Source organism: Exiguobacterium sp. s16 (genome assembly GCF_018618115.1).
Classification (GTDB): domain Bacteria; phylum Bacillota; class Bacilli; order Exiguobacteriales; family Exiguobacteriaceae; genus Exiguobacterium; species Exiguobacterium mexicanum_A.
Map to the genome: position 1 here is coordinate 169,338 of NZ_JACSLM010000004.1, position 56,788 is coordinate 226,125.

Here is a 56,788-nt window from a genome sequence, read left to right on the forward strand (position 1 = left end):
GTCTCGTTCGCGAGCAAGGCGATGTCGGTCGGTGCCTGATTGTAGACGAACACGTCACGTGAGTGCTTGTTCCGTTGGTAGAGCGACACTTTCACGACGGGATTGACGTCTCCTGTCGCCTTCGCCCGAAACTGGACGTGCAGATGACGAGTTGATTTTGAGAACATTTGCTTGAGGTCAAGCGCCTCTTCTTTCCCATCCGCTCGGTACGCGAGTGCGACCGCTTCCGGCCGTGAGACGATGACGTCCGCTCCTTCTAAGTGCACCGCATTCGATGCGGTATACCAATTCGGGACGATCGGTCCCCCTTTACGGGAAATCACGCGATTGCGCGTCTTATTGATGATTCGTTTCCCGACGCGACGTGAGCGCTGTAAACCAAGATGTGCCGCACGACGTGCTTTCGTTTGCCAACCCATATGTCTTTCCTCCAAACTGCGGGGATGTTCCCCTCGATTTCACTAATAAGGAAGCGACACATCACATGTCGCTCCCGGTTGGTCATTTTCGTTTGACGATTTTGCCGACGCGGCTTCGGATGGCCCGCACTTTAAGGAGTACTTTGCCGACTTTAGACTGTGTCAAACTTTGATATTTACGATTGATTTGAGTAAATTTCCGACTCATTTGGTGATAGCGTTTATCAGCCTTCTCGACTTCTTTCGAGATCCACTCTACCGTATAGAGCAGTTCGGCGTAACGATGCAAGAGACGTTGGTATTGTTGACCCCTGATCCGGTATTCACGTTGAAGTCGTTTATTCTCCTCGATTTGTTCAGCGAGCTGCATCTCGAGAAGGTTCTTTTCTTGTTTCAATTGTTCACTCATGGTTGTCACCTCAACGGAATACGTCGAAATATAGACGTTTCAATTCATTTTTTTGACCGCTCTCGTACAGATCGATGAACTGTTTGAAGCGCGGGCTTCTCGGTTCGAGCGGCTTGAACTGCTCATAGATGGCATATAGCAGGTCCGCATTGCCGAGGAAGTCCTCTTCCCGCGACCGGCGAATGAACTGGAGATACCATAGCTCGAAAAACCGTTCAAAGCGCGTCTCGCGGTAGACGTCGAGCACACCTTCACGTTCGAACGCTTTCGCTCGGGCCGTCTCACGTAAGAGACACTTCTCGAAGTAACGGCGTGTGATCGTGTTGACGGTCGACCCGGCCACGGCCGCGTAATAATCGTGGATCGTCAAATCGACGAGTGCGACCCGTTCTGCCGACAAGAACATCTCTTGGAAGAAGAGTGAGTCTTGACCGACCGCACCGATGACTTGCTTCAATCCGTTCTCGACGATGAAGTCGCGGCGGATGACCATCGCCTGGATGCTTTGGACTTTGAAGTTGTGCTCGAGCAAGTAGGCGCGCGGATCTTCGATCATGCGAATGCCATCTTTTTCAAGCCCTTCGAGTTCAATCATCGCCTCACGGTTCGACAGCTTCAACATACTGCCGACGGCGAGGTCGAGTCCCGGTTCGCGTGTCATCAACTGATACAGCTCATGATAGCCGTCGTTGACCGCCTCGTTATCCGGATCAAGGAACGCGATATACGGAGTCGTCGCGAGCTCGACGCCCTTATTACGGGGGCGTGAGGCGCTGCCGCTGCCGCCATCCGCGAACGAGTACGTGTAGACGTTCGCGTGCTCACGTGCCAAGCGCTCGACGTAACGAGCCGTTTCGTTGTCGGTCGAACCATCGTCGACGAGCCAGATTTCCATGTCGTCAAACATCGAGCTCCGCTTCAAACTGAAGAAGCATTTGTTATACAAGTAACGGCCGTTGTTATATACCGGCACGACGACAGACAGTTTATAGTCACGTGGTGCGTTCGGCGAAACGACGACCTCGCCTTTGACGAGCTCGTATCGGTCAATCGCATAACCTGGTAACGTGCGTGTTTTGAGCGTACGCGTCGCGACTTCTTTTAGCGACAACTGTTCGGCGACGAACACCGAACGGTGGACGTCGGTCACGTCCGTCACATAGTCATGTTCCGGGCCCGTGACGAACGTTTCGCCGTCGAAGTAGGCCGCTTTCGTCACGAACGAGACGTCCGTGTATTTGAAGGCGTTAATCATGTCTTCCAAGTAGTACGCCTCATACGTATAGGCCGAGTCAAAGAATGCGACGAACGCCGCTTCTTGTAAATCGGTCTCGGTCACGGCGTCCGCCATGCGGAAACGGATGCTTGCATACGTCTGTGCGTCGATCATCGCTTGGAGACGCGACTCGTCACCCGAGCCGACGACGAGGACAGGGCGGGCCCCGAGTGCCTCCGTCTCGAGTCCGAGCGCGAACAACATCTCTTCAAACCGGTCGTGTAGCGTATGGCCGCCCATAACCGTGCGAACACCAGACAGTTGCTGGCGGACCATCTCGTCTTCTGTCTTGAACATGCTCAAGATTTGTTTTGCGTCCAACCGCCCCGTCGCGATGAACACGTTTGGGAAATCGTTGTTGACGGCGATATTATAGTTCGTCAAGACAAGGTTGCCGCGCGCCTGTGCATCATAGATCTCTTGGGCGCAGTAAGTCGGACTGTTCTTCACTTCGTTGACATGAAGAATCCAGTCGACCGATTTTTTCAAGTCACCCATGTTCGTCTCGCTGGCGACGAGATATGGACGATACGCCTCAGCGACTTCTGTATATTGATCACGGTTCGACTTCGTCACAAAGAGTTGATGGTCCGTCTCTAGCACACCGTCCATCAATTTGTTGACGTCGTCCATGAACACGTTGCGCATCGGGAAGTCGTTCGTGACGAGCACATCGTTCAGACGCGGGCGCGTCATCCCGATCGGATTGTGGAGCAGTTGGTTGACGAACGGCTTGATGACGAAGACACGGTCATGGTTGCACAGTTCCGTGTAATCTTGAACCCGTTCTTCGTTGGCCGTAAAGACGACATCACATTTTGCCGCGAGTGATGCGAAACGAGCGTAATGGTTCGTATCGGCCTCGGTGTGGAACACGGTCGGGATGTCCCGATAGTTCGCTTGTTTGATCAGTTTTTCGAGCCATTCGCGCGAATGTGAACGTGGTGTCCCCATATGCTCAAAACTTGTCGCCGCTTCTCCTGGAAGAATCGGGCTGATCATCAGGAACTCGATGTTCACACCGGCATTGATGAGTTCTAAAAACTCGGTGACCGTACTGAACGTATGGATGTTGCAGACGTTACGCCACGTCTCGGCCCGTTCGACCGGTCCGACGAACGCCACGTCGATGAGTTTCTTCTTATAGTAATACGCGGTTCCGTTCGACGACGGGAATGAAGCCACGTCGCTCGGGAATCGCTCGGACGCCGTGTCCCATTCTTGTTCGAGAGCCGTGTGGTAGGCTTCGAGTTTGGCGTCGTCCCAATACGGGAGCTGGGCTTTCTTCGTCAAAGACGGCAAGTCGTTGATGAGAACGACATCGCCTTCATCTAGTGGTTCTTTTTGTGAAATCCGTTCCCGTTCGGCACGTACCCATTTCGTGTGCGCTTGAACGTCGGACAATAATCGTCTTACATCCATTAAATTCGCCTCATTCTTTCATCATGTCGTATCGTAGGCTTCACACCTACACCCTCTGTCATAGTATCAAATATCAGATAGGCAAGCAATTTCAGTCAGATGACAATCCATTGACCCGTCCCTCTTGTCGTATACCCGACTTTCACGACCATTAACAAAAAAACACTCCCCTGAAAAAATCAGGAGAGTGAAACTGCTTAGTTTGCTGCTGTGTCGACGATGCGACCTTCCACTTTCGGCTCAACGGTTTTGAGACCGGCCACATGGTCACGCAAGTTTTCCCAGTCCGAGAGACCGAGGTCTTGAACGCGTCCTTCTGTATAAGCTTTGCCTAGTTCTTCGAAGCCGTCGCCGCCTTTGGCCGTGAAGGCGTTCGTCGCGACTTTATATGTCGTCGTGTCGTTCGCAACGAGGACGTATGCGTCGTCTTTCAAGTACTCGATTTTTGTCACGCGTTCGCCTGACGGTTTCGAGCTATCGTACGTCACTTTCAAGCCAGCCACGTGAAGGAAACCACCGTTTTCGCTCGGAAGCGGTCCGACGCTGCGCTCGAACGTTTGGTAAATCTCTGTCCCAGTGAGGTCAGCGATGGCGAGCGTGTTGCCGAACGGAAGCGTCGTGAGCACTTCGCCGATCGTGATTTCCCCTTCATCGATGGCTGCACGGATGCCGCCGCCGTTTTGCATCGCGCCGATGACGTCCGCGTTGAACGTCTTCGCTTTCGCGAGCATACCGTCTGTGATCAAGTTACCAAGCGCCGTCTCGTTTTTACGGACGCTCTCACCTGTCGTGTTACCGATGTCGCTCGTACGCGGGTTCGTGAGCGCTGCCGTCGCTGTAGCGCCGGTCGGTTGGTTTTTCAAGGCGTCGACATCTTCTTTGAACGGCGCGAGGAGTTGCGTCGCTTTCGCGTCTGCTTCAAGTTTCGACACGTCGATGACCGAACCTTCATGTGCGACGACTTTACCGTCATGGTCGAACGTGACGTCGAGTGTGCCGAGGTATTGGCTGTACTGGTACGCTTGGACGATGATGGTCGGGTTATCCGAATCCGCGTTCTTCACGACCGGTTTCGTAAGCAACGAGTGCGAGTGTCCGCCGATGATGACGTCGATCCCTTCAACTTCTTCTGCAAGGATTTGATCGTTGTCGACCGCTGGGTTGTCATCATAGCCTAAGTGCGTGACCGCGACGATGTTGTTGACGCCAGCTGCCTCGAACGCTGCCACGGCTGCTTTTGCTTCCGCGATGTAGTCTTGGAATTGCGTGTCGCCTGGGCTGGCGATGTCAGCCGTCTCTTCTGTTGTGAGACCGAAGAATCCGACTTTGACGCCGTCCACTTCTTTGATGACACCTTCATAGAGACGACCGTTGTATGGCTTGTCCGTCACCGCATCGCGGTAGAGCGATTTCAAGTTCGCATCAGCTGAGAAGTCGAGGTTCGAACTGACGAACGGGAAGTTCGCATAGCGGATGAACTTGGCAAGCTCTGCGTTGCCGTCTTCGTCGCCGCCGAGGTCGAACTCGTGGTTTCCGAGCGTCATCAAATCGTATTTCATGTAGTTCATGAGTTTCAAGTCAGCCATACCTTCAAACTTGTTGAAGTAGAGCGAACCTGAGAATACGTCCCCCGCATCGATCAAGAGAGCGTTCGGCTTCTCGGCACGAACTTGCTTAACGGCTGTCGCGCGTTTCGGCGCCAAGTCGAGTGAAGCGTGCGTGTCGTTCGTGTGCATGAATGATACTGTATTCCCACCGACCGAATATGGAAGCTCAGCTTCGATTGTGCGGCCGTTGCTCGTGAACTTCGCATGTGCCGTGAACGATCCGATTTTTGACGTATCGATGCCATGGACGCGGACGAGACGCTCGACTGTACCGTTCGCAAAGCGAACATCGAGACGAAGTGCGCTCGGCACGTTTTCCCCTTGTTTGAACGAGAGTGCTTCAGCCGGCTCGATGGCGACCGGATAGTTCAAAACGCGGACGCGCTTCTCGACTTTCAACCCCTTGCCGAGAACGATTCCTTTCGCCGTTTGATATGTACCGAGTGTGTTCATCTTGACCGAAGACTTGTACCAGTGAATCTTGGCCCCTTTGTATGTCTTGTCGAGTGACGCGTCGAGGTCCCCTCCGCGGACGAAGTCCGTTTTCAGTTTGACCGTCTTCGCTTTCGGTGCCGCGTCAGCTGTCGCTGCCGGAACGATCGATGAAGCGGTGATGGCCGCCACAGCGAGTGAAGCGTACAACTTGTTCGTTTTACGTGTGAGCATTTGATTTTCCCCTTTCAAATGTGGTGAAGCAGAACTAAAACGAATGATAGCGCTTACAATGTCTGACGGAGTACAATTGGCCTTGCTCCCTATTCCGTCTTCAGACCTATCGTTTCAGAGACCACTCTCCTCTCTAAACATATCCAATTCCACTAGTAAATACAATTAATTTTTCGTTAATTCCGTGTATCTTTTCCAAAAAATCCCCCGACTGCAACATCGAGGGATTCCTTGGAAATTGAAACACGTTAGGCAAAAAGCCTTACTCCGCTTCAATCAACTCATGAACTTGTGTGAACGGACTCGATGCCCCAGCCTTCAAATGACCGTGCTCGATTTCTTGAAGACGCAGCGCCTCAAGTTGCATCTTTGAGGCCGCGCCCCATTTGTTCGGTCCACAGTCACGGAGGGCGACCGTCCGGACCATGAACTCGGTCGTCTCAGCCGTCGCATCGAACTCGACCCATACTTGGTTCGGGCCGCCCCAGGCCGCGATATCCTCGGACAAGTACAAGACCCCGTCGACCCAAATCTCGTAGCGCATCCGTCCTAGGCCAAGGGACGACCGCTTTTCGAACGGGTTGAGCACGTTCAAGTTCAAACGATATGTCTGACCAGGTTTCGTCGTCAAGATTTGCGAGTAGACCATGTAGTCCCCTTTTTTCATCGCGTTCGCTTCAAGATGATACGACACGTTCGTCGTCAAGCGACGTACGTTCAACGGGATCGTCGACTCGTCCAACCGTCCGCTCGTGATCACCCCGTTCAACGGCATCCAGTCTTGGTCGAGCGTCGGATGCAGATAATCGCGCATCGTGTCGCGTTTGTTCACGCCCCAGAACGCGAGCACCGGCCACTCATGACCGATCACTTCATAGAACAGCTTTGCGTATAGACGGTCCCCATATTCAGGCGCGAGGAACAACTCGAGGATGGCCCGGGCGTTGAACGGAATGTACGTCTCGAAAGCGACGTCGCTCTCGGCGAGCACTTGCTGGTGCCACATGCCCATCCGGTACTCCCAATATAACAAGTCGTACGGGTCATACCCGTGGAGCGTCGCCTCGGTCAACCCGACCGCTTCAACGTAAGACGTCCATAACGCGACGACACGGTCATCTTCCCGCGACTTCCATGAATAGCAACGAATCGCGCCTTCGACGGTGAACTCGGCCGGGAGGGTACGGTTTTTCCGGTAAAAGGCACGACCGATCTCGAGGATGTTCGACCGTAGATGTCGCGTCGGCCGGTCGTTGTACAGCTTCATATATTCATAGGCGTGGGCATGACCGTGATTTGACGTCACACTTTGGCGCATCATATCGCGAAACGGTTTTGCCTCGTCCGCTTGTTCGAACGCTCGGCCGTCGACCGGGATGATACGATGGGCGAATCCGAGGTCGCGCGCCATCATCGTGGCGACTTCCGCATCGATATCGAGCGACTCGACGTGCGCCACGTTTTGGTACGTGAACGCCTCAATCTCAGCGAGGAACGGTTTCAGGAGCGCGAGCGACAGACGGCTGTCGATCCCGGCCGTGAGGGAGAAGATGATGCGTTCGTCTGTCTCGAACAGCTGATGCAACTGGTTGTCGAACCAGGTCCGGAGCGGTTCGATCGCCGCCTCGACTGGTAGCGATTCAAGCGGACGCCGTGGATAATAACGGGTCATCACACATGACCCATCGACGAAATGGTTCGGAACGAGAATCCGGATCGTCTCATAGATCGTGAAGTGACCCGGCAAGTGGTAATGGTTGTGTTGACGCAACTCGCTTGAACAGAGCGGGTGCGGTGCGGACTGGACGTCTTCTTGCAACAGCTCTAAATGACTGGCGGCCCGGAGCGGCGCTTCTGTCGTGAAGTAGACGCCGCGCATCCCTGTCGCATCGTGGTAGAGCCGGACGGATGCCTCGTCGCCACGAATGAGCACATAACGACCGCCCATGAAGTCGAGTGATTCGTGGAACGCTTCCGTCGTTTCTGCGCTCAGTCGCGCAAGCAAGTTCATCCGGTCACGCTTCATCGCTCGGATGTCAATGACATCCCCCATAGCGAGCATCCACCGATTTCCATTTTGAATCAAGTCGACCTGAGTGATTGGGTCATAGTAAAAGAAGTCACCGTTCGGCAAAGTGACCATATCCCACCCGTCACGTGTGGTCTGTGTCGGCGTCATTAAAAATCCACGTTGATAAGCTTGCATCGTTTTCCCTCATTCTATAGTAAATTCTTGCCTCGACTCGAAAAAAGATGAGCACCGGACGTGCCGGTAACTCATCGAGATTGACTGATGATGGTCATCCAAATATTAGAGGTAGAACCCGCTGCTTTTGCATAGTCAGCCGGTTTAGCCAAATTGAGCTGAACACCGTTTTGATATAAATACAAGTGGGTCACTCTCCCGCCACCAGAAGCCCCGATCGTGATGCCTCGTTTCGTGAGCGTCTCGTCCGGTTCGGCAATGATAGAGACGACCGAATCGCCGCGATCACGACGGACGATGATCGTCCCACGTTTCGGGTCGATTTCGGCCCCTGTGAAGCCCATCGGTTTATGACTGCTGTTCGAGTGTATGTATAGGCCTTTCGCATCTAACCGTAGCGCCATCCCGCTAAATCGCAAATCGTTTCCCAAGGTAGACGCATGAAGCTTCACTTTCGCCTCGGCTTCTTGGTTTTGTTGATAGATGACGCCAGATAAAATCAGACAGACCAAGACGAACGTCCTGACGAGAAATTGGAACTTTCGTCTCTGTTTCCGTTGTGCACGACTCATAATACCCCTCCAAATTATATATTATCCCTAAAGAAAATAGAACCAATATAATAATACCTTATTTGTTTTAAATTTCCATAATTTATTGGGATTAATATGTATTTTTTTCAGTTTACTACATAGTAAAACCGGCAGCGTCAGACGCTACCGGTTTCAAGATGGCTCCGCCCGAAGGCTTTGCTCTATTTAACCCTAAGGGAGGGTCAATGAATGTCAGCGCTAATTACTTAGCGATGTTCACCGAAGTGAACAATGGGTGTTTGTTGTTCGCGAGGTCGAGGACTTCGAACGCAGCACCTGGTTTGAGCGTGAGCGTTTGAGCCGTCTCAGCCGGAGTCAACACACGGTCAACCGTGATTTTGACTTGGTTCGACTGCGATCCCATGACTTCTGAGACTTTCGCAGATTTCGCGAGGTCTTGGTCGCCGACGAAGAGTTTGAAGTCTTCATAGCCGTCCTCGATTGAGTAGTCTGCGATCGACTCATCGAACGTGAGCGTGATGATCGCGTAGTCGCCTGACACGTTGTTCGACGTGAGAACTGCCGAAGTGAGACCTGGAAGGTCGTTTTCAGCGAACTTCTCGTTCAAGGCGAGTGTATCCATGACGTTGCCCGCCACGTCTTTAACGTTTTGGATTGTGAACGCGTATTTACCAGATGTCTGGATCGCGCCTTCTTTGAGCGTCAACTTGATGACGTCACGTTTCTCGTTCGTGAAGACGGCTTTCTCAGCGATCGCTTTGCCTTCGATCAAGAAGTTGCCCAAGTAGAGTGATGATGGGTCAAGTTTCTCGCTGAACTTGAGGTAAAGTGTGCTGTTGTCCTTCTCTTGGAAGTAGTAGCCATCGAACGTCGGCTTCTCTTTCTCGATTGGGCTCGATGTGATTGAGAACTTGATTGATTGAGCCGCGCTCGCGTTGCCGACGACATCCTCTACGAGGTTCTTCGGAAGCGTGACCGAGTAGTTTCCAAGTTCAAGATCCGAGATCGGCGTCTTGATTTGGTTCTTCGAGTAGTACGAAGCGTCTGTCCATGCTTTGACTTTCTTCTCGACACCGTTCGGCGTGATGTACGAACCGACCATCTCACCATCGTAGAGCGCGTTCACTTCTTCAGAGAACGTGAGGACGAGGTGGTTCTTGCCGTCGATGACTTTCACTTCTGCTCCAGTCACAGTCGGTGCAGTCGCATCGTTTGTGAAGTTGACGAGTTTCGTTGACGCTGCGCCGTAGTTGCCAGCGAGGTCGCGGAACTCAGAAACTTTCACGTCGATTTGACCGATGAACGTGCTGTCACGGACAGTGAGGACTTTGCCTGACTCGTCGAGCCATGCGTTGTCGTCAAGGTCAGCTTCGATGTCACCGTTTGTAAGCGTGATTTTCGCAACATGGTTGTAACGATCCACATAGACAGCCTCAGAGAATGTCACTGTGAGGTAGCCCGGTTTCGAAGACGACATGCCGACGACTGCAGGTGCTACACCGTCAACGACTTTCTTCTGAACGACCTTCGTCACTGGATTTGGTGTGATGAAATTGCCAGCGAAGTCACGGAGACCGACGAGTGTCAACTTGTAGTCTTTGCCTGCGACGAACTGAGCGTCTGACAAGTCAAGGATGAACGACTTACCGTCCCACGAGAGCTTGTCGACATCAACTTTGTAGCCAGCGCCAGAAGCGTCTGTCAACTCAAGTTTCTTCTCAAGCGCTTCTTCTGAGTCAACGTTGACCGGCTCAGAGAACGTGAACTTCACGCGGTTGTTTTCAAGATACTCAGGATCGTTAAGGACTGGGCGCACGTTATCTGTGAGCGTGTAGATTCCTTTGAACGGTACGAGATCTTTGCCGTCAAGACCTTTGATCTTCGAGCTGGCAAGCACGGCGTAACGGCCGTCGAATGTCTTCTCGGCGCGAACGACGAGCGTTTTGCCGTCTTTCGAGAGTGTGCCGCGAAGTCCTTTGAGGCGTTGTGCATCTGGAATGTGATCGATTTCGACCGTTCCATCTTTGAGCATGCCGTTATCGAGGAGCGTGCTCGCGTCAACCGGTTTAGAGAAGTTGATTTGAAGCTCTTTGGCGTTGAGCAACTCGACGCTTGATACCATCGGTGCTGACTCGACGACTTTATACTTGAACGATTTCGAAACCGTTCCATACGCTTTGTTCGAGTAAGTGAACGTCGCAGTGAACTCGCCGACTTGCGACGTGTCGATACCAGACCATGAACCCGGCTTCATGTAGACGCGGTCTGCGAATTTGACCGGCTGCGAGCGGATACCTGAGACGGCTTGTCCTTTTTCGAAGACGAGCATTTCTTTCGGTCCGATCACTTCTTGAGCGTAGTTCAAAACGCGAACGCGCTTCTCAACTTTGATGCCCTTCCCTTTGACGAAACCTACCGCCGTTTGGAAGACACCGAGCTTGTTCATGTTGACTGAAGACTTGTACCAGTGGATCTCTGATCCGTGATACGTCTTGTCAAGCGCTGCATCCAAGTTCCCTTGACGTACATAGTCCGAGCTGAGCTTGACGACAGGCATTGCCGCTGAAGCCGACATTGCTGGTGCGACCGCTGCCGCTGTCACTGCAAACGCTGCCGCTGCCGTGACAAATTGTTTTTTGTTTGCCATCTTGTTTAAATCCTCCCTTTGGTAAAATGCGATTTCTGCGTCTTCGACTCCCCCTCGTCCTCTCGATCACGCCTCAAGGCACCCTTACTGCCATGAGTTATGTATAGCATCGATAGGACTTGGGTCATACAAAAACAGGTATCTAAAACCATACATTGACTTTTAGCCTATGCATCGTCCCAGATTGCTTACATCCATAATATACATAACGTTTCCAATTGAAACAAGCGACTTTTTGTCGAAAAAGGGAAATGATAATGCATTTTTGTATTTTTATTTAGAATATTCAAGACGCCAATCTAGAATTACCAGTGTGATTATAATCGCATAAAATCAACAAAGTAAGCGCTATCAATGTTTTTAGTCAAGATCAGACTTCTGTCATCGGATTCGATTTTTATGAAATGAATGATTAAAATATAATTTCCAGTTATCGTTTTGGATTTTACATTTAATAAACCTATATTACCTTTAATTACCATTAAATTATGTGAGTAATGTTTTTTAATAAACCAATTCATTACCAATTAAGAACTTCTACTGATTCGTCCGACACGAATTACGCTTTTCGAATAGGACTTTTGGGTCAGATGAATATGGACGATTCATAGCCGGTGAGACGTTTTTTCTTCAATACGACAGAAAATATCCAGTAAATGGTTATCGAGAAATCGGAGTATGGTTCTTGTATTGTCATTTTGCCAAATGATCACACACAAAAATCGCCCTTCCTGAGAAGGGCGATCTGAAGTATTGCTTTTTAATATCCAGCGTAGCTGAGTGATTCGATGAAGGCGCGTTTCTCGCCAGCGTAGAGCGGCCATTTGACGACACCTTCGCTGCCTTCCACCGTGACGATGATCCGGTTCTGTGGACGGACGTTCGTTTTGATGAACTGAATGAGTTTTGCATCCGGCTCAAAGATGTACCACTCCCCAACCGAACCATCCTCATACTCCATGTACTCGACCTCTTCCGGGTCGATGTTCACTTTGTATGACTTGCTGCCGACTTGGATGCGGAGCGTCTCCATATCGAGGTAACCTTCGTCTGATTCGATGTCGACGAGAAACGCCATATTCGCTTTTGATGGCTTCCCGAAGAAGACAGGCGCAAACGTCTCAGCGTAGCGGACGTCCCCTTCGCTATCGAATACTTCTTTATGAAGCGTGATTTGGCCAGGCAAACGATAGAACTTGTTGTATAGCGCATGTTGCACGCCGAGCTTGAGGGCGCCGCCTTTATTGCCGGCTCCGTCGACTACATACAACTCAATCGGTTGTCCGAGCTTTTGTTTCGGGATCTTGATGGCAAACTTCCCGGTCGACATGACTGGGGCTTTATACGTCTTCGTCCCGATCTTCGCATAGACAGTTGCATACGCTTCGGCCGTACCAGTGATTGCCGTTGCGGTCGTCGTCACGCTCTGCGTAACGCGTGGACGCATCGGGGCACGACCGTCTTTGATGACTTTCGTCGAGCGCGTGAGGCTCGTCGCCCCCTTCGCGTCGACTGTCGTTGCACGGATGACCGTGCCGATTGGAAGGACTGCTGTCGTGCGGCGATAGACGCCTTTCGCGTCATAACGTGCCGTGTACGTCGCGTTCCCGACTTGAAGCGTCAATTTTGCACCCGGTGTGCCGGTCACGACGATGTGACGGGCCGTGCTGTTGACTGTGCCGATTTTCGGCGTCGCCGGACGTGCGGCCGGATCGACCGCGACGACGACTTGTGTCGTCTCGCTGACGTTTCCGGCAGCGTCACGCAAACTGACCGAGATGACTTTTCCGACCGACTGCGGGCTCATGTTGAATTGAGCCGTTCCTGCCTCTGTGACGACGCGCGTATACACTTTGCTGTTGATGCCAATCAAAGCTGTCGTACCGGCCTCGCCTTCGATGACGATTGATTTCGACGTGTGGAGCGGTGTCGAGACGACCGGTGCGAGTGGCGCCGTGACGTCGACCGTCTCGACGACCGGTGGCTCTTCTGTCGTCGAGCCTTCTGCTTGTGCTTGAAGCGGCAAAAGTGGCGAGACGATGAGCGAACCGGCTAAGAACAACTTTAAATACGATGAATGATTCATGATTTTCCTCCATTATCTAGGTTTATCATTATTTTGGTTGGTTTCCCTATTTTATTGTAATAACATCTCTAAGAAAAAGTTCGTTTTTTTAAACATCAGGTGAATGATTTCATAAAAAAAACTGCTTTGGATGTACCAAAGCAGTCCTCCCTATCATACTTCATGAATCATCGTCGCCTGGCCGCCTTGCCAAAGCCACGTGTCGTTCTCTTTCACATAGACATGCAGCACCCAGAACCGGCCTTCGTAGGCGTTCGTTCCGAGGATGAAACGCTCTTCAAGCAATAGTTGCACGAGGGCGATCTCGCCTGCTACCGTCTCGTCGAACGTGACGGTCTCCTGCGTGATCCACTGGACCGACGCCGGGTCGACGAACTGATCTAAAAATGTTTCTTTATCGAACTGACGTCCGCTCGAGTCGACGTAACGAAACTCGTCGTGCATGATGCCGCGCATCGCGTCCAGGTCGCCCTTGACTTGAAGCGCGGCCCGTTCGTCAGAAAGTTGTTTTAAGTTGATTGTTTCCATTGATGTACCTACCTTTCGCGTCCATCATAACATACTCGTATGCTCGAGTCGTCCCACTCGTAATGGCCGTCTCAATTATTCGATTGTACGTAACCACATCGGTACTATTCTTTTTCTTATCCCCTATTCCCTGTATACTTAGCAATATACAATTTATCCCATTTAGAAAGGACGATGCTTATGGATTTGATCGACCCGTTCATCTGGCAACTCGTCATCGTCCCTATCCTCACCATCGGGACCGGTGTCCTCATCGCGTTACGATTCGAAAAGGCTTATATCGCCCCGCTCATCACGTTGGTGCTCAATCTCGCAATTGAAATGACGATGGGCCTCGTGTACTACGGGACGCTCACTTCTCCATCGTCTTGGAATTGGCTTTTCCCGATTCCCTCGTTTCTCATCGCCTATACGTTTCTCAGTAAACGGAAGACCGAGCGCCAGATAGAAAAACATTCCTGAGCCCTAATCATTCTGACAGTTTCGATATTGACATTCTGACTTCAGCCCGTTAAAGTAACGATAACATTCATACGAACTCGCGATGAGAAAGAAGAGTAGCGTGAAGATACGTCTCCAGAAAGCCGGTGGTCGATGTGAACCGGTGACGTGTTGCACGTGAATGGGCTTTTGAGCGTTCAGACCGATACGTAGGCTCTGACGGGTCCTCCCGTTACCGAGGACAGCGAATGATGGTTCGCGATGAGTGGGGAGGCGCGAAGTCTCTCAACGAAGGTGGCAACACGGGGAAATCTCCTCGTCCTTCATGTCCGATCGGGCATGAGGGGCGGGGAGATTTTTTGTTTGATTGCTTGGAGGTGTTCGGGTGATGTCCCGCGGATATAGGCACCACGGTCATCATAAACAAATAGTACATGTCCTGCTTCCTGATGAATGAACTGAACGGCAGGATACGACATGGCCCAGCCACGCAGTCGTGGTCTCAATGGTTGAAAGTCTTGGTGACAAATCGCCTCCAACAAACGAGACATCCGGATCTGGTCTCGATCAGCAATCGGCACGATATACGTCCAGAGCGTCTCCTCCTCTTCTTCGGAACGAATCAACGCCGTCTGAAAGCGGAGCGATTTGTCGCGAATCAATCGAAACATACCGGTGTTGCCCGGGTGATCACCATAAACATGATACACGAGCGTGAAGCCCTCACCGTTCGGAAACAAGGTGTCGAACAACCCCTTCGCTTTTCGTATCACGGCATCGAAATACGCTTGATTCAACTCATCCGATTGATCGAGAAACGGACTTAATTCTTCTTCTAGCTCGATGTGCTCAGTGAGCGCATCTCCTGAGAATTGATTCGGTTTTAAGATGTGCATCATAGTTTCCCCTTTTCTCTCAAATTATAAGGAGGTTATCGATATGAAACAACTCATCATCAACGGCGACGAACTGACACCGGTGGCAATCTTCCACCGCTTAGAAGGTAAACGAAAAGTGTTGCTCGAGAGTCGCGCCGAAGGCAAGCACGGCCGCTACTCGATCATCGCTTCGAACCCAGTCGAGACGATTCGCGCCAACGGCAACGAAGTGACCGACGCATCCGGCACGATGCACACGGAAGATCCGCTCGCCTTGTTGTCGGAACTGGTTGCGCGGGACACACCGGACGCCCCCTATCCGTTCATCGGCGGTGCCGTCGGCTATATCGGCTATGACATGCAGCGCGTCTATGAACCGATCCCGAATACCCCGAGCGAGACGCGTGGTTTGCCGGACGCCTTGTTCCAACGATATGAGACGGTCGTTCTCTATGATCATGTCGAAGAGCAGGTCATCGTGATCGACACTGGAAATGATGATGCTACAAATCGGCTAGACCACGTCAAACGAGCCCTCGAGACAGCGAAGACACACGAACTTGCCCCCGTCGTCCGCACGAGTGAACGCGTGTTGACCGGCAAAGAGGAGTTCGTCGAACGCGTCTTGCAGGCGAAAGAAGCCATCCTCGCCGGAGAGGTGTTCCAACTTGTCTTGTCCCAACGCATCGACGCGACGTTCACCGGCGATCCGTTCCACTTTTACCGGACGCTTCGGAAACAAAACCCGAGCCCGTATTTGTTCTATATCGATCTCGGCGAGGTGATCGTCCTCGGGGCATCACCAGAGAGTCTCGTTCGCGTCGAGGGAAATCGCGTCTCGACGAACCCGATCGCCGGCACCCGCCCCCGCGGCAAGACAATCGAAGAAGACGTGCGTCACGCTGCTGATCTCATTCAAGACGAGAAAGAACTCGCCGAGCACCGGATGCTCCTCGACCTCGGTCGCAACGACATCGGCCGGGTCGCCAAAGTCGGCTCGGTCACGATACCGAAACAGATGGAAGTCGAGCGCTTCAAAAACGTCATGCATCTCGTCTCCGAGGTCGAAGGTGAACTGCGCGACGACTTGAATCCGATTGACGCGCTGCGGGCCTGTCTCCCGGCCGGTACCGTCTCGGGCGCCCCAAAGATTCGAGCGATGCAGCTGATTGACGAATTGGAAACGGTGAAGCGCGAAGTATATGCCGGGGCCGTCGGCTATCTCGACGTCCGGGGCGGCTATGATTTCGCCCTCGCCATTCGGACGATGGTCGTTCAAGGTGACACGGCCTATGTCCAAGCCGGTGCCGGCATCGTCTACGACTCGGACCCGGTGTCAGAATATGAAGAGACGTTGCATAAAGCCAAATCCCTACTGGAGGTGTTCGCATGATTCTACTCATCGATAACTACGACTCGTTCACGTATAACGTGTATCAAGATGTCGCCCGGTTCAGCGACGTCTTGGTCGTCCGCAATGACGAACTGACAATCGACGCGATTCGCGACCTCAATCCGGCTGGAATTATCATCTCTCCGGGTCCAGGTGGCCCCCTGGATGCCGGTGTCTCGCTCGATGTCGTCCGCACCTTGTCCGGCACCATCCCCATCCTTGGCGTCTGTCTCGGACATCAAGTCATCGCCGAGGCGTTCGGTGGCACGGTCGGTCGGGCCGAACAGGTCATGCATGGGAAGACGTCCGTGATCGAGACGACCCCGGGCGTCTTGTTCGACGGGAGTCCGAGTGAGGTCATGCGCTACCATTCGCTCGTCGTCTTGGAGACGGACCTCGTCGTGACCGCTCGCACGCATGACGAGGTCATCATGGCGCTCGAACATCCCGAGCACCCGACATATGGTGTCCAGTTCCATCCCGAATCGACTGGAACGCCAAACGGACGTGACGTGTTCAAGCGCTTCGTCGACTTGTGCCATGCAAAAAGACCGAGGAACGCGTCCTCGGTCTGAGCGTCAGGCCTTCAAGAAATCTTCCATTTGGAAGTCATGTTTGTCGAGCATGATTTGGTCCGGCGTCACGCCATTTTGACGCAATTTGGCAATCGTCTCATGCAAGAAGTCATCGCTGCCGACAAGGTAAAACAGTCCGTCTTTGTCTGCGGCGAGCGTCTCGACCAGCTGGTAATAGTCCGGACGATTGTCGACGAACTCGGCCGTGAATCCATTCGTTGACGCGAACACATCGTTAAACAAATATTCTTTCGACGAGTCGACGTTCAACGAGTGGAGGTGCGGCACACCTTCCCCGTTCGCCAAATACGCGAGTACGAGCGGGCGGAACGTCGCAATGCCGACCCCGCACGATAACAGATAGACGTTCTTCCCTTCCCGCTTCAATGGCACGTTCGAATGCGTCTTGAAGATGGCGACCTTGTCCCCGATGTTCATGTCACGCAAGATTGATTTGAACGTCGAACATTCCGGTTTGACCCGCGTCGTGATCCCAATCGCGCCTTCATGCGGCAACGTCGAGATCGACATGTGCCGAATCAACGTCCGGTTCGGTTTGTCTTCTTGATTGAAGCCTTCGAGCGCGAAGTGCGTGTGCGCGCCTTCTTCCCACGTGAAGCCCTCGGGCAGTTCCAGTTTGAACGTGTATGTATCTCGCGCTTCCTGCACGACTTGTTGAATTGGTGTCCAATAAATCTGCATGCTGATCCCCTCCTTCTATTAATAGACCGCGATCGGTCCATACGGTCCTTGAATGATCTCCAGTTTCGTCTCAAAAATGTCAGATAGGATGTCGGCGTCCATAATCTCTTCGACCGTACCAAAGGCGGCGATGTTCCCGTCTTTCATCGCACAGATGCGGTCCGAATATTTCGCCGCGAAGTTGATGTCATGGAGCACCGTGACGATCGTCCGTCCAAACTCGTCGGCGACGTGCCGCAAGTATTCCATCATCTGGACCGAGCGAGCGATATCGAGGTTGTTGAGCGGCTCGTCGAGGAGCACGTATTCCGTCTCCTGACAGAGCACCATCGCGACGTACGCCCGTTGGCGCTGTCCGCCCGACAATTCATCGAGATAGCGATGCTCGAGCGACGTCAGATCGAGGAAGTCGATATATTTCGAGATGATCCGTTCGTCCTCTTGCGTCAACCGCCCCTTCGAGTATGGGAAGCGTCCAAAGCCCGCGAGCTGACGGACGGTGAGACGCGTCACGAAATGATTCTCTTGCCGTAAAATCGTGACGATTTTCGCCAAGTCTTTCGATTTCGTGCTCGACACGTCCATCCCGGCGACTTGGATTTGACCCGCGTCTAAATCGAGCAAACGGCCGATCATCATGAGCGTCGTCGATTTCCCGGCCCCGTTCGGTCCGATCAACGATGTGAAGCCGGCCTTCGGGATGTCAAGATTGATTGGTCCGATTTGGACATCATCCGAATACGATTTTTGTACTTGTTCCAATTGAATCATAGCGATTTTCTCCTTAAAATGACTGCCAAGAAAATGATGCCGCCGAACAGTTCGATGATGACGGACACGACACTCGGTGTATTGAGAATGTGATACATAAAGAAATACGCGCTCGTCAACACGAAGAATCCAAGCGCGAACGCCATCGGAAACACGTATTTATGATCGTACGTCGCTGCCACTTGATAGCTGAGCGTCGCCACCAAGAATCCAAAGAACGTCAACGGTCCAATCAGCGCCGTCGATACCGACATGAGAAGCGAGATCAAGACGAGCGTAAAGATGACGCTCCGGCGATGGTTCACCCCGAACGATGTCGCCACGTCTTTCCCGAGTGCGACGACATTCAAGCGATTCGAGAAACTATACAACAACGTCCCGACGACAATCACAATCGGAATGACGATCGGGAAGTAGGCGGCATCGGCATGCATGACCGATCCGAACAGACGGGCCTGCAGGACGTCGAACTCGGATGGGGCGAGCATGCGTCGCATGAACGAGGACACCGAATTCAATCCCGTCCCGATGATAATCCCGACGAGAAGCATCAGTTGCAGGTTGCCGTATTTCCCGGACAAGAGCCAGCCGTACAAGAGCAGACTCATGAGCACCATGAGGCCAACTTGGGTCAAAAAGGCACCGGTTCCCGAAAAACCGATTAATGCCCCTGCACCGAAGAAGAAGATCATACTCGTCTGAATCGTCGAGTAGAGCGCGTCGAACCCGAGTAACGATGGCGTGATGATGCGGTTGTTCGTCACCGAATGAAACGCGACCGTCGCCAAGCTTTGACAGAGCGCGGCGATCGCCATCGTGATGACGGCGACGACCCGACGCTCGACGACCGGGACGAACGACGGTGAGTCGAACGGGACCGGATTGTTGTAGACGAGTAACCCGAACGCACAGAGCAGTCCCCCGACGATAAAGAAGGCCAGGAACAACCAATAGCGGCGCTGTTCTCGTTTCGAACGGAACGCCGTCGCACACCGATCGTCTGTATGCACGGACCGACCATCAACATCGTATGCTTCCCGATGCTTCGTCTTATTTTCAATAAGTGTGCTCATCGTACCCCTCCCGTCTTCCGTTGTCTCAAGAGAATTACGATAAATACGATTGACCCGACCGTACCGAGAATGAGCGATACCGGCAATTCGAACGGCATGATGATCGTCCGCGAAATCAAATCGCTGACGAGGACCGTTCCCATCCCGATGACGCATACCCACGGCAAGTTGCTGCGGAGGTCGTCCCCGCGAAACATCGAGACGATGTTCGGGACGATCAGCCCGAGAAACGGCAGATTACCGATGACCGTCGCCACGACCCCGACCGCGAGCGCGATCAATCCCGTCGCAATCAAGATGAGACGATTGTAATTGACGCCTAAGCTCGTCGCGATGTCCTCGCCGAGACCAGCGAGCGTCAACCGATTCGCGAGGATGAAGATGAAGAACGTGACGAGGATGATGAGCCACAAGTATTCATACCGTCCGACCTGAACTGATGCGAACGACCCGACGAACCAACCTTCGATTGTCTGGCTGGCTTGAAAGAATAGACCGAGAAACGTCGACACGGCCGAGACGACCGCCCCGAGCATGAGTCCGATAATCGGGACAATCAACGACGAGCGGAGTTTGACCGAACGCAGAAACCAGAAGAAGACCATCGTTCCGATGAATGAAAAGACGATTGCCCCCGTCATCCGCATCATGAGCGTCGGAGCCGGGACGAGCAGATACACAGCGAGCAGGCCGAGCCCCGCCCATTCGAGTGTACCTGTCGTCGTCGGTTCGACGAGACGGTTCTGTGTGATCAGTTGCATGACGAGCCCCGACATCGCCATGGCGGCACCGGTCAACATGATGGCGACCGTGCGCGGAACGCGGGTGATCCAAAACATGTCCGACCCGCCTTCTTGACGAATGTCATAGACGCCGGTCACGAGCGAAAGGCCCGCCAATATGAACACCACGAGCATTGCTACGATAAAGGACTTCGTCCAAATGTTAGAAAAGGAGGGCTGAGACAATGTCTCAACCCTTGCTGTCATTGGTTTTTGCACAACGTGACTCCCTTATTTCGAAAGCGCGGCTGCGATATCGTTGAATAGTTCAGAATAAGTTTGAATCGACTCGTTGATGTACGTATCGTTCGGCGCATACACGATTTTTTCGTCTGTCACGGCTTTCGTTTTTTGGAGCGCCGGTGCGTTATCAATCACGTCCGCTGCAGGCACTGCGTCTTCCATGCTTGAAATGGCCGCATCACGGTCGAGGACGAACAACCAGTCCGGGTCACTCTCGGCAATCGCTTCGACCGAGACCTCATCCCCTTGATGGTCCCCTGTCGTTTTCGCTACTTCGAGGGCTGGTGTCCAGTCAAAGATGTCATACATCGGTCCGAAGACACGTCCTGTGTTCGGTGCCGAGAAGCCGATATTTCCGCCCGAGACGATGACTGACATCACCGTGTCTTCACTGTCGTATGCCTCTTTCACACTGTCAATCGATGCTTCGAAGCTCGCGATGAGCTCATCTGCTTCCGTTTCTTTTTCAAAGATTTGTCCGAGTGAGCGCGTCGTTGTCTCAAAGCCTTCGACCAAGATTTCACCTGGCGTGCCCGCATCTTCCGGGAGCTCGATGTTCAAATCGATGACGGCTGCTTCCGGTACCAACTTTTTAATGTCGTCGTAGTAGTCGGCGAATCGTTGGCCGACGATGACAACATCCGGATCCACACCGGCGATCGCTTCTAAGTTCGGTTCATTGTGCATCCCGACGTCCACGATGTCTTTATCATTTTTATAAGGCAAGTCCGCTGGAATCAATCCGATTGGGGCGGCGACCAAGTCGATTTCCCAATCTGAGAGCGTCTCGAACGTTCGGTTGTCGAGCGCGACGACCTTCTCCGGGTTGACAGGCACATCGATTGTTCCATGTGCGTCCGTGATTTCAACTGTTTTCGGTGCTGTCTCCGCTTCCGCGCTTCCTGCGTCTTTCGTCTCGTCCGTGCTACCGCATGCGGCTAGCGTGAAGACGAGTGATGTGAGCATGACTGCTGCTTTCCATTTCCCCATTCTTTCCATCTCCCTGTGTATCTGTTTTTGAATGACGACCTTCTCAGTGAGTCCGCAACCGTTTCACGATTCTGCTCTATGTATGGATACTGACGCTTTCTCACTGATAATGATTATCATTGTCGTTTTCATTGAGAAGCATAACAAACAAAAAAAGGTTGTGCAATGCCAAATTTTCAAATTGGAAATGGAAATATTATTCTTTCTATCTAATGCAAACAAAAAAAGAAAGCGGACCGTCCGTCCACTTTCTGGGTAAATAGGGTTCATTGATTCATTCTCATTTGTCCGATTACGCCTCCGAAATCCCATTAGCAAGCAACAACAGAAAAATCCAAATCGATAGCGGCACGATCAACCCAAGATTCCCAACGAGGCTGAACACACGTACCGTCTTCTCTTTCGAGAATAGGCCCCAAATCAATGTGGCGATCAAGGCGATATCTAAAGCGATATACACCCAGATGGCCGTCATCAAGTCCAAATTCGGAAAAAAACGAGCGTTCAAGGTGAACAGCGCCACGATTGTCAGAATCGAAAGTCCAAACGTTACGTAGAGCGGCGCATAGCGGCGTTGTGTCATGTGGTCACCTCACTTTTCTGTTGAACCATCTGTCGGCAACGAAGGATGCACGTCTCGACGTAACCATCGAGCTGGTGTGGCAAAAACATCGTATACGTCCCTTCCTCTGTCACCTCCGAATCTCGCTCGACTTTCACTACGAGTTCACGTAGTTCATTCGTCGCATGGTTTTTCAACGAAGTGAAATCGAAGACACCTAGTCGTTGAGCTAGGCGTGCATTATACGCATCAAAATCGGCATAATACATCGCCTGCTTTTCCAGGTCATTCGTGATGACTTGCTTGAGCCATCCCTTGTAGAAACCTTGTAGCCAAATCTCGTCCGCGACGAGGTGGCAATAATAACCGAGCCGGAACGATGGATTCTCGTTCGCACTGTCCACCCAGTACTGTTCGATGTCGAGCCGACGTGTCAAATCCTCATGTCGCCCCGCATAATAATGTGTGATTTCCTTCACCGTTGACGCATCGGGTGCAAGATTCCCTAACAGAAATGTCGTTTGATCAATACCCTCTAAATATGGACATACTTCGTTCGCAATGACGAGATGCATCAGATGAGAACCCATTCGTGCCCCTCCCTCTTTTTTCAATCAATCATCCAAAACCGATTCGGCTCTAAAAATCAGTTGCCACTTCTATCCATTATGGTACTATGGAAAATAGTGCAAAATAACCACGTCGTATTTTGATATAGGGATAAGGAGTTTTTCAATGTCACATACCACTACACCTGTCGCTGACACTGCGGGCAAAGGCCCGAAGAAGTTTCGGCCTGAAATCGAGGGGCTTCGTGCTGTCGCGGCGCTTCTCGTCGCGATTTATCACATTTGGCTCGGACGAGTGTCTGGTGGGGTCGACGTCTTCTTTGTCGTCTCCGGCTTCCTCATCACGGCCTCCCTCTTGTCACGTTATCGTCGTCTTGGGAGCGTCAACTTCTTTGATTACTTATTTGGTTTGTTCAAACGGCTGTTTCCGGCGGCGTTCTTCGTCTTGGCCGCCGTCACCATCGCTAGTTACTTTTTCTTACCGAGCGTGCGTTGGGGACAGACGATTCAAGAACTGTTCGCCTCGGCCCTCTATTTTCAAAACTGGGAGCTCGCCTTCAGTGCCGTTGACTACTTGGATGCAGGAAATGACAAGAGTCCGGTCCAACACTTTTGGGCGATGTCGATTCAAGCCCAGTTTTACGTGATCTGGTTCTTCTTGATCACCCTCGCCATCTTTTGGGTGAAGCGTAGCAAAACAGAAGACATTCGACCCAAGCTACTAGCCATCTTCATCACCGTGTTCATCCCATCGTTCGCGTATTCGGTTTGGATGACCGGTCATAATCAACCATGGGCCTACTTTGACACGTTCGCTCGCGTCTGGGAGTTCTCGCTCGGCGGTATCCTGTTCTTGGTCATCTCGAAAATCCGACTCGCTCCGCTCGCCTCGACGATTGTCGGTTGGCTCGGGCTGGCCACGCTCGTTTCGACGGGTCTCCTCTTGGACGTCGGTGGCGTCTTCCCGGGTTACGTCGCCCTCTTGCCGACGTTCGCCGCGGTCATGATTTTAGTCGCAGGTGAAAACGGGAGTACGTACGGTGTCGAGCGCTTGCTCGGCTCGAAACCGCTCGCGAAGCTCGGCAGCCTGTCGTACGGCTTCTATTTATGGCATTGGCCGCTCCTGACGTTCTATTACGTCTGGAAAGGGGCGACCGACGTCTCGCTTGCGGACGGGGTCGGTATCATATTGATTTCGCTTGCGTTGTCCTACGTGACGACGTCCATCATCGAGCGCCCGGTCCGGACGCTCAACACGAAGACGAACTATCATCCGAAAGTCGTCGGGACGCTCATCGCGTTCATGTTGCCCGTCCTCGTGATGAACGTCGCTTGGCAGGCCAAAATCGAGGCCGAACAGAGTGAACAGCTCTCGCTCGCCACGTCACCGGACTATCCGGGTGGCCTCGTCTTCACGGATACGTTCGCAAACACACCAGAACTCCCGTACATCCCATTTGATGCGGACATTGTCAACGATCGCTCAGAACCGTTCTGGGACGGCTGTCACGCTCCCGTACCGGAGACAAACGTGTTGACGTGCGATTACGGTGAGACGGAAGACCCACTCTATAAAGTCGCCCTCGTCGGCGGTTCGCACTCGAGCCACTGGCATCCGGCGCTCAATACGTTCATCAAAGACGAACGGATTCACCTCGTCAATATGACGAAGAGCGCTTGCCGCTTCAGCACGGGCATCATCGGTAACTACCCGGAATGTAACGAATGGAACACGAAAATCGTTGATGCTATCGTCGAGGCGGACGTCGACCTTGTCATCACGATGGCCGATATCGGACATCAGGAGAACATCGGTGTGCCGGAAGGTTACGTCGAACGATTCAAACAACTCGAAGCGCTCGATATTCCAATCTTTGCGATTCGGGACACGCCGTTTTTCGACAATCGAGTCCCGGCCTGTCTCGCCGAGTTCGGCCGTAACGCCGATGAATGTAGCGTTGACCGCGAGAAGACGTTACCGGCTGTCAGTGACTGGGATCAGCTGGCCGACAAGCCGTCCAACGTCTACTATTACGACTACTCGGATTACATCTGTGAAGAAGACGTATGCCGCCCGGTCGTCGGTAACGTCGTCGGTTATGTCGACAGTAACCATATGACCAAGTCGTTCAATGAGACGCTTGCCCCATTCGTTCGTGAAGATTTGATGGCTTTGCTCCAACAATTAAAACAACCTGCAACGCAAACCGACTGACATGCGCGCGCTCCTCTACGAAGGGGGGCGCGTTGTTTGTGTTCACGTTCAAATCTCGACTACAATGACTTTATTGATTTTCAATAGAACGAGGAGGAAGCACATGCTAAAAATTAATTCCTTATTCCGGACCACCATCCGTATGATTCGCAATCTAGGCGACGCTCCAATGAAAGGAATGCGTTGATATGGGCTTCGTCTATCTCGTCGGTGCCATCGTCTCTGAACTGTTCGGTTCGAGCATGCTGAAGCTGAACGCGACGACAACGAGCCGCCTGCCCGTCCTCGGTGTCGCCTTCGGTTACGTGACGGCGTTTTACTTGTTGTCGCTCGCCCTCCTCTCAATCCCGCTCAGTTTCGCCTATGCGTTCTGGAGCGGGGTCGGCACGGCGGCGACGGCGCTGATCGGCTTCCTCGTCTTCAAGGAACAAGTCCGGATTCAGACCGTTGTCGGCATCGGGCTTGTCATCGTCGGACTCGTCTTGATGAAACTATGAGGAGGGAAATCATGAAATCCTATGGAATCTTACTGTTATCGATTGCGTTCGAAGTGCTCGGGACGTCGATGCTGAAGCTGTCGGACGGATTCACCAATCTGTTCCCGAGTCTGGTTCTCTTACTCAGCTTCGCGATTTCGTTCACATTGATGGGCATCGTCTTGAAGACCATCCCCCTCAGCATTGCCTATAGCGTCTGGGCCGGACTCGGTACGGTCGCGACCGGGCTGATCGGGGTGTTCGTGTATGGGGAAGTGCTGTCGACCTTGAACAGCATCGGCCTGATCGTCATCGTGCTCGGCGTCATCGTCATGAATTTTGGAAAACGGGAGGAGCAACCACATGCTGGCTGACTTGATCGAACAACAGGAACGGGCGTTACTGACGACCGAAGTGCGCACATCGCCTGAGCACTTGCACCGTCTACTCACGGATGATTTCTTTGAAATCGGCAGTTCGGGGCGCATGTTATATCGGACGGCATCTGCCGCCACGATGGACCTCGGCGAGATTCACATCACCTTATCCGACTTCTCACTGGATAGCGTTCAAGACGACGTCGTCCTGGCCACGTATCGGACCGAAGACCACTCCACTGGACGCATCGCCTTGCGCAGTTCGATTTGGGTGAACGTTGATGGCCAGTGGAAGATGCGTTTCCATCAAGGGACAATCGTTCCGCCTTCTTGACACTAAATACGTCACCTCAAAAGGGAGTGTCCCAATCGACACTCCCTTTCATCATACCTGGTTCATTTTTGTACATACCCATCATGTTCATTTTGCTTATAATCAAGCCATCCGATGAGGTGAAAGGAAGATGAACATGAGTCAACACAAACAACCGCAATGGTTTCAATCCGTTCGTCCGAGGCGTTCCGTAGAAGAACAGCTGGCCCTCAAAGCGTCGCGTGAAGCGAAATTGACGTTCGAGCCGACCATCCCGCTCGATGCCATCCGTAAAAAACGACCGACCATCACCGTCACGTTCACGGTCGGCGGCTTCGGCATCCATAACGAGTCCACCATCACATTTTTTGAAGATGGCGCTGTCAAACGAGAAGTCATCTGGCGTGAAGAGTTCGACTTAAGCACGGCGATCCCCAGATCCGGTTGGTACAACGAAACAGATGCCTTCCGCGTCCATGAGCGATTCGTGTCGCTCGTCTCCCATCGCTGGCCTGAAGTGTTCGAAGAAAAAGGATGCTTCACGATGGACGGAACGCAATGGAACTTCACCGTGAACCGTCACGGCAAACTGTTGCACCAGCATAGTGGCAGCAACGCCTATCCCTCCAATTGGAAAGCTGTCATCGAACTGTTCGGCATCTCTTGAACGAAAAAAGAGCACCCACTGTGGGCACTCTCCATTTAGATAGCTTGAATCATCTCGACTCGATTGCCGAACGGGTCGCGGAACTCGAACCGGTCGAATCCGGGAATCGGGATGCCCGTGAGCCGCTCGATACCTTCCGCCTCAAGTTTCTGTCCCCATTCCGCTAAATCGGTCACGGCATAGGCGACATGTCCTTTTGTCAACAGCCGGTCAAACCCGTCCTCGGTGCCGACGTGGACGCTCTGGTCGCCGACCTCGAGCCAAAAACCGCCCCGTCCTTGAAGCGACGCCGGTTTCTCGATTTCTGGAAGACCGAGCACGCCACAATAAAACGCACGGGCACGGGCTTCCTCACCTTTCGGGATCGTGATTTGCACGTGATGGATGCCTTGAATCATGTCGTTTTCCCCTTTCGATACGTCAACCCGACGAACTGAAGTTTTTGGTTGAACAGGCGCGGATACGCGAGATAACCGACCATGACCGCCGAGATGGATGCGGTCGTCAAGATGAGGAACAAGATGAGTAATTGATAGAGCACCGCCTCCATCGGGTCGGCCCCACCGATGATGAGACCGCTCATCATACCCGGTAGTTGGACGAGCCCCATCGTCTTCTGCGCCTCGACGGTCGGAATCATGCTCGTGCGGATGGCGCTCTTCAAACTGCGCTCAATCGCTGCCTTCGGTGTGCCACCGAACGACAAGATGAGCTCAATCACTTCATCGCTCCGCTCGACCTCGTCTTTGAACTTGTTCAAGAACAAGAGCGACAACACCATACAATTCCCGATGACCATGCCGCTGATTGGGATGACTTTCTCCGGCTCGAACGGGATGATGCCGAGCCCGAGCATGAGACCCATCGTCAACGTCTCGACCGTGACGAGCGTGAGCAGAATCATCCATGTGATGCCGGGGATGCCGTCCCCTTTCTTGATGATGTTCTGTGTGGCCGCCCCAATCATGAGCAGGATCATGAGCAACATGAACACCGGGCTGTCGCTCTCGAAGACGAACGTCAAAATATAGCCGATGATGAGCAACTGAACAATCGACCGCACCGTCGCGATCAAGATGTCGCGTTCGAGCCCGAGTTTTAAGAACAGCGCCAAACCGAGCGGGATGGCGACGAAAATCAACGAGGTCATCAGTTCGATGAACGTCATAGCTCTTCCCCCCTCACGAAACGACCGATCATCGGGTTGTCCGACTCGTCGATGAACGTCGCATCGCCGAACTCAATCAGTTCCCCGTTTCGCAAAAACCACATGTCATCACTGACACGGCGGGCTTGATCAAGGTCGTGCGTAATCCAGACGACGGTGACCCCGAAGTCTTTTTGCAGCCTGACGATCAACCGCTCGATTTCTTTCACGGTCCGATAGTCGAGGCTCGCCGTGATCTCGTCCAATAACAGCACGTCCGGTTTGTTGACGAGCGTCCGGGCGATGGCGACCCGACTCCGTTCCCCGCCCGACAACGTCTTGATCGGTTGGTCGAGCGAGATGCCGCCCAAGTCGACTTTCTGTAGCAGGTCCGCCGCCCGCTCGCGTTCGAGCGTCTCGCCGAAGATGGCTTTCGGCAGGTTCATGTTGTCGTACACCGTGCCATCAATCATCGGCGCACTTTGGAACGCCATACCGACACGTTGGCGCAACTCGATGACGTCAATCGAATCGATGTTCTCCCCTTTAAAATAAATCGCGCCGGCGTCCGGCGATAACAGGCCGTTGATGTGCTTCAGGCACGTCGTCTTACCGGCACCGCTCGGACCGACGAACGTCGTGATCCGTCCTTGCCGGAAATATCCCGTCACGTTATGTAAAATGTCTCCATGACTCACGTTTTTGAATTCGATAATATGCATCGGCGTCGCCTCCCATCATGTCATGCTGTCTGTCTCAAAAATACATGTATAAGTTTTCTGAACTCACAGTCTATACCCTTCCTCGACCACAACATCACCATTCGCGTCGAGTAGCGGGGTGATGCCACTACCGGTCCCGACCCACGTCTGGATATAGTTCACGCCGGTGGCCGTATCGACGAGAATGGTGATTTGACCGAGTTCCGGCAGTTGTTCCGTCAACTTGACGTGAAACCGTTTCGTTCCCGCCGCTTCTTCTGCTGTTTTCTTTTTGAATAGCATTGTATCCCGCCTTTCCCTAGTTACTTCTCATCATATCTTTTATAATCGAAATGATAAAACAAATACCTTCTTAGAGGTGCATCGTGAAAACATATGACAAAATGCTCGTCGCCATCTATGAACCTGATTGGAACTGCCATGCCGATAAAGGGGCTTGGCTTTATGTCGCGCAACCGAAAGATACAAAAAAGGGATTGTTCCGCCTACCAAACTACATTTACTATTTTATCTCTCTTGATGAAAAAAGAATGCCGTCCGAGTATGGGGTCGTCAAAACAATTTCACCAAGCATCACCGCAAGAGATCTTGCCGAAGCTGACTACGTAAGCCGAAACAAAGACGTCTCCTCTATCACGGAAGAAATCATCGAGGAGTATGAACGATTTTTGACGACAATAAATGCTCAACCAGAACATACCCCAATGGCCGTCACGTGGTTCGAAAAGCTGTTCCCGATAAAAGAAAAAAGATTGAAAGTTCATAAGAAGTTTTTCAGCGGTCTTACAAAAGAAGAGAAAGCTGAACTCTTTGAAAACTGATTTAACCTCATGCAGGTTTGTGAGTAACTTTGTTCGAAGGCAGAATTTATCTTGTTTACATTAAAGTAATGTAAATCGTAAATCATCTATCTGCTAAACCTATTCATTTAAGGCAAAAATAAATAGGTTTATTCAATTTTGACCTAGTTCAATCTTGTAAACATAGTCATTCATGCGAAAAGTGACTAGGTTTACGAGATTATGATTATAAAACGACTCGTGTCTTCTAAAGCAACGTGAGAAAAAAACTTCATATCTCATCTGTCTCACCGCCCATGTGAAGAGTCTTATACTCATTCTAACGTCGAATGTATGTAAGGCTCTTTTTGTAAATGTTTGATGAAACAGACAAAAAAACACGCCAATCTCGGCGTGTTTTTCATGAATAGCTCCGCTCGATGACGAAGCTCGTCTTATCCCCTCTGAAGTAGGACCGTGAATATTCGATCGTGCGTCCCGAGGCATCCTCGGTCACCGTCTCGATATAGAAACACGGTGTGCCGAGCGGACAGTCGAGCAACCCACTCACTTTCTCATCGGCTAGCGCGATTTCGAGCGACTCCGTCGTTTTGGCGACATGGACGTCATGGACTTGCGACAGCGTCTGGAAGAGCGAATGCTCGGCCTGGTCTTTCGTGATGCCCGGTGCGATCTGCCACGGGATGAACGATACCTCGTACTGCGTCGGCTCCCCGTCGGCATGACGGATCCGCTCAATTTTTTGAATCGGCGCCTGTTCGTCGACGGTGAACACGTCTGCGAGTTGTTTCGTCGCCGAGACGAGCACACCGCTCACGAAAGAAGACGGGACGTTCCGCTACACGAACCGTTTTCTGACCGAGACGGCGCCAGACCCGGAGCTCGTCTATCTCGAGTGGAAAGCCCAAATCGAGGCGTTTCGCGCGACGGGTCTCCCGCTCCATCATCTCGACAGTCATCACCACGTCCATGGCTGGCCGGCGATTCAAGACGTCATCGTCCGTCTCGCCGAAGAATATGGCACGACGTTTCGGGCCTTAACGACACTCGACGCACGCCGGGATTTGTGGGTGACCGAACGGTTCAGCGACCAATTCTACGGTGATGGCGTCACACGAGAGACGCTCGACGCGCTTCAACCAGGCGGTTCAATCGAGGTGATGGTCCATCCCGCCGACATGGACGACACGTTACGAGGTGTCACCTCGTATCTGGCAGAACGTCTCGTCGAGAAAGAACTGCTCAAATCTTATCAACGCCCCGAGTGGTGGGCATAACAAAAACGAGCTCCTTCGCGGGGCTCGTTTTCGTCATAGCTGGAAATGTTGTTTGATTTGTTCGGCGACCGTCGTCGCATCGAGATGTGTGTTGTTGATGCGCAAGTAGTTGTCGACATCGAGTTCCCCGTCCCGTGAGTTCAATCGGTATAGCGTCGCCGTCTGCTTCAACTCGCCTTCCGACCAGGCGATGTCCCGCTTCGTCGGTTTATGCGTCAACCGGTTCTCCGTCGTGTTCCGGACGAGCCGTTCCTCGATGTCCGCCTCGAGCTCGACGTAATAGATGTCGGCCCCGTTCGACTCGAACAGGTCGGTCACTTGTTTGATATACGCCCAGTCCTCTTCCAAGTCGAACGCCCAGACGAACGTGAAGATCATCCCGTCCAAATCACTTTTCGCGACCGCGTCGAACAGCTCATGGCGGAACAGTTGGACGAGGCGACGCCCTTCCAGTGTCCCGTAACTGAAGAACGGATTGACGAGGTCGATTGTCATATGGTTATGGAACAGCTTCAAGTCGGTGATTCGTGCGAGCTCTTGTCCGACCGTCATCTTGCCGACGGCTTGCGGACCAAATAAGACTACAAATTTCATGGTTTTCCCTACTTTCCGGATGCTTTTTGTTATTCTAGCATGCCATATCGGAGACAAGATACAATATCCCACCTCATTTTCTAACATTTTCCTTTTCTAAGTCGATATAATAACAGATGAAACTATAGACTTGAGGTGGCTACATAATGTACAAACGCGTATTCAGTTTGCTTGTCTTATTCAGCTTTTTCTTGGTGGCTTCCGTCTCCGCAGAAGCGACCGTCCTATTAATCAAGGTCGACACACCACTCCTCGTATCGATGGAAGACAGTGATAGCTTGACCGTGTTACCGAAAGGCACGGCCGTCACCGTTCTCGATCGGTCCGATACCCACGCCCTCGTATCAGTAGGTGAACAAACCGGGTACGTCCCGAACGAAGTCCTCGCCGAACCGGTCACGAAAACCGTCATCGCTGAAACGAACCTGCTGGATGAAGCCGGGAATGCGGTCGAGTCTTTATCATACGGTGCGACCGTGAGCGTCTACGATTTAGAGGACGAGACCACACTCCTGCGCGTCGTCGGCGAGACGGCTCGATTCGTCCAACGTGCTGCGCTTGCCGATACGGCGCCTCCACTTCTTGGGGAGACACGTTATGTGAAATCGAAGACTGACTTGTATGCCTCGCCGCGCACGGGTCCCGTCGTAGGGCAATTGCCACTCGGACAAACCATCACCGTGTTCGGACAAACGAACGGATATTTCCGCATCCAATCGGGTGACCGCTATCGCTATGTACCGGCGCGTGCCCTTTCAAGTCGCCCCGTCAAAACGACGGAACGGTACATCTCAAAAGATACGTCCTTGTACGCCGATGCGACCCAATCCACTCGTGTCGGGACGGTCAAGCGAGGTCAACGCATCAGTATTTACGGACAAGTCGGGAGTCGGTCACGCGTCTTCACGGGCGGACAGTATCGCTTCGTTCAAACGAGTCATACGAGCACGACCAAGCCTGCCCCATTGAAGACCGGTCAACGCTACATCACAAAAAACGCCACTCTTTACAGCGAGTCATTCAAACAAATCGGGACGTTGAAGCGCGGAGCACTCGTGAACATTTATGGGACATACGGGAAGTACACGCGCGTCTTCACGGGCGGACAGTATCGCTTTGTCGCAACCAGCCTAACGAGCACGAAGAAGCCACCACTCTATGACGCGACAGGTAAACGTTACGTCAAGTTCGATGAGGTCGAGGTATATCAGGCCGCGTCCACGTCTTCTAAACAAGTGACCGAGTTCAATCGCGGACGGTTGATTGAGACATACGGTACGAGCGGACATTACACACGCGTCAAAATTGGGACGAGCTATCGTTTCGTCGCCACTGCGTACTTGAGTCTAAACAAGCCGCTTCCGAAACCGAAAGTTGGGACCGTCTTCTACACCCAACTCAGCGGGACACCGTACTTCTCGAATGATATCGCCTATACTCGTCCAGCCGGACAGTTAGCACGCGGCGCCAAGCTCGTCGGGCTTCGCTCGATCGATGACGACTTTTGGCAAGTCCGGCTCGCATCCGGTAAAAAAGTATATGTCTTGAACCCGTATATTGCCAAGACGAAACCGAAGGCGGTCGCGGCGAAAAGTGTGAACGTCAAAGCGCATTACCAGACGTTCAAACGCACACCGTTCTATGCGAATCCGTACGATACGAAACCAATCGGGTACCTCGACTCGAACCGACGGGTCTATCCGCGGTCCCTTCACGGCGATTCGTATTTGATTCAAGACAGTTGGCGACCGGTTTACGTGAAGAAGCAGGACATTCGCATGAAATCGGACCCGTTACTCGCGTCACGTGGCAACACACAAGCCGAGCGCATGATTGCGGCCGCTGCGAAACATCTCGGGACGCCGTACACATGGGGCTCACAATCTCCGCTCAATGGCGGGTTTGACTGTTCCGGACTCATTCATTACGCGACCAACCAAGCCGGTAAAGTCGGCGGACGGACGAATGTGAGCGGTTATTGGCAAAGCAACCATTTCAAGAACCGCCGGACGAATATTTCGAGCGGAAAACGAGGCGACATCATCTTCTTCCACGGGACGTATCGCAACGGACCATCTCATATCGGCATCATGCTCGACAAAGAGACGTTCATTCACGCCGGTGGCGAGATGCTCCAAATCAACTCGATTCATGATCCGCAGTGGCGCCCTCATTTCCTCGGCTACAAATCACTTTAATTCAAAAACGCCTGTCCTCCTATGAGGTCAGGCGTTTTTTTGGTGACACGATGGGCGCCTACTTCAGAAGTACCAATGTCCTGTCGCTCACTTTCTTCACGCTTCAAACGCCCTCCGCAATACCTCCTCTTCCTCGGCATGTCCTAAGTTCCGGTTCACAACCCGCTCGACGTCGAGTCCGAGTTCATCTTTCAACAAGTTCGCGCTCCGATCTTGGCCGATGATGACGACCTCACTCCACTTGTAATGCTTATGCAGTTTACGAATCTCTTCGGCGATGTCCCGATAGAATTGATGGATTTGGTTCTCTTTCCGGCTATCGAATTGATCCACTTGGCTGCTCGATGAAGCCTTACCGCCCGCACCGCGCCCTTGATAGCGTCTCCATTGGTCAGTGTCTAAATCAAGATCGAACACGACGACGTCCTCGACTTCACCGAGTCTGGTGTCATATGCCGTAATGCTGTCAAGCTGGGCGAGCAAGATACCCGTGTTTGGGAACTCGGCGTCGAGCTTCTCGATTTGATCCAAGTTCGGTTTGTCCCCGTAATGAAACTCGTTATCGACATCGAGCTGTAGGAAGTGCAGTTCGAACAAGCCGTCATTCCCTTCCGCGAATAAGACGATGCTGCGCAACAGCTTATGTTCGTTCCCTAAAATTTCTCGCTCGGCCCGTTCGCGAAGCTGTTTGAACGCCTTCCGTTTCGCCTCATCTCCGCTCGCCTCGACTTCTTGCTCGAGCCGGCGCAACTCGTTTTTCAAGTTGATCTCCCATTTGCCACGCTCACTCGGTTTCGTGCTCAAGTACAGACTGAGCACCCCCGCCTCTGCATTGTGAAGTTGCTTGATTTTGCCTAGTTCAGTTGATAATGCCATGTTGTCTCCTCCTTCTTAATAAATGAAAGCAGCAAGTATCCCCGTGATGAACACGGATGTGATGGTCACCGTCGAGAACCCGGCGACAATCATTTTCGGTAAAATCTCATCCTCGATGATATGCACCTCCTCTTCCGTCTCCCCGATACTCTTCGCGGCCTCTTCACTCAAGATGAGCGTGCCCGGGAATCCGTACAGCGCCGTCAACCCGATTGCCATCGACATCTCTTTCGAATAGCCAAGGAAGCGTCCGACGATGAGTGCGAACAACAGCAATCCAGATACCCCGAGGACGAACGAGATGGTAATCGGGACAATCAACTCGAACAAAGCACTCGGTGACAGCGTCGCGAGCGGACCGAAGATGATGAGAAGAATCGCAATCATGATGAGACCATAGGCATCAATCCCGTTCAACGCGTTCGCTTTCAAAATCTTGAAGCGGCGCAACACAATCCCGAGAATCAAGGCGATGACGAACGTGTTCAAGTAGCCGTTCGTCCAGCCACTCAAGACGGTCGAGAGGAGGACGACAACCCCCATGACGAACAGCGTCCCCGCCGTCGTATGAAACGCGGCCGGTAAAATCGAATCGTCTGTCTCGTCATGGACGACCGCGTGCTCTTCCGGTGTGACGAGCGTGCCGTCGCGATGCGCCGTCCGGATGCGACGTGCTTCTTTCCGTAGGATGATCGATGTGAGCGGGAACCCGATCAACCCTTGCGTCGCCGCAATCAACACTGGGAAGACGGCGACCGAGACGAGCCCGGCATTGACGGCCGCGTCTTGGACGAGGATGATGGAGATCGTTCCGCCGCTGATGGCTGCGATCGCACTGAGCACGTAGTTCGTGTCGAGGAAAAACTGACCGATGCCATATAGGAAAGCAGCAATCCCGAGGACAGCGGACACCCCGATGACGAACGTCTTCCATTGTCGTTTGAACTCATCGAGGCTGATGAGCGTCCCAAGATGGACAATCACGAGACCGACGACCGTCTGACCGAGCGTCAGTAACGAAGAGGAAGGCAACAAATCTTCCGGGAATAATCCCGATTTGAACCCGATGAGAAAGATGACCGAGGCGACGAACAGAGACGACAGGAGCGCTTTCGTCTTCTTTGAGACATAGTCGCTAATCGTCCAAATCAGCATGACGATCGTGAAGGCGAGTAAGGAGTTCATGCCGGAATCCCCTTTCAGGATTGAGTCCTACATCAACGAGTTGAATCACCGGAGAACTTCGACTGTTTGCGGAGCGCATATAGTTTTTGAATGTTGAGGAACGTGACTTTGAGGACAGCGTAGAGCGGGACGGCGAGCAACATACCGACGATACCGGCGAGACGCCCCGCCACGAGCAGGACGAGCGTGATGGTGATGGGATGGACACGAAGTGACTTGCCTTGGACGAGCGGTGAGATGACGTTGGCGTCAAGTTGTTGGACGATGGTGATGGCGATGATGACGTAGATGGCTTTGACCGGTTCATCGATGAACGCGATCAAGACGGCGGGTGCGGCCCCGAGGAACGGGCCGAAATACGGGATGATATTCGTTGCGAAGATGAACAGACCGAGCGGCAGGAAGAATGGGACGTCGAGCAACCACAGGGCGAGCGTGGCGAAGAAACCGACGAACGTACAGACGATGAGCTGGGCGCGGACGTAGCGCTTAATCGTCTCGTGCATATCGTGCAGGATGTGACGGGCGTCCTGTTCATACGTCGGCGGAATCCAGCGGACGATCGCACTCGCGAGCTTGCCGCCGTCAATCAGCATGAAGACGTATAAGAACAAGGCGATGAACAACGTGAACAGCCCTGAAATGACGAGGGTAAGCAGACGGCCGAGCGACCCGGCGACCGAGCCGATGACGACACCGAGCGCATCGGCCAATTGGCGGACCCACGTCTCGACGGACGTCGCGTTCTGTTCGGCGTACTCACGGAACCAACTGTACTCTTCGAGGCGAGCGTACAATAACAGGAATTGACGATAACTCTCTTCGGCGAAGCGCGGGAACGTATCGAGCAAGGCGAGCAGTTGCCGCGTGATGAGCGGCCCGAGCGTCAGGACGAATACGACGGTCAATAAGAGCAACAGCAACAGAATCGCCAAAATCGCGAGCGACCGGCGCTTGAACTTCAGTTCCAACCAATCGACGAGACCGACCGTCAAATAGAATAAGATGCCGGCGAATAAAAACGGGGTCAGGACAGTGGCGAAAAAGATTCCAATCGGATAAAACAAGAATTCGACTTGTTTGGCCATGAACAGAATCGTCAAGATGAGCAACACCCAAATCCCATTACGAAATGCACGGGTCGTCCAAAAGGGCTGCATGTCGGTTTCCCCTTTCTCAAACGTTACATTAGTTCTTTCCCGTTTTGAACAAGTTCAGTCCACCTACCTGTTTTGTATGTGCCCCCGACAAATATTTGTTTACCCCCGCTTCATATGAGGAATAGGCATATCATCTATGTTTATAAAGGAAGGTGTCATCCCGTGACTTGTCCACGCTGCGGAGCGAAGACCCGCTCGAAAACCACTGTTTGTCCGACGTGTGGCCATCGCCCACGTCGCTTGAAATGGATTGCTGTCCCCATCGTCATCGCACTCATCGCGTTCGTCTCGTTTTTAACGAACGCCTATCTCACCGACACTCCGCGCTCGAGTGAATCGCTCGCCGACAAAGTCGATTTGAACATCACCGAAGATACGGTCTCGGCCGACGGGGCCACCACCGTCGACCTCGAGACGTTGCAAGATAGCTTATATACGATTGGAACGGGCTCCGGCTTTTTGATTAGCCCGCAAGACGTATTGACGGCGGCCCATAACGTCGCCGGCATCACTCGCGTCACATTGAAACAAGGTGACGAGACCGTGAACGGTACCGTCGTCGGTCGGACCGACGCCATCGCCGTCATCCGCATCGAGAAAGTGAAGGCGACACCGTTCTCGTTCAGCCACGCGATTGTCGGACAGGACGAGCCGGTGTTAACGCTCGCGCCGGATGAGCAGATCGAAGGAACGCTCACGTTCGAAGAAGACAGCTATAAGCGGGAATTCGATTTACCGAACCGCGCCGTCGGCAGCCCAATCGTCACGGCCAATGGCCGGGTGCTCGGCCTCCATTTGGTGACGAAGACGCTCCCGGTCGCCTTGTTCGAACAAGACGTGTTGTCGTTTCTCGAGTCGGACACGCCGGCCCCGCCACCGACGAAAAAACGCAGTACGCCGGCCGCTGAACTCGCACCGGTCGCACCGATCACACCGGTCCCGAAACGAGAAGATCCGGCAGAACCCGCTCCGGCTCCAGAACCGGAACCGACACCGGAACCAGAAGCTGCTCCCGAAGCTCCAACTGAAACCGAGGAGCCAGCAGAAGAACCGGCTCCGGTCGAAGAGGAAGCACCAGCCGAGCCGGAACAACCGGCCGAAGAACCCGAGACGCCTCCCGTAACGGAGCAACCGACCGATCCTGACGTCCCTGTGACCGAACCGGCGGAACCGGTCGAGCCAGAGAAGCCAGCCGCTCAGGAGAAAGAAGCGGAAGCACCGGCACCGGTCAAAAAGCAAGACAAACCGAACACAAAACCAAAGACAGATCAGCCCGACACAAAGCCGAAACAAGACAAGACCGATAAACCGACGTCACCGCCCGTCACCGAGGAGAAACCGGACGCAACTGACGCGACCGAGGATGTCCCGGACGAGCCGGCAGAAGACGAAGAAAGCACGCCATCTGAATGATGACGTGCTTTTTCATGTGTCTTTTCGAGAGCGCCGCTGCACGTTGCCGACCGCGGCCCCGAACAAGAGCAGGATGATCGACAACATCCAAAACGGCATCACGTCCTGCAACAACCAGACGATCAGCGCACTGATGGCGATGACGACGCCCATCCATAAGAAATTCGACTGTCCCATTCAATTCACCTCGACACCATCATAGCACATCGATTCGATGCGCCGTCGCCTGTGGCGGCAGCGAGCGGGTCATCTTCTCATCATGCTCGACGCGCACCTGTTGACCTACGGCGAGCGGTGTCTCGTCCTCTCGCAACGGCTCCTCCCAGTGAAATACGATCCCATCGAACGGCTCGGCATCCAAGTTCGGCGCGACTCGAATCCGCGTTGGCTCGAGCTCGACGATATACCCTGTGAACGTGACCATCTCCATTCCTCCCTTTCCACGGAAATCCTTCCCTTTTCTTTTCCCATTTTTTGAAATTAATCTACTCGTCCGTCCAATTGCTCGGTATAATGAAGCCACACTCATGAACTTGGGAGGGACCCTCATGAAACACACCATCGATTTACACCATCTAGATTTTCAACGCACCTTCCTTGAGATGATGCTCCTTGAAGAACTGATTGACGATTATAACGCCGAGTCCATCGAGTCGCTCATCGTCCGCGGCGAGACGCACTTTCCCGAGGACCCTTTCTTCCCGGCGATGCGGGCATATCCGCTCATTCGCGAAGGCGAGTTCGGCCGGGCCCGCGCCGCGCTCGAAGCAGCGGGCGAAAAAGGCGACCATTATATGATTCACTGCCTCCACGGTCTCTTGAGCGATGATACGAATTTCACGTTCGAGGCCGAGCAGTATTTCCTTCGCGCCGTCGAACGCTATCCGGACGTGCCGATGGTCCAACGCGCGATCGCCGTCCATTACTTCAACCGCAAGTTTTACGGGGAGGCCGGACTCCACTTGATGCATTACGTCCGGCTCGCCGGGTTCAATGAAGAGACCGTGCCGATGCTACTCGAATTCTTCCAAGCGTTCGATGAGATTCCGCTCGAGATGAACGATGAGCTCCTCAAGGTGGCCATCGGGTACTTGAACGCGAACCCGCGCAACCCGCGCGCCCACTCGCTCTATGCGTCCATCTGTAGCCATCGGGTCGAGATGCTCGTCAAACGGTTGCCGGAAGACAATCATCAGCTCGATGACGAGACGATCGCGATGCTGCTCGAGGTCGAAGAGCACGGCATGTGGAGTGCGACATATGACGACAGTGAGGACCATATGTTCCGCGCCATGTTCGCCGATTATATCGACAACGTGGTCTTGCCGAACACGTCCAGACTGTATGTATATCGCTTACGTCTTCGCTACTGGTACCACCGGCTCACGCACCGCTTGACCGGGGGTTACGGGGACTCGATGCGTTCGTCGTAAACAAACAAGGGGTCCTGCCACCGCATGTCGGTGACTGGACCCCTTGTTTTTATCCCATATACGGATGAATCGGTCCGCGCAACTCGAACGAGTAGTCCTCGTGGTTGACGATGCCGACGACCTGGTCGCTTTCGAGCAACTGCAGCAAAAACTCGGCCATCTCTTCGGCCGTATGATACTTCTCGACGTTTTGGCTATAATCAAAGTCCTCTTCTTCACGGGCACGGTTCGCAAAGCCGGTCTCCGTCGCGGCCGGTGCGAGCACTTTCGCCCGCAGCTTATCCCCGTCGTTCATGAGCTCTCGGGCGAGCCCTTCCGTATAGGCACTGACGAAGAATTTCGACGCGCTGTACGTGACACCTTTTTTGGCGATGTGATAGCCGACGACAGACGCGACGTTCACAAGCGTCGCCCCTTCGACGTTGTGATAGTCGCGGACGTATAGGCTCGAGAGCACCGTCAACGCCTCCACGTTCAAGCGGATCATGTTCTCGATTTTTCCGACCTCGACGTCTTTCACGAGATTCGAGTCCCCGAACCCGGCGTTATTGACCCACGTCTCGATATCGAGATCGGCGAGTGACTCATACAATCCGTACACGTTCTCGCTATAAGACAAGTCTTTCGCTTTGATGATGACGTCACTCTTCGGTGAAATCGATTTGATCTCACTCCGCAGCTTCTCGAGTTCATCGTGACGACGCGCCACGAGCACGAGCGACTTCCCTTGTTTGGCGAATTGTTTCGCCGCTTCATAGCCAATGCCTGAACTTGCCCCGGTGATGACGGTATATTTCATAATCCTGTCCCCTTTTCACTGTAATCGAGATCGATATCTCTCTTCGGCAATTCCCCTAACCCTGCCCCCTCAATCCTTGGAACACGCAAAAACCGTCCTCCCCTGGACAGGAAAGGACGGTCCACATTACGTTTGGAAGCGACCGATGAGCGTCTGCAAGTCTCCGGTCATATTGCCGAGCGACTCGGCGACACCGTTCAACTCTTGAATCATCGCGAGCTGGGCGTCGGCCGTCTCACCGACGCTACGCATCGTCTCGGCCGTGCCTTCACTGTCACTCGCCATATGGATTGCCGCTGTCGCGACTTGTTTCGTCGTCGTCGCAATCTCGCTCGAGGCGACCCGAATCTGTTCCGTGTTCTCGACCGAGGCGTGCAATTGCCCGACGATTTGTTGGAACGACGCCGTCGCTTCTTCAAGCAACGCCGTGTTCGTCTCGACGCGACGGGCACTGATGGCGTGACGTTCGAGCACCGCGTTCGATTGCGTTTGAATCGATTCGATCAAGCCGGCGATTTGGGACGCCGATTGTTTCGACTGTTCCGCGAGCTTGCGGACTTCTTCAGCGACGACGGCGAAGCCTTTCCCTTGTTCCCCGGCCCGGGCCGCTTCGATGGCCGCGTTCAAGGCGAGCAGGTTCGTCTGGTCGGTGATCGACTGGATGACCTCGGTGATGAGGGCAATCTCGTCTGATTGTTGTTTCAACGCCGTGATTGACTGGCCGGTCACGACCGTCTCCGATTCGAGGGCGAGCACTTCTTGCTTCGCTTGTTGAATCGTCTGTTCCCCGCGTTCGGCGAGCTTCAGACTCGTCTGGACGTCTTGGCTGATCGTCCCGATCGACGTGGCGATCCGCTCGACGCCTTCGTCGGCCGCCGCGACCGCCTGTCCGCTCTTCGAGGCAGCTGCCGCTTGGTTGACCGTCTCACCGACGACTTGTTCAATCATCCGTGTCGTCTCTTCCGTTTGCGAGGACATCTCTTCCGTGCTCGCGTACAGTTCTTCCGACTGGGCCGTGATTTCTTGGGCGTTCCGGCTCACTTCGTCGATGAGTTCGCGGAGGTTGCCTTTCATCTGGTTGAAACCGAGCATGAGCTCGCCGATTTCATCGCGCGTGAGCGCTTGAAGGTCAGCGCGTGTCAAATCACCGTCGGCGACGATACCGACCTCGTCCGATAATTGACGGAGCGGGACCGTGACCATGCGCTGGAGGAAGTAGCCGGCGCCAAGCGTGAGTACGAAAATGATGACGGCAATCACTGCAGAGTATATCAATGCACTTTGACCTCGGCTCTCAAGCTGCGCTTGCTTCGCCAACATCGCGGCTTCCGATTCGGCTTGCATCGTCTCGCCTGACTCAATGATCGATGCCGTCACATCCGGCATCAACCGGAGCGCGAGTCGGTCCACCGTCTCTTGATCATCCGCGTCGATTGCTTGAATCAACTGTTGTGCTAAGTCATCGTAACCTAACGCGTATGACATCAAGTTCTCTAGTTCTTTCGTCTCTTCTGTCGAAGGCGAGAGTTCTAACAGGGCGTTGATTGCTTCTTTTTTCTCTTCTGCCCCTTGCTGCTCTGCTTCAAGCCGGGCCGGCTCTTGTTCAAGAATATAACCACGCAGGCCATACGCCTGACGGACCATCCCTAACGATAGTTCATCGGCCGCCTTCATCCGCATGACATCTGATGAAATCATTTCTTCATATCGGCTCGTCGCATCGTTCAGCGCCATCAGATTGTAACCCATCCCGATTACGACGAGTAAAAGAATCATTCCAATCCCGCCAAACAGTTTCTGCGTCAATGTGAGTTGATTTAGCCTTTTTTTCATCTTCTCGAGGAACGCGTCCTCTCACACCTCTATTTCTATCAAATTTTGGAATCACATGATTTCTATCGGTTTGTGCAAACGGTTTTCCACATTTGTTTCCAATTCTTTTATCGATTGACCTTATTTACGAGTCTTATGTTCCATTTTTTGTCACAAAAAAACCGCAGCTCCTCACGGCTGCGGCCTCGTTTCATAACTTGAACTGTGACACACGATTCGAAAGTTCGATCGCTTGTTGTTCGGTTTCGTGCATCCGAGTTTGGACGTCGTTGAACCGCTCGACGGACAGTTGGACTTTCTCCGAAATCGATTGCGTCCCGTCCGCCCCTTCCGTCACGGTCGTCGCGACTTCTTGGATGACGTGGAGGATGCTGTCGGTCATATGGCGGAGTTGGAGCGCGTTCGTCTCGAACGTCTGTGCCGTCTCCCCAAATACGGTCGCATCCGCTTCATATTGCGTGGCCGACTCCTCGAGCCGGTCGTAATCGGCGAGCACTTTCGTATCGAGGAACGTCAACATATCAGCCGAGCTCGTGTTGAGCCGGGCGACCGAGTCGATGACCGTATGCGATACCGCTTGAATCTCGTTCACCGTCTGGCGCGAGTTCTCGGCGAGCTTACGAATCTCCGAGGCGACGACGGCGAAGCCGCGACCGGCATCCCCGGCCCGGGCCGCCTCGATCGATGCGTTCAAGGCGAGCAAGTTCGTCTGGTCGGCGATAGTCAAGATGGCACTCGTCAAGACACGGATCTGTTCGACCGACTGCGCCCCTTTGATGGCGTCGTCGAGCTCGATGCGCTTCTTGTCGATGATGGCGTTCGCTTCCGTCTTCGAGGCGACGGCTTGCTCACGGAGCGCATGGGCCCGACGCTCGACATCGCTCGCTGTCTTGGCGCTCTCGTTCGACAAGTCGACGATCGTATCGATGGAACTGCCCATCTCGGTCGTCGACGCGCTCATCTCTTGCGACGACGCGGCCGTCTCTTCCATACCGGCCGTCAATTCTTCGACCGTGCCTGACGTCTCTTCCATATAACGGCTCAATTGTGTCACTTCCGTCGCCACTTCTTTCGACGACACGAGGACGACTTTCGCCGTCTTGTCGACATCGACCATGATGTCGCGCAACGTGGCGAGGAACGTGTTGAACGAGCGGCTCACTTGAGCGATCTCATCGTTCGACGTGACCGGGATGGCCATCGTCAAATCGCCGCCTTGCGAGGCCAATTCGTCAAATTTCTCTTGGAGCACCCGCATCGGTTTGATGATTGAGCGCAATAAGCTCAGTCCGAGAAACAAGAGAAAGACGAACGCTCCGATCGTCACGACGAGCAGTGCGATGAGCGACTGCCCGAACTCGCGTTCCATGTCGGCGCCGACGCGTTCTGATCCTTCCGAGTTATAAGCAACGAGTTTGTTCAGGCGTTGCGTGAAGTTATCGTATGTCGATTGTGACTGGGCGTCATAATACGAACGGGCCATGCCGTTATTGCCGGACGTGCTGAAGATGAGCATGTTGTCCGATACACGCTGATACATCTCCCACTGCCGACTGAAGTTGGCGAACAGCTCTTTGTCTGTCTCGCCCGTCGCCGTCTGTTCGTATTTCGGGGCGATCTCATTGATGCGCGTCCGAATGTCTTTCATCTCGGTCATCAATTCTTCTTTCGCGGCCGCGTCGTCGGTCACAATGTGTTCGAGTTCGAGCGCGCGATAGTTCGCCGCGAGCGTGTTCAGTTCATGGGCGTAGTCGAGCCCTTTGCTCCAGTTGTTGACGATATCATCGCCTTGCCGGTTCGCATCGGCGAGCGACAAGAGCGAATAGCCGCCGACCCCTGCGACCATGAGGAGCGCGAGGATGACGAGTCCCCACAGCTTTTGACGGATGGTCAGGTTCTTGCCGGTCACCCGCTTCCCTTCACGCGTGCTCGACTTTCGCCACTTCGGTTTCCATTGAAAGCGCCGGACGTTCAAACGGTTCCGCAACGCCTTCCACTTCTGTTTCACTGACATATGTATTTTCCCCTCTCGCGTGCAACGTTTCTTCCTATATCGTCTTGACGTCGAGGAATCTAAAGGAAATTGACCAAAATAAAAAAAGATGACTGAAAACTCAGTCATCTCTTGATTCGTTATTGGACGTTCAACACGGTTTGCGTGCCTTCAATCATCTTGATTTCTGTCCATTTGACGACGCTCTTGCCGAGCGGGTCGTTGGCGACCATGAAGTCGGCGAGTGCTTGGACTTTTAACGGATCGACCGGTTGTTTCACGTTATTCAAACGGAAGCGTGATACTTTATTGAACATATCCAAAAATGCGATTTCTACTTTAGTCTCAGTCATGGGTTAGTCCTCCTTGGATGTGGGTGTGATTAGACGAGATCGTATTCGCGAACGACCGACACGGTGAAATCTTCTTGCTCGGTCAAGTCGAGCATGAGGTGGCCGAACGCCTCGGCGTTGTCAGCCGTGAGCGCCGCCCGGATCGGACCGAAGCGCTGCGTTTTCTTCGTCGGTTTCAAGCTGTTCAAATCATGGTGCGTCGTCAAGACGAGCGTCGCTTTCTTTTCAGTCAATACGGCCATGGGGGATGGCTCCTTTCAGGGATGGATTACGATTCGGATGGATAGGTCGAGTCGAGACGCTCGAGCAATTGAATCATGCGCTCAAGGCGCGTCTCAATCCGATGGAGCAGATAGAGCGAGACGACGATCGGGAAGCCGAGGTTCGAGATGAGTTCGGGCCAGCTCATGTGCCCACCCGCTCATCGGACAAGGCTCCGGCGGAACGCATTAGTACACGCATCAGGGGTTCCTCCAATTAGAACGTCACGTGGAACTCACGCGACACGACGTATGCGGCGGATTCGACCGCGAGAAGCGGAATCAACAGATCACCGAACTGCTTGATCTCCTCGGTCTCCATCCGCGCACCGAGTGGACCGAACCGGACGAGCTGACGCTTTTCCTTGCCGTCAACGAGCCGCTTCGTGTCGAGATAAAAGACGCTTGCGTATTCTCGATACACTGCCATATGTCTCACCTCCTTCGCCCCTATTAACCGCAGTTGGTGAATGTTTGCTCATATTTCCTTGTAACCTTTTCGTAACGACTATAGACCCATTCTGAATGAAGGCGCATTCATCGTCATAAATCGGCTTTATTCCTTGAATTCCCATACCAATTAGGGTATCTTAATAGGCGTCAATCGAATTTTGAAAACACGCCTAAAGTCCCACGAATTCATTTCCCCACTTTGAAAAAACTGACAGTTAATTACTTGAAAATGGGGTACTATACGGAGGAGGGCATTTTCGAAATGACCAGTTTGACTTGAAGAAGGAGATACTCTAGATGAACAGCTTAGACTTCGCACTCAACACCCCTATTCCTTCCGCTCAACTCGACTTCGACCAAACCGACCTGACGTTTTACGCGACCGACTGGGATGACTATCGCCCCGAAAACGCGAAGCCGCTCCTGTACAACGAACGCCCATTGACCGTCTATCCACTAAAAGAACTGAGCCGTGCGTTTCATGTCGCCGGGATTCCCCGTAGCCAGCAACAGCTGATCAAATGGGAAACCGACGGCGTCTTGCCACCGACCCCGTTCACGATGGGACGCAAGCGCTTCTATACGGAAAATCAGATTCGGACTATCGTCGACATCGCATTGGAATGCGGACTACGGCCCCGGACACACGTCAAAAAGACGAACTTCTCCGAGTTGGCCCATAAAGAATTGGCGTACATACTCCAGTTAGAATTAAAAACCAAACTGCCGCATGAATGAGCGGACATGAGACAGCCCTTCCTGACGATTCAGGAAGGGCTGTTTTTGGATGGACGAGGGGCGATGGCGCTCAAATACAAATCAAGCGATGTTTCGACCTCTGTAGCGACCAGATTGATAAAGTCGTTGTACATTTCTGTCGTATGCGCCCGATCTAGCGCATTGTAATAACTCAGGCGATTTTCGACTTTGATGACGACAGGCGGATAACCGGACTTCATCAACTCCAAATTGAGCAATAACCGAGACGTACGACCATTTCCATCAATGAACGGATGAATCCCCTCGAACTTAGCATGCAATAAAGCACCCCGTTCAACTGGATGCATCGTATTCGTCTCTGTTTCATACCAATTTATCAGCTGCTCCATCTGTTCTTGAATGAGATAAGGAGGCGGCGGCACATGAGCGGCTCCGGCAATAAACACTTGCTGATCCCGATAGACGCCTGCATACGCATCATCAATGCCTTTCAAGACGAGACGGTGCAAATTTTTAATTTGCCACTCCGTCAGCGGCTCTTCACGTCGAACAATTTCTTCTACGTAGGAAATGGCATCTTGGTGGTTGATCACTTCTAGATGTTCTCGCATCGTCTTCCCGCCAACCGTTATACCTTCCAACACCACTTTGGTCTCGTTGATTGTCAACGTATTTCCTTCAATGGCATTCGAGTTATATGTCCATTCTAAAAAGAGTTTTGCTCTCAAACTTTGAAGCGTATACGTCGGCAGCGGTCGGCTTTGATCTAGTTGCTCTTTTTTATTCGTCAGTTGCTCAAACATATAGCCCGCTTCCTTTCTTAAAGTGTTAGTGATTCTATTATACGCTTGTTACCCAGAGCAAGTCGATTTCGATGGGACGCCCCAATTCATGACACATGCGAAAAAGCACGACACCTCAATTCCCACAGACGGGTTATGCATCGTGCTTTATTTTTTATAACTTCTCTCGTGCCGCTTCGGGGACGTCCGCGACCGACACTTCGTCGTATGACGTAACCTCATCTTTATTTTTGACGTACAGCTTCAAGTACGCCCCGTTCCGAAGTTCTTTCGCCGCCGTGAACGTGACCGCTTGCGAGTCCCCGTCCTTCGTCAACGCTTCCGTCGAGTAGACGTAGCGGCGGACGACGTCACCCGAGTCGAGTGTCGTCTCTTCCACTTCCGTGACCTCCCCGACTTGCACATAGACATGATCCTTCCCAATCCGTTGCCAATCGATATTGACGAGCCCAATGATGACGACGATGAGCGCGAGGCTCGCGATGATTCCTTTTTTCATGATGTTCTCTCCTTCATATCACTTGTTTCGTGAACCGACGTACGGTCAACACGTAGTAGAGCGCATAAATCGCGCTGTACACACCCATCCAGACGAGCACCGGCAACGTGAAATCCATCGCCAGCAATCGTGAGAATGCGACGAGGGCGACCGAGGCGTGCACAATCCCGAGTGAGAACGGCGCCAGGAACACAACGGCAATCTGTTGACGGATTGTCCGTTTCACATCCCGCTTCGAGATGCCGACTTTCCGCAACACCGCGTATTTGGCCCGGTCCTCCTCGGCCTCGGTCATCGTCTTGAAATAAATGATGCTACCGGTGGCGACGAGGAAGACGAGTCCGAGGAAGCTGCCGACGAACAACAGCGCGCCGTGCACGGCCATCGCCTCGCTATACAACGCTGTCGCGCTCGAGAAGTTCGCCTCAATCGACAACGACTCGGATAAGGCGGTCTGCTCTTTATAATCGGCAACCGAGACGGCCTGATACGCCAACGCCTCTCCCGGCAGTGCCGTGAACACGTCGTCCGGCGTGACAAGCAGCAAGCCACCGAACGTCATGACGTTGAGCGGTGTCTCCTCATAGCGGGAGGAGACTTCATGCGTCACGCCATCAAGCTCGACCGCGGTCACGTTTTCTGAGAACCGCTCGTCATAGAACGGATCGATCAAGTAGACCTGGTCGGAGGCTAGCGTTTCAGGTGTATCCCAGCCCAGATTGGACGCGACGTCACGGAACGTCGACTCGTCGATGACGCCATATTCGCGTTCTCCCATCTCTCCAGCGACACGAACCGTCTTCTCGAGGACCGTCGTCTGATGGAGCACGTCGGCGTCGATGTCACGTGTCTCCCCTTGCCAGGCGAACGTGTACGGGGCGTACGACGTGACTTGTTGCTCGGCGTAATAATAGACGCTGAAGATGGCACCGCCGGCCGTGATCGCCGTCGCACTGATGATGCTGATGAGCGTCAGCGTCTTCGCGTTGCCACGGATCCGGTATAACAGCTGTGACGTCGTCAACAAGTTGAGCCGACGCCACGCCCAACGCTCATTCGCTTTCAAGCGGCCGAGGATGAAGATGAGGACGCTATGGAACAATAGGCCCGACCCGACGATTGTGAGACCGATGATGAGGAGCGGCATCGCTGCTGTGAGGTATCTCCAAAGCGGTGACGTTGCCAAGTCTTGCAAGGCGAGCCAATAGGCCGCACCGAGGACGAGTACCCCGAGGAATGCCATGAACGGGCTCGCTTCCGGGACGTCCTCCCCTTTCTGGTCGGCATGGAACAGCTCGATCAATTTGAAGCGATAGATGACCCGATAGCCTTGGAACGACGTGAACAAGAAAATCGCCACGAACACGAGCGTCGTCTCGATGAGCGCCGACGTCGAAACGGTGAAGCCGATCGACAAGTCGCTGTTCATCAAGCGGAGCAACAGTTGTAACAACGCATTCGAACCGAGCAGACCAAGTCCGATCCCGACGAGGAGCGACACCGCTCCGATGACGAGGTTCTCGAACAAAAGAAGCGTCCCGATTTGTTTCTTGCGCACCCCGAGCAGCGAATAGAGCCCGACCTCGCGCTTCCGTCCTTTCAAAAAGAAAGCGTTCGAGTAGGCGATGAACAAGGCGACGAAGACGAGCAAGATGAACGTCGAGGCGCTCATCAGGCTGCGGATCTGCCCCGACGTCTCGGCCATGCCGCTGATTTCATCGCTATGTTTGAGCGTCGCGAACGTGAAATAGATGATGATCGAAAAGATGGTCGTCCCGACGTAGAGTGCATAGCGCGACAAGTTCCGGGCGACGTTCTTCTTCGCTAAATCAAACAGCGTCATCGGACGCACCGCCCTTCAGCTCGTCGAGAATCGTCTGATAGAAGGCGTCGCGCGACGTCGTGCCGCGAATCAGTTCTTTCGACAACCGTCCATCCTGGATATAGAGGACCCGGCGACAGAAACTCGCGGCGTAGGCATCGTGCGTCACCATCATGATCGTCGTCTCGGCCTCGTTCAGCCCGGCGAGCGTCTGGAGCAGATCCGTCGCCGACTTCGAGTCGAGCGCACCCGTCGGCTCGTCGGCAAAGATCAACTTCGGATTGGAGATGAGCGCGCGGCACACCGCCGTCCGCTGTTTCTGACCGCCTGAGATTTGGTACGGGTATTGGTCGAGGATCGCCGTGATTCCGAATCGTTTCGCGAGCGCGTCGACACGCGACCGCGTCTCATCGACCGGTGTCTTCGTGACGGCGAGCGGGAGCAAGATGTTCTCCCGGACCGTGAGCGAGTCGAGCAGGTTATAGTCTTGGAAAATGAAACCGAGATGGTCGCGCCGGAAGTCGGAGAGCGCCTCTTCTTCGAGCTTGGCGATATTCTCGCCGTCGACGAGGATGTCCCCGTCCTTCGGCGTATCGATTGTCGCGAGCACGTTCAACAGCGTCGACTTCCCGGCGCCCGACGGCCCCATGATCCCGACGAATTCGCCGTGGTCAATCGTGAACGACACCCCATCGAGTGCATGGAAGGCGTTGCCCCCGGTCACGTATGTTTTTTTAATGGCATCAACTTGTAGTAATGGATTCATTGTTCAGCACCTCTTTCTGAATACAACGATACAGGCCGTACCTTAACTGAAAATCACGCGTACCTTACGAAATCCTTAAATGTTATGCTTGAACGAGAGGTGATGATCATGGAACAACCACGTATCTTAATCGTCGATGACGAGAGAGACTTATGTACGCTCATCCAAAAAGCGTTAGAGAAAGAAGGCTTCCGCGAGATTCGGACGGCCCACACAATTCAAGACGGACTCGCAACGTTCACGGCGTTCGCACCCCATCTCGCCATCCTCGACGTCATGTTGCCGGACGGCGAAGGTTACGAGCTGTGCCGGCAAATCCGGAACACGTCGAACATCCCGATTTTGTTTCTGTCGGCCAAGTCCGACGAGGTCGACAAGATTCTCGGCCTCGCCATCGGCGGCGACGACTATATCACGAAGCCGTTCAGCCCGAAAGAAGTCGCCTTCCGTGTCAAGGCGCAACTCCGCCGCGTCTCGCTCTATGATGCGCCTGAGCTCCCTAATGACACGGTCGTCGGCCCGTTCCGGTTGAACGCGGACGGCACCGAAGTGGATCGCGACGGGGTCCGGCTCGAGCTGACGGCCAAAGAAGTCGGCCTGCTCGCCTGCTTCATGCGTAATCCGAACCGGATTCTCAGCAAAGAGACGCTGTTCACGCAAGTGTGGGGTGAAGATTTTTATGGCGCCGACAACACGGTCATGGTACACATGCGCCGGCTCCGAGAAAAAATCGAACCGAACCCGTCCCAACCGACCTACATCAAAACGGTCAAAGGGCTCGGCTACAAGTTCGAGGCATAGGAGGCGGTCTCTTGTGAAATGGAAACTGACCGGCAGTTATTTGATATCGATCCTGGCCATCGTCGCCATCGTCGTCATCTTGAACGTCGTCATTCTCGTGACACTCCTCATCAATCAGCGGACCGGGATTGATGACGTCGAGAGCAGCTCCGGCGAGACGTTCACGCGCACGTTCAACCAATATATGACGCTCGAGGACGGCGAACCGGTCGTCAGCCCGGACGGGGTGCGCGCGCTCGAGGCGAACAACGCGTTCCTGCAAGTGCTCGACGAGTCGGGCCGTGTCGTCAGTGACATCGATGCGCCGACGACGGCACCGGACGCGTACTCGCCGATCGAATTGATTCACATCTACAAATATAAGGACGACGACCTCGTCCTCTATTTCATCGGCGAGTTCGAGGACTACAGCTATCTCGTCGGCTTCCCCGAGGCGACCGAGGGCCGCATCGTCACGATGATCGACCCCCAGTCCGTCCTCGCCTACTTGTCGAAGGCCGGGCTCATCTTGCTCATCGTCGATCTCGCCGTCGCCGCGCTGATCGGACTCGCCTTCACCTCGATTTTGACGAAACCCGTCTATCGATTGACCGAACGGATCGCCCAGTTGAAGGCGCGTGATTTCTCGACCGTCGAACCGAAACGACCCGGCATGTATCGACCCGTCTTCGCCAACTTGAACGACGTGTCCGAGACGTTGACGACGTACGAGTCGGAACGGGAAGAGCTCGAGACACGCCGGAAAGAGTGGATGAGCAACGTCTCGCACGATTTGAAGACACCGCTCGCCTCGATCCAAGGCTACGCCGAACTGCTCGACGATCGTGACCTCGAGGAAGCAGAGCGACGACAATACGCCGAGGTCATCGAACGCCAAGCCTTGTATATGAAAGAACTGATTGACGACTTCAACTTGACGATGCGGCTCCAGCACGGTGACTTCCCGCTCGAAACGATTGAGACCGGACTCGAGCCGTTCGTCCGTGAGCTCGTCATCGACGTGTTGAACGACGCGCGGTTTTCCGAGCGTGACATCTCATTCGCGAGCACGGATGCGGCCACGCGCGTAATCGACCGGCACTTCATGAAGCGGGCGTTGCTCAACTTTTTGTATAACGCCTTGCTCCATAACGACGAGACGGTCGCGGTCCGTGTCACCGTCGCGCACGACACGATCACGATTCAAGACGATGGCACCGGCATCGACGCGAAGGACCTTCCGTACATCTTTGAGCGCTACTATCGGGGCACGAACACGACCGATGCGCTCGGGAGCGGGCTCGGGATGGCCATTTCCCGGGACATCATCAAAGCGCACGGCGGCGCCGTCACGGTGACGAGTGAACGCGGGTCCGGGACGACGATTCGCATCGAGTTGCCGGTATGACACAATCAATTACAGACAGCTAGCCCGACCAAGGACACGAATCGACTTCTAGGGGATTAGCAAGCAAAGGGAGACCTGGCAGCGACAAAGTCGCAATACGGCTCCCTGCTTGCCCCCAGAAATGCGAGTCGTGTCTGGGGGGACAAACAAAAACCGCAGACATTTGATATGTCTACGGTCCATTCAGAAGGATCCGCTCAACGGAGCGAATCCTTTTTTGTCGTTTCATAATCTTCGATCCACATCTCGAGTTCGTCGATTGGGAGCGGACGCGAGAAGTAATACCCTTGCATCTCATCACAGCCGAGCGAACGGAGCGTGTCGAGCTGTTCCGGCGTCTCGATGCCTTCGCACACCGTCTTCAATTCGAGCCCACGAGCGAGCTCGATGATTGACTGGACGATGACGTTGCCGGTCGGGTCGTTATCCGTCACTTGGATGAACTGACGATCGATTTTAATCTCGTGAATCGGATAGTGCTTCAAATAGACGAACGCCGAGAAGCCGGTCCCGAAGTCGTCAATCGAGATCGAGAAACCTTGTTCCCGGAAGGCGATGAAACGTTCGATGACGTGCTGTTGATTCTCCATCCCGACGCTTTCGGTGATCTCGAACGTCAAATAGTTCGGACAGACATCCATCTCTTTGACGATTTGGCCCAACTTCTCGACGACCCCGTCCGATAGAAAATGACGAGCCGACAAGTTCAGTGCGAGTTGATACATCCGTCCCGAGGCGTGCCACGTTTTCAACTGACGGCAAGCCTCGGCGAGTGCCCATTCCTCGAGGGCGATGATGACGCCCGTCGACTCGGCGATCGGGATGAAGTCGAGCGGTGGGATCAACCCGTGTTTCGGATGAATCCAACGCATCAATCCTTCAAATCCATTCAGTTTTCCGGTCGCCGCTTCAATCTTCGGCTGATAGTAGAGTGTGAACTCGTTCAAGGCGAGCCCTTTACGGAGGTTCATCTCAAGCGTCAGGCGTGCCGTCGCTTTCTCGCTCATCTCTTCTTCGTAAAAAGCGATCCCTCCACGCTGCACGTGACGCTCATTGGCCGTGATCCGAGTCGTATCCATCATCTCGAGCGTCGAACGTGACTTGTCCTCGATCGAGATGAAGGCGCTCATCGTCAAGACGACATCGAGTTCCCCGACCGCGAACGGCTCGTTCGTCACCGTCTCGCAAATCAAATCGGCGTATCCTTTGACTTTGATTCGGTCCCCGTAAGGCGTCCATAGCAAGAAACCGGATTGAGAAATCCGCGCCAAGAGCGAGACGTCGACGACTTGCTGGATTCGTTCTGACAGTTCGATGACGATCTCGTCTGCCCGTTGTATACCGATCGCCGTCTCGACGGAGCGGAACTCGTCCGCCCGCAAATAAATCAATGACCCGAGCTGATGCGGCGTCTGTTCCCGGAGCGCGTCCACCCGTTCGATGAAGCCGTTCAAGTTCATGAGTCCGGTCTGTTCATCCGTATAGGCGAGCTTGGCGAGATGGTCGTCGATCTCTTGACGGTCGAGCCGGAGATAAAGGATGGCGATAAAATCGGACAGTGTGCTGACAATCAATTCCTCGATAAACGTCCATTGCCGCGGCTCAAACGTCTCGCAACAGATGACCCCTTTGGCCCGATTGTTCGCATAGATCGGCGCGTCGAGCATCGAGTACACCCGCTGCCCTTCCACGAAATGTTGCTGGTACAAGTCCTTCACCCACTCATGGGTCCGGACGTTCTCAAACGGCAACACCCGGTTCGTCCGTAGGGCGTCGAAATAGACAGGTGCATCCCCACGCATGACCGTCAATGCCGGTTCACTCGGGCCACTCTCTTTCGAATAGGCGACTTGGCAACTGATCGATGCGTACGTTTCGTCAAAGTGCCAAATCGAGACCGTATCGACGTTGAGCATATCGGAGACGACTTCGCACATGTAATGAAGCGTCTGTCGCACCGCTTCCTCCGTCACGTCGGGCATCCGGACGAGTTCGAACAGTTTCTCTTGATGTTGTCGGTATGTTTGTGATGAATTGTTCCCCTCGTTCATAAGTCCCCTACTCTCGTTCAAACGTTTTGCATTCATGATAGCACGAAAAGATATATAAATAGGTTTCCAAAATTCAACAGAAAGTCAATTTTCGATTACCCTGTTTCTTTAGTACTTCTTCTTCGTCCACGCCCAAAATTATTGACCTTATTTTCAACGGAATCCACTGATTGAGCCATTTCCACCATTGCTTGCCGTATGTGTAAACCCTACAATAAACTTGTATCGTTTTACCTGTCGATAATTGTCAATTGAAATTGAAGAGAAGGAAGTGACCCCATGTCCCCTAAGTCCGGCCTCATGTACTCATTCGCAGCCATCGCCGCCGTAAGCATCATCGCCCAGGCCGACGAAGTCGCAGCAGCCAGCACACACGTCGTCCGTGCCGGTGACACACTTTGGTCGATCAGCCAAACACATAACGTGTCGGTCGCCCAGTTGAAAGCAAGCAACAACTTAAGCTCTGACCGTCTCGCCATCGGCCAAACGCTCAAATTGAGCGGGAGCGCCCCGAGCACATTAAAACCCGCCGCTACAACGGCGACGTCAAGTTCGACGCAAGTGACGACAGACGCCTTGAACATGCGCCTCGCCGCAGGCACATGGCATAAAGTGCTCGTCACGATTCCGAAAGGCCAGGCGCTCAAGCCGATCAAAACGAGCGGTGCCTGGACGAAAGTCAGCTATGGCGGAAAGACCGGGTGGGTACATAACGGCTACTTGACGACCGCATCCGTCAAACCGGCCACACCGACTCCAGCCACACCTTCTACACCGGTCACATCAAGCGACACTACCGTGACGACAGCCGACTTGAACCTGCGCCGCGCCGCAGGGACGTGGCACGACGTACTCGTCACTATCCCGAAAGGTCAAGCGCTCACACCGATCAAAACGAGCGGTGCCTGGACGAAAGTCAGCTATGCCGGGAAGACTGGGTGGGTACATAACGGCTACTTGACGAATTCATCCGTCAAACCGACTACTCCAACGACGCCGAGCCAACCGGTCGCACCGTCGAAACCGGCCATCAAAGAAGAGAGCATCAACCAGTCTTACGTCACGACGGCGAATTTGAACGTCCGTCAAGGCCCAGGGATCGGTTACGCCCTCGTCACGAACATCCCGAACGGTACGACCGTCAAAGCGACGAAACAGAGCGGTACGTGGGTGTACGTCACCTATAACGGCAAGAGCGGTTACGTTAGTACCGGTTACTTGAAACAGACGACGACGGCACCGAGCGCGCCGGTCACTCCGAACGCCGGAGACGGCGGTGCGGGCAACGAATCGTTCGACTATGTCGTCAATACGCCATCGCTCAACGTCCGCGCCTCGGCCTCGACAAGCTCTGCCGTCATCGGCAGCGTCACGGCCGGACAGACGCTCCGCGTCGTCCAAACGTCGAACGGCTGGCATCAAATCTATATCGGCAACACGACCGGTTTTGTCGCGGCTTCATACGTCAAAGCGGTGCCGAAAGGTTCTACGACGGTACCGTCAGGCTCGTCTGACGGACTAGCGAAGAGTCTTGCCGCCATCGCGGTCGCCAAGAAATATGTCGGCACGCCTTACATCTGGGCATCCTCGAACCCGGCCAACGGTGGGTTCGACTGCTCTGGACTCATCTATTACGCCTACAATCAGGCAGGCTACAGCGTGCCCCGCACGAACGTCGCCACGTATTGGTCCGGGTCTTATTTCGGGACACAGCTCAGCAAGACGTTCGTCCCGAAAGCGGGCGATCTCGTCTTCTTCGAGAACACGTACACGGCCGGCCCGTCACACATGGGGATCATGATTGATTCGGACACGTTCATCCATGCCGGGACGTACGGACTCGGCTACAACACGATCAGCAAAGAGCCATATTGGAAATCACGCGTCATCGGCTACAAACGACCGTGACCTTCGGCGCATTGGAAGACCCGACCTTTGTCGGGTTTTTTTTCGTGGGGCAGGATTTCCCTCGAAAGACTCGAACACGAAAGATAGAATGGGAAGAGAAAGAAGGAGGTGTCCGATGGGAAATAATCGATTCGCTAAAATTCCGTACCGAACTTACACGATGGCCCTCGCCGTCGCTTGTCTCATCGGCGTATTGTTATTCGGGCTCGGACTGAGCTATTACTGGAAAGAAAAGCACGTCGCCGTCGATGAAACGGTGCGCGACTTGAATCATGCCTCTGACTTGGCCGGGGTCGAGTCGTACCTCGTCTTGCATCACGCGGCCAAACTGTACGAGACGAACTCCGAGCAACCGACCGCCTTGTTGTCGGCCCCTTACCGTGAACGGGCGCTCCAATACAATATCCAATTGCTCGACGATTTCGAGACCGGGGTCGATGAGCGTGAGCGGGACGCCCTGCTCCGTTTCTCCGAACAGCTCGAGGACACGTTGAACGAAGACGGGTCGAGCCGATTCGAGGCCGTACCGTTCGACGTCATCGAGTCGATCAATCGACGCTGGCTCTACCAAGGTCTCGAGCGGACTGCCCAGGCGAACACCGCCTATGAATTGACCGACGCCGTCATGCGGATGCAGATGGCGTTCGTCGAAGGTGTGACGAACCTGCTCGCCGAGACGCCGAACCGA

General features: G+C 53.5%; 58 protein-coding genes and 1 other annotated feature (2 of these 59 only partly in view). Of the genes, 18 read left to right on the forward strand and 40 right to left on the reverse strand.

Going from position 1 to position 56,788, the window contains the following annotated elements; translation table 11 throughout:
• The 9 genes from KNP86_RS09725 to KNP86_RS09765 all read right to left on the reverse strand — a co-directional run.
• Positions 1-419 carry the beginning of a CgeB family protein gene (locus KNP86_RS09725; protein ID WP_214754076.1) on the reverse strand. The gene continues 2,653 nt to the left of window position 1, outside the view, so 419 of the gene's 3,072 nt are visible here — the first part of the coding sequence; it begins with the start codon at positions 417-419; the stop codon falls past the left edge of the window.
• Between the two features lie 82 nt (positions 420-501).
• On the reverse strand, positions 502-828 hold the full coding sequence (locus tag KNP86_RS09730) for a hypothetical protein (RefSeq protein WP_034778855.1): 327 nt from the start codon (positions 826-828) through the stop codon (positions 502-504).
• A 10-nt stretch (positions 829-838) separates the two neighbouring features.
• Positions 839-3,526, reverse strand: coding sequence for a glycosyltransferase (locus KNP86_RS09735; RefSeq protein ID WP_214754078.1), 2,688 nt, complete (start codon positions 3,524-3,526; stop codon positions 839-841).
• Between the two features lie 197 nt (positions 3,527-3,723).
• The gene (locus tag KNP86_RS09740) at positions 3,724-5,799 is read right to left on the reverse strand and encodes a bifunctional metallophosphatase/5'-nucleotidase (protein ID WP_214754080.1); all 2,076 of its coding nucleotides are present in this window, start codon (positions 5,797-5,799) and stop codon (positions 3,724-3,726) included.
• 262 nt (positions 5,800-6,061) lie between these two features.
• A complete protein-coding gene (locus KNP86_RS09745; protein ID WP_214754082.1) occupies positions 6,062-8,005 on the reverse strand; it encodes an asparagine synthetase B family protein in 1,944 nt (647 codons plus the stop codon).
• A 71-nt stretch (positions 8,006-8,076) separates the two neighbouring features.
• Positions 8,077-8,577, reverse strand: coding sequence for a hypothetical protein (locus tag KNP86_RS09750; protein ID WP_214754084.1), 501 nt, complete (start codon positions 8,575-8,577; stop codon positions 8,077-8,079).
• A 223-nt stretch (positions 8,578-8,800) separates the two neighbouring features.
• Positions 8,801-11,206 carry an Ig-like domain-containing domain gene (locus KNP86_RS09755; protein WP_034778864.1) on the reverse strand — a complete coding sequence of 802 codons (2,406 nt, stop codon included), beginning with the start codon at positions 11,204-11,206 and terminating at the stop codon, positions 8,801-8,803.
• A gap of 760 nt (positions 11,207-11,966) precedes the next feature.
• Positions 11,967-13,292 carry an Ig-like domain-containing protein gene (locus KNP86_RS09760; protein WP_214754086.1) on the reverse strand — a complete coding sequence of 442 codons (1,326 nt, stop codon included), beginning with the start codon at positions 13,290-13,292 and terminating at the stop codon, positions 11,967-11,969.
• A gap of 153 nt (positions 13,293-13,445) precedes the next feature.
• Positions 13,446-13,820 carry a nuclear transport factor 2 family protein gene (locus tag KNP86_RS09765; protein WP_034778866.1) on the reverse strand — a complete coding sequence of 125 codons (375 nt, stop codon included), beginning with the start codon at positions 13,818-13,820 and terminating at the stop codon, positions 13,446-13,448.
• 180 nt (positions 13,821-14,000) lie between these two features.
• Here KNP86_RS09765 and KNP86_RS09770 point away from each other — a divergent pair, with 180 nt between their 5' ends.
• The gene (locus tag KNP86_RS09770; protein ID WP_052090159.1) at positions 14,001-14,282 is read left to right on the forward strand and encodes a hypothetical protein; all 282 of its coding nucleotides are present in this window, start codon (positions 14,001-14,003) and stop codon (positions 14,280-14,282) included.
• Positions 14,283-14,355: 73 nt separating this feature from the next.
• Positions 14,356-14,588: a binding site (T-box leader), on the forward strand.
• On the opposite strand, the gene KNP86_RS09775 is transcribed toward KNP86_RS09770, so the two are convergent.
• The gene (locus KNP86_RS09775) at positions 14,585-15,157 is read right to left on the reverse strand and encodes a DUF3885 domain-containing protein (protein ID WP_214754088.1); all 573 of its coding nucleotides are present in this window, start codon (positions 15,155-15,157) and stop codon (positions 14,585-14,587) included. Its footprint overlaps the feature before it by 4 nt.
• 43 nt (positions 15,158-15,200) lie before the next feature.
• Between KNP86_RS09775 and trpE the strand changes: the two genes are divergently transcribed.
• Both trpE and KNP86_RS09785 read left to right on the forward strand, forming a co-directional pair.
• Positions 15,201-16,532 (forward strand): anthranilate synthase component I, encoded by a 1,332-nt coding sequence (trpE, locus tag KNP86_RS09780; RefSeq protein ID WP_214754090.1) that lies wholly within the window; start codon positions 15,201-15,203, stop codon positions 16,530-16,532.
• Positions 16,529-17,107 carry an anthranilate synthase component II gene (locus KNP86_RS09785; RefSeq protein WP_214754092.1) on the forward strand — a complete coding sequence of 193 codons (579 nt, stop codon included), beginning with the start codon at positions 16,529-16,531 and terminating at the stop codon, positions 17,105-17,107. Before trpE ends, KNP86_RS09785 begins: the two co-directional genes overlap by 4 nt.
• A 3-nt stretch (positions 17,108-17,110) precedes the next feature.
• Here the strand turns inward: KNP86_RS09785 and KNP86_RS09790 are convergent, their stop codons facing one another.
• The 7 genes from KNP86_RS09790 to KNP86_RS09820 form a co-directional block, all read right to left on the reverse strand.
• On the reverse strand, positions 17,111-17,809 hold the full coding sequence (locus KNP86_RS09790) for a ferredoxin--NADP reductase (protein WP_214754094.1): 699 nt from the start codon (positions 17,807-17,809) through the stop codon (positions 17,111-17,113).
• An 18-nt stretch (positions 17,810-17,827) separates the two neighbouring features.
• Positions 17,828-18,580 (reverse strand): iron ABC transporter ATP-binding protein, encoded by a 753-nt coding sequence (locus KNP86_RS09795; protein WP_214754096.1) that lies wholly within the window; start codon positions 18,578-18,580, stop codon positions 17,828-17,830.
• Complete coding sequence (locus KNP86_RS09800; protein ID WP_034778878.1) at positions 18,577-19,653, reverse strand: iron chelate uptake ABC transporter family permease subunit; 1,077 nt, start codon at positions 19,651-19,653, stop codon at positions 18,577-18,579. The genes KNP86_RS09795 and KNP86_RS09800 overlap by 4 nt, the downstream gene beginning before the upstream one ends.
• Positions 19,650-20,642 carry an ABC transporter permease gene (locus KNP86_RS09805; protein ID WP_251128268.1) on the reverse strand — a complete coding sequence of 331 codons (993 nt, stop codon included), beginning with the start codon at positions 20,640-20,642 and terminating at the stop codon, positions 19,650-19,652. The genes KNP86_RS09800 and KNP86_RS09805 overlap by 4 nt, the downstream gene beginning before the upstream one ends.
• Before the next feature lie 24 nt (positions 20,643-20,666).
• Positions 20,667-21,668 (reverse strand): siderophore ABC transporter substrate-binding protein, encoded by a 1,002-nt coding sequence (locus KNP86_RS09810; RefSeq protein WP_200881490.1) that lies wholly within the window; start codon positions 21,666-21,668, stop codon positions 20,667-20,669.
• 292 nt (positions 21,669-21,960) lie between these two features.
• Positions 21,961-22,251, reverse strand: a complete 291-nt coding sequence (locus tag KNP86_RS09815) for a hypothetical protein (RefSeq protein WP_034778884.1) — start codon at positions 22,249-22,251, stop codon at positions 21,961-21,963.
• Positions 22,248-22,820, reverse strand: a complete 573-nt coding sequence (locus tag KNP86_RS09820) for a zinc dependent phospholipase C family protein (RefSeq protein WP_214754098.1) — start codon at positions 22,818-22,820, stop codon at positions 22,248-22,250. Before KNP86_RS09820 ends, KNP86_RS09815 begins: the two co-directional genes overlap by 4 nt.
• A gap of 145 nt (positions 22,821-22,965) precedes the next feature.
• Here KNP86_RS09820 and KNP86_RS09825 point away from each other — a divergent pair, with 145 nt between their 5' ends.
• The 5 genes from KNP86_RS09825 to KNP86_RS09845 all read left to right on the forward strand — a co-directional run bounded on the left by KNP86_RS09825 (position 22,966) and on the right by KNP86_RS09845 (position 26,847).
• On the forward strand, positions 22,966-25,014 hold the full coding sequence (locus KNP86_RS09825) for an acyltransferase family protein (RefSeq protein ID WP_214754100.1): 2,049 nt from the start codon (positions 22,966-22,968) through the stop codon (positions 25,012-25,014).
• A gap of 188 nt (positions 25,015-25,202) precedes the next feature.
• Positions 25,203-25,511, forward strand: coding sequence for a DMT family transporter (locus KNP86_RS09830; RefSeq protein WP_214754102.1), 309 nt, complete (start codon positions 25,203-25,205; stop codon positions 25,509-25,511).
• A gap of 11 nt (positions 25,512-25,522) precedes the next feature.
• A complete protein-coding gene (locus KNP86_RS09835) occupies positions 25,523-25,864 on the forward strand; it encodes a DMT family transporter (protein ID WP_214754103.1) in 342 nt (113 codons plus the stop codon).
• Entirely contained in the window at positions 25,854-26,201 is a 348-nt protein-coding gene (locus KNP86_RS09840) for a nuclear transport factor 2 family protein (RefSeq protein WP_214754104.1), read from the forward strand. The genes KNP86_RS09835 and KNP86_RS09840 overlap by 11 nt, the downstream gene beginning before the upstream one ends.
• A 136-nt stretch (positions 26,202-26,337) precedes the next feature.
• Positions 26,338-26,847 (forward strand): hypothetical protein, encoded by a 510-nt coding sequence (locus KNP86_RS09845; protein WP_214754105.1) that lies wholly within the window; start codon positions 26,338-26,340, stop codon positions 26,845-26,847.
• 35 nt (positions 26,848-26,882) lie between these two features.
• On the opposite strand, the gene KNP86_RS09850 is transcribed toward KNP86_RS09845, so the two are convergent.
• From KNP86_RS09850 to KNP86_RS09865, 4 genes are all read right to left on the reverse strand, one after another.
• Positions 26,883-27,245, reverse strand: coding sequence for a VOC family protein (locus KNP86_RS09850; RefSeq protein WP_214754106.1), 363 nt, complete (start codon positions 27,243-27,245; stop codon positions 26,883-26,885).
• Positions 27,242-28,015: an ABC transporter permease gene (locus KNP86_RS09855; RefSeq protein WP_214751501.1), complete on the reverse strand. Its 774-nt coding sequence runs from the start codon at positions 28,013-28,015 to the stop codon at positions 27,242-27,244. Before KNP86_RS09855 ends, KNP86_RS09850 begins: the two co-directional genes overlap by 4 nt.
• Entirely contained in the window at positions 28,012-28,716 is a 705-nt protein-coding gene (locus KNP86_RS09860; protein ID WP_034778901.1) for an ABC transporter ATP-binding protein, read from the reverse strand. Before KNP86_RS09860 ends, KNP86_RS09855 begins: the two co-directional genes overlap by 4 nt.
• Before the next feature lie 63 nt (positions 28,717-28,779).
• Positions 28,780-28,998: a DUF6440 family protein gene (locus tag KNP86_RS09865; protein WP_034778903.1), complete on the reverse strand. Its 219-nt coding sequence runs from the start codon at positions 28,996-28,998 to the stop codon at positions 28,780-28,782.
• An 83-nt stretch (positions 28,999-29,081) separates the two neighbouring features.
• On the opposite strand from KNP86_RS09865, the gene KNP86_RS09870 reads away from it, so the two are divergent.
• Positions 29,082-29,537 (forward strand): hypothetical protein, encoded by a 456-nt coding sequence (locus tag KNP86_RS09870; protein ID WP_034778906.1) that lies wholly within the window; start codon positions 29,082-29,084, stop codon positions 29,535-29,537.
• Between the two features lie 379 nt (positions 29,538-29,916).
• Here the strand turns inward: KNP86_RS09870 and KNP86_RS09875 are convergent, their stop codons facing one another.
• The gene (locus tag KNP86_RS09875; RefSeq protein WP_235420213.1) at positions 29,917-30,291 is read right to left on the reverse strand and encodes a GntR family transcriptional regulator; all 375 of its coding nucleotides are present in this window, start codon (positions 30,289-30,291) and stop codon (positions 29,917-29,919) included.
• On the opposite strand from KNP86_RS09875, the gene KNP86_RS09880 reads away from it, so the two are divergent.
• Positions 30,284-30,793, forward strand: a complete 510-nt coding sequence (locus KNP86_RS09880; protein WP_235420214.1) for a ChbG/HpnK family deacetylase — start codon at positions 30,284-30,286, stop codon at positions 30,791-30,793. The two genes, KNP86_RS09875 and KNP86_RS09880, sit on opposite strands and share 8 nt — an antisense overlap.
• A gap of 33 nt (positions 30,794-30,826) precedes the next feature.
• Here the strand turns inward: KNP86_RS09880 and KNP86_RS09885 are convergent, their stop codons facing one another.
• On the reverse strand, positions 30,827-31,387 hold the full coding sequence (locus tag KNP86_RS09885; protein ID WP_034778909.1) for an AAA family ATPase: 561 nt from the start codon (positions 31,385-31,387) through the stop codon (positions 30,827-30,829).
• Between the two features lie 146 nt (positions 31,388-31,533).
• Between KNP86_RS09885 and KNP86_RS09890 the strand changes: the two genes are divergently transcribed.
• Positions 31,534-33,585, forward strand: coding sequence for an SH3 domain-containing C40 family peptidase (locus KNP86_RS09890; protein ID WP_214754107.1), 2,052 nt, complete (start codon positions 31,534-31,536; stop codon positions 33,583-33,585).
• A 96-nt stretch (positions 33,586-33,681) separates the two neighbouring features.
• On the opposite strand, the gene KNP86_RS09895 is transcribed toward KNP86_RS09890, so the two are convergent.
• The 3 genes from KNP86_RS09895 to KNP86_RS09905 are packed head-to-tail and all read right to left on the reverse strand — an operon-like array spanning position 33,682 to position 36,806.
• Complete coding sequence (locus KNP86_RS09895) at positions 33,682-34,461, reverse strand: VLRF1 family aeRF1-type release factor (RefSeq protein WP_214754113.1); 780 nt, start codon at positions 34,459-34,461, stop codon at positions 33,682-33,684.
• 15 nt (positions 34,462-34,476) lie between these two features.
• Positions 34,477-35,646, reverse strand: coding sequence for a hypothetical protein (locus tag KNP86_RS09900; protein ID WP_214754115.1), 1,170 nt, complete (start codon positions 35,644-35,646; stop codon positions 34,477-34,479).
• A 32-nt stretch (positions 35,647-35,678) separates the two neighbouring features.
• Entirely contained in the window at positions 35,679-36,806 is a 1,128-nt protein-coding gene (locus tag KNP86_RS09905; RefSeq protein ID WP_214754117.1) for an AI-2E family transporter, read from the reverse strand.
• Positions 36,807-36,968: 162 nt separating this feature from the next.
• Here KNP86_RS09905 and KNP86_RS09910 point away from each other — a divergent pair, with 162 nt between their 5' ends.
• Positions 36,969-38,219, forward strand: a complete 1,251-nt coding sequence (locus tag KNP86_RS09910) for a hypothetical protein (RefSeq protein WP_214754119.1) — start codon at positions 36,969-36,971, stop codon at positions 38,217-38,219.
• 12 nt (positions 38,220-38,231) lie between these two features.
• Here the strand turns inward: KNP86_RS09910 and KNP86_RS09915 are convergent, their stop codons facing one another.
• Together KNP86_RS09915 and KNP86_RS09920 are read right to left on the reverse strand one after the other, a co-directional pair.
• Positions 38,232-38,396, reverse strand: coding sequence for a hypothetical protein (locus KNP86_RS09915; RefSeq protein ID WP_034778922.1), 165 nt, complete (start codon positions 38,394-38,396; stop codon positions 38,232-38,234).
• Positions 38,397-38,415: 19 nt separating this feature from the next.
• Positions 38,416-38,643 (reverse strand): DUF3221 domain-containing protein, encoded by a 228-nt coding sequence (locus KNP86_RS09920; RefSeq protein ID WP_058764445.1) that lies wholly within the window; start codon positions 38,641-38,643, stop codon positions 38,416-38,418.
• A gap of 124 nt (positions 38,644-38,767) precedes the next feature.
• On the opposite strand from KNP86_RS09920, the gene KNP86_RS09925 reads away from it, so the two are divergent.
• Positions 38,768-39,652 carry a tetratricopeptide repeat protein gene (locus KNP86_RS09925; protein WP_240731297.1) on the forward strand — a complete coding sequence of 295 codons (885 nt, stop codon included), beginning with the start codon at positions 38,768-38,770 and terminating at the stop codon, positions 39,650-39,652.
• A gap of 49 nt (positions 39,653-39,701) precedes the next feature.
• On the opposite strand, the gene KNP86_RS09930 is transcribed toward KNP86_RS09925, so the two are convergent.
• From KNP86_RS09930 to KNP86_RS09960, 7 genes are all read right to left on the reverse strand, one after another.
• On the reverse strand, positions 39,702-40,451 hold the full coding sequence (locus KNP86_RS09930) for an SDR family NAD(P)-dependent oxidoreductase (RefSeq protein WP_214754121.1): 750 nt from the start codon (positions 40,449-40,451) through the stop codon (positions 39,702-39,704).
• A 126-nt stretch (positions 40,452-40,577) separates the two neighbouring features.
• The gene (locus KNP86_RS09935; protein ID WP_214754123.1) at positions 40,578-42,284 is read right to left on the reverse strand and encodes a methyl-accepting chemotaxis protein; all 1,707 of its coding nucleotides are present in this window, start codon (positions 42,282-42,284) and stop codon (positions 40,578-40,580) included.
• Between the two features lie 190 nt (positions 42,285-42,474).
• Positions 42,475-44,298: a methyl-accepting chemotaxis protein gene (locus KNP86_RS09940; protein WP_214754125.1), complete on the reverse strand. Its 1,824-nt coding sequence runs from the start codon at positions 44,296-44,298 to the stop codon at positions 42,475-42,477.
• A gap of 119 nt (positions 44,299-44,417) precedes the next feature.
• Entirely contained in the window at positions 44,418-44,630 is a 213-nt protein-coding gene (locus KNP86_RS09945) for a DUF2922 domain-containing protein (RefSeq protein WP_034778930.1), read from the reverse strand.
• A gap of 29 nt (positions 44,631-44,659) precedes the next feature.
• Positions 44,660-44,872 carry a hypothetical protein gene (locus KNP86_RS09950; RefSeq protein WP_058764453.1) on the reverse strand — a complete coding sequence of 71 codons (213 nt, stop codon included), beginning with the start codon at positions 44,870-44,872 and terminating at the stop codon, positions 44,660-44,662.
• Positions 44,873-44,898: 26 nt separating this feature from the next.
• Complete coding sequence (locus tag KNP86_RS09955) at positions 44,899-45,039, reverse strand: YvrJ family protein (RefSeq protein ID WP_016510821.1); 141 nt, start codon at positions 45,037-45,039, stop codon at positions 44,899-44,901.
• A 68-nt stretch (positions 45,040-45,107) separates the two neighbouring features.
• On the reverse strand, positions 45,108-45,320 hold the full coding sequence (locus tag KNP86_RS09960) for a hypothetical protein (protein ID WP_029594867.1): 213 nt from the start codon (positions 45,318-45,320) through the stop codon (positions 45,108-45,110).
• A gap of 320 nt (positions 45,321-45,640) precedes the next feature.
• Between KNP86_RS09960 and KNP86_RS09965 the strand changes: the two genes are divergently transcribed.
• Entirely contained in the window at positions 45,641-46,081 is a 441-nt protein-coding gene (locus KNP86_RS09965; RefSeq protein ID WP_138858918.1) for a MerR family transcriptional regulator, read from the forward strand.
• Between the two features lie 29 nt (positions 46,082-46,110).
• Here KNP86_RS09965 and KNP86_RS09970 read toward each other — a convergent pair whose 3' ends face one another.
• The 4 genes from KNP86_RS09970 to KNP86_RS09985 all read right to left on the reverse strand — a co-directional run bounded on the left by KNP86_RS09970 (position 46,111) and on the right by KNP86_RS09985 (position 49,953).
• On the reverse strand, positions 46,111-46,866 hold the full coding sequence (locus KNP86_RS09970) for a Fic family protein (protein ID WP_058764455.1): 756 nt from the start codon (positions 46,864-46,866) through the stop codon (positions 46,111-46,113).
• 154 nt (positions 46,867-47,020) lie between these two features.
• Positions 47,021-47,365: a YxeA family protein gene (locus KNP86_RS09975; protein WP_214754127.1), complete on the reverse strand. Its 345-nt coding sequence runs from the start codon at positions 47,363-47,365 to the stop codon at positions 47,021-47,023.
• A gap of 13 nt (positions 47,366-47,378) precedes the next feature.
• Positions 47,379-49,208 (reverse strand): ABC transporter permease, encoded by a 1,830-nt coding sequence (locus tag KNP86_RS09980; RefSeq protein ID WP_214754129.1) that lies wholly within the window; start codon positions 49,206-49,208, stop codon positions 47,379-47,381.
• Positions 49,195-49,953, reverse strand: coding sequence for an ABC transporter ATP-binding protein (locus KNP86_RS09985; protein WP_214754130.1), 759 nt, complete (start codon positions 49,951-49,953; stop codon positions 49,195-49,197). The genes KNP86_RS09980 and KNP86_RS09985 overlap by 14 nt, the downstream gene beginning before the upstream one ends.
• Before the next feature lie 108 nt (positions 49,954-50,061).
• Here KNP86_RS09985 and KNP86_RS09990 point away from each other — a divergent pair, with 108 nt between their 5' ends.
• Together KNP86_RS09990 and KNP86_RS09995 are read left to right on the forward strand one after the other, a co-directional pair.
• Positions 50,062-50,754 (forward strand): response regulator transcription factor, encoded by a 693-nt coding sequence (locus KNP86_RS09990; protein ID WP_034778944.1) that lies wholly within the window; start codon positions 50,062-50,064, stop codon positions 50,752-50,754.
• Between the two features lie 13 nt (positions 50,755-50,767).
• The gene (locus KNP86_RS09995) at positions 50,768-52,141 is read left to right on the forward strand and encodes a sensor histidine kinase (protein ID WP_214754132.1); all 1,374 of its coding nucleotides are present in this window, start codon (positions 50,768-50,770) and stop codon (positions 52,139-52,141) included.
• Positions 52,142-52,338: 197 nt separating this feature from the next.
• Here the strand turns inward: KNP86_RS09995 and KNP86_RS10000 are convergent, their stop codons facing one another.
• The gene (locus KNP86_RS10000; protein ID WP_214754134.1) at positions 52,339-54,192 is read right to left on the reverse strand and encodes a sensor domain-containing phosphodiesterase; all 1,854 of its coding nucleotides are present in this window, start codon (positions 54,190-54,192) and stop codon (positions 52,339-52,341) included.
• A gap of 279 nt (positions 54,193-54,471) precedes the next feature.
• Here KNP86_RS10000 and KNP86_RS10005 point away from each other — a divergent pair, with 279 nt between their 5' ends.
• Complete coding sequence (locus KNP86_RS10005; RefSeq protein WP_251130487.1) at positions 54,472-56,100, forward strand: C40 family peptidase; 1,629 nt, start codon at positions 54,472-54,474, stop codon at positions 56,098-56,100.
• Positions 56,101-56,215: 115 nt separating this feature from the next.
• Positions 56,216-56,788, forward strand: partial view of an EAL domain-containing protein gene (locus KNP86_RS10010; protein WP_214754136.1) — the 5' portion only. It continues 2,136 nt past the right edge of the window; 573 of the gene's 2,709 nt are visible here — the first part of the coding sequence; it begins with the start codon at positions 56,216-56,218; its stop codon lies beyond the right edge, outside the window.

Excerpts from the sequence above, each read along its gene's own strand:
- KNP86_RS09755 (WP_034778864.1), bottom strand. The coding sequence starts at position 11,206 with ATGGCAAACAAAAAACAATTTGTCACGGCAGCGGCAGCGTTTGCAGTG.
- KNP86_RS09800 (WP_034778878.1), bottom strand. The coding sequence starts at position 19,653 with ATGAGCACACTTATTGAAAATAAGACGAAGCATCGGGAAGCATACGAT.
- KNP86_RS09955 (WP_016510821.1), bottom strand. The coding sequence starts at position 45,039 with ATGAGCTGGCCCGAACTCATCTCGAACCTCGGCTTCCCGATCGTCGTC.
- KNP86_RS09885 (WP_034778909.1), bottom strand. The coding sequence starts at position 31,387 with ATGAAATTTGTAGTCTTATTTGGTCCGCAAGCCGTCGGCAAGATGACG.
- KNP86_RS09815 (WP_034778884.1), bottom strand. The coding sequence starts at position 22,251 with ATGACACAACGCCGCTATGCGCCGCTCTACGTAACGTTTGGACTTTCG.
- KNP86_RS09770 (WP_052090159.1), top strand. The coding sequence starts at position 14,001 with ATGGATTTGATCGACCCGTTCATCTGGCAACTCGTCATCGTCCCTATC.
- KNP86_RS09775 (WP_214754088.1), bottom strand. The coding sequence starts at position 15,157 with ATGCACATCTTAAAACCGAATCAATTCTCAGGAGATGCGCTCACTGAG.
- KNP86_RS10005 (WP_251130487.1), top strand. The coding sequence starts at position 54,472 with ATGTCCCCTAAGTCCGGCCTCATGTACTCATTCGCAGCCATCGCCGCC.
- KNP86_RS09975 (WP_214754127.1), bottom strand. The coding sequence starts at position 47,365 with ATGAAAAAAGGAATCATCGCGAGCCTCGCGCTCATCGTCGTCATCATT.
- KNP86_RS09930 (WP_214754121.1), bottom strand. The coding sequence starts at position 40,451 with ATGAAATATACCGTCATCACCGGGGCAAGTTCAGGCATTGGCTATGAA.
- KNP86_RS09915 (WP_034778922.1), bottom strand. The coding sequence starts at position 38,396 with ATGGGACAGTCGAATTTCTTATGGATGGGCGTCGTCATCGCCATCAGT.
- KNP86_RS09745 (WP_214754082.1), bottom strand. The coding sequence starts at position 8,005 with ATGCAAGCTTATCAACGTGGATTTTTAATGACGCCGACACAGACCACA.
- KNP86_RS09760 (WP_214754086.1), bottom strand. The coding sequence starts at position 13,292 with ATGAATCATTCATCGTATTTAAAGTTGTTCTTAGCCGGTTCGCTCATC.
- KNP86_RS09825 (WP_214754100.1), top strand. The coding sequence starts at position 22,966 with ATGTCACATACCACTACACCTGTCGCTGACACTGCGGGCAAAGGCCCG.
- KNP86_RS09810 (WP_200881490.1), bottom strand. The coding sequence starts at position 21,668 with ATGGGGAAATGGAAAGCAGCAGTCATGCTCACATCACTCGTCTTCACG.
- KNP86_RS09830 (WP_214754102.1), top strand. The coding sequence starts at position 25,203 with ATGGGCTTCGTCTATCTCGTCGGTGCCATCGTCTCTGAACTGTTCGGT.
- KNP86_RS09860 (WP_034778901.1), bottom strand. The coding sequence starts at position 28,716 with ATGCATATTATCGAATTCAAAAACGTGAGTCATGGAGACATTTTACAT.
- KNP86_RS09965 (WP_138858918.1), top strand. The coding sequence starts at position 45,641 with ATGAACAGCTTAGACTTCGCACTCAACACCCCTATTCCTTCCGCTCAA.
- KNP86_RS09820 (WP_214754098.1), bottom strand. The coding sequence starts at position 22,820 with ATGGGTTCTCATCTGATGCATCTCGTCATTGCGAACGAAGTATGTCCA.
- KNP86_RS09890 (WP_214754107.1), top strand. The coding sequence starts at position 31,534 with ATGTACAAACGCGTATTCAGTTTGCTTGTCTTATTCAGCTTTTTCTTG.
- KNP86_RS09740 (WP_214754080.1), bottom strand. The coding sequence starts at position 5,799 with ATGCTCACACGTAAAACGAACAAGTTGTACGCTTCACTCGCTGTGGCG.
- KNP86_RS09765 (WP_034778866.1), bottom strand. The coding sequence starts at position 13,820 with ATGGAAACAATCAACTTAAAACAACTTTCTGACGAACGGGCCGCGCTT.
- KNP86_RS09840 (WP_214754104.1), top strand. The coding sequence starts at position 25,854 with ATGCTGGCTGACTTGATCGAACAACAGGAACGGGCGTTACTGACGACC.
- KNP86_RS09900 (WP_214754115.1), bottom strand. The coding sequence starts at position 35,646 with ATGAACTCCTTACTCGCCTTCACGATCGTCATGCTGATTTGGACGATT.
- KNP86_RS09795 (WP_214754096.1), bottom strand. The coding sequence starts at position 18,580 with ATGATTCAATTGGAACAAGTACAAAAATCGTATTCGGATGATGTCCAA.
- KNP86_RS09730 (WP_034778855.1), bottom strand. The coding sequence starts at position 828 with ATGAGTGAACAATTGAAACAAGAAAAGAACCTTCTCGAGATGCAGCTC.
- KNP86_RS09970 (WP_058764455.1), bottom strand. The coding sequence starts at position 46,866 with ATGTTTGAGCAACTGACGAATAAAAAAGAGCAACTAGATCAAAGCCGA.
- KNP86_RS09945 (WP_034778930.1), bottom strand. The coding sequence starts at position 44,630 with ATGACTGAGACTAAAGTAGAAATCGCATTTTTGGATATGTTCAATAAA.
- KNP86_RS09980 (WP_214754129.1), bottom strand. The coding sequence starts at position 49,208 with ATGACGCTGTTTGATTTAGCGAAGAAGAACGTCGCCCGGAACTTGTCG.
- KNP86_RS09920 (WP_058764445.1), bottom strand. The coding sequence starts at position 38,643 with ATGGTCACGTTCACAGGGTATATCGTCGAGCTCGAGCCAACGCGGATT.
- KNP86_RS09790 (WP_214754094.1), bottom strand. The coding sequence starts at position 17,809 with ATGCAGATTTATTGGACACCAATTCAACAAGTCGTGCAGGAAGCGCGA.
- KNP86_RS09905 (WP_214754117.1), bottom strand. The coding sequence starts at position 36,806 with ATGCAGCCCTTTTGGACGACCCGTGCATTTCGTAATGGGATTTGGGTG.
- KNP86_RS09785 (WP_214754092.1), top strand. The coding sequence starts at position 16,529 with ATGATTCTACTCATCGATAACTACGACTCGTTCACGTATAACGTGTAT.
- KNP86_RS09835 (WP_214754103.1), top strand. The coding sequence starts at position 25,523 with ATGAAATCCTATGGAATCTTACTGTTATCGATTGCGTTCGAAGTGCTC.
- KNP86_RS09960 (WP_029594867.1), bottom strand. The coding sequence starts at position 45,320 with ATGGCAGTGTATCGAGAATACGCAAGCGTCTTTTATCTCGACACGAAG.
- KNP86_RS10000 (WP_214754134.1), bottom strand. The coding sequence starts at position 54,192 with ATGAACGAGGGGAACAATTCATCACAAACATACCGACAACATCAAGAG.
- KNP86_RS09845 (WP_214754105.1), top strand. The coding sequence starts at position 26,338 with ATGAGTCAACACAAACAACCGCAATGGTTTCAATCCGTTCGTCCGAGG.
- KNP86_RS09990 (WP_034778944.1), top strand. The coding sequence starts at position 50,062 with ATGGAACAACCACGTATCTTAATCGTCGATGACGAGAGAGACTTATGT.
- KNP86_RS09855 (WP_214751501.1), bottom strand. The coding sequence starts at position 28,015 with ATGACGTTCATCGAACTGATGACCTCGTTGATTTTCGTCGCCATCCCG.
- KNP86_RS09935 (WP_214754123.1), bottom strand. The coding sequence starts at position 42,284 with ATGAAAAAAAGGCTAAATCAACTCACATTGACGCAGAAACTGTTTGGC.
- KNP86_RS09735 (WP_214754078.1), bottom strand. The coding sequence starts at position 3,526 with ATGGATGTAAGACGATTATTGTCCGACGTTCAAGCGCACACGAAATGG.
- KNP86_RS09895 (WP_214754113.1), bottom strand. The coding sequence starts at position 34,461 with ATGGCATTATCAACTGAACTAGGCAAAATCAAGCAACTTCACAATGCA.
- KNP86_RS09985 (WP_214754130.1), bottom strand. The coding sequence starts at position 49,953 with ATGAATCCATTACTACAAGTTGATGCCATTAAAAAAACATACGTGACC.
- KNP86_RS09850 (WP_214754106.1), bottom strand. The coding sequence starts at position 27,245 with ATGATTCAAGGCATCCATCACGTGCAAATCACGATCCCGAAAGGTGAG.
- KNP86_RS09865 (WP_034778903.1), bottom strand. The coding sequence starts at position 28,998 with ATGCTATTCAAAAAGAAAACAGCAGAAGAAGCGGCGGGAACGAAACGG.
- KNP86_RS09805 (WP_251128268.1), bottom strand. The coding sequence starts at position 20,642 with ATGACAGCAAGGGTTGAGACATTGTCTCAGCCCTCCTTTTCTAACATT.
- KNP86_RS09950 (WP_058764453.1), bottom strand. The coding sequence starts at position 44,872 with ATGGCCGTATTGACTGAAAAGAAAGCGACGCTCGTCTTGACGACGCAC.
- KNP86_RS09925 (WP_240731297.1), top strand. The coding sequence starts at position 38,768 with ATGAAACACACCATCGATTTACACCATCTAGATTTTCAACGCACCTTC.
- KNP86_RS09750 (WP_214754084.1), bottom strand. The coding sequence starts at position 8,577 with ATGAGTCGTGCACAACGGAAACAGAGACGAAAGTTCCAATTTCTCGTC.
- trpE (WP_214754090.1), top strand. The coding sequence starts at position 15,201 with ATGAAACAACTCATCATCAACGGCGACGAACTGACACCGGTGGCAATC.
- KNP86_RS09940 (WP_214754125.1), bottom strand. The coding sequence starts at position 44,298 with ATGTCAGTGAAACAGAAGTGGAAGGCGTTGCGGAACCGTTTGAACGTC.